The organism is Desulfobacteraceae bacterium (assembly GCA_022340425.1).
GTDB lineage: Bacteria > Desulfobacterota > Desulfobacteria > Desulfobacterales > JAABRJ01 > JAABRJ01.
Genome location: JAJDNY010000094.1, coordinates 1 through 41,487, shown reverse-complemented (window position 1 = coordinate 41,487; position 41,487 = coordinate 1). Strand labels below are relative to the sequence as shown.

The following is a 41,487-nucleotide window of genomic DNA, read 5'->3' as shown; positions in this document are numbered from 1 at the left end:
AAGAAGTTGAAAGATCCTCGGCGGACTCTTAGGCCATTTCTCGAACGGGTTAAAATACTGGGGGACCGGCTGGGGCCTCTTCTTTTTCAGCTGCCACCGAGATGGCATTTCAATGCTGGCCGTTTGCGGGATTTTCTCGAGGTCCTGCCCAGAGGGTATCGATACTCTTTCGAATTTCGGGACCCGAGCTGGTTGAACCCGGAGGCCTGCGGTTTGTTGCGGGATCACAGGGTGGCCTTCTGCATTTATGAATTTTCCGGCCGGCTTTCTCCCAAGGAAGTTTCCGCAGAATTTGTCTACGTTCGACTGCACGGCCCTAAAGGCGCTTATCAGGGGAAATACGACCCGCACAGCTTGGCTGGCTGGGCCGGGGCCATCTCGACCTGGGTTGATCAGGGCAAGGAGGTGTTCTGCTACTTTGACAACGATGAAGCGGGGTATGCCGTTCAAAACGCCTTGAGTTTGCAGCGGATGCTGTCTTAGGAGCCTTTGATGACGGTTGAAGATGCCGTTATTGCCGGATTTTACGGCGGGACAGCCGGCCCTCTGGAAAAAGAAGGGGTAATCAATTCGCGACCAGGAGCTACCGCTGTCAGGGTCAAAATTTGAAATATGCTCACGGCATACCACTCCAGACTTTCCACCATCTTCGCAGTTTTGGAGATTTGTTTCACGTGTGCTTTAATGGAATCGGAGACATCTCCTTGGTCAAAGCCTTTGTGCGCAAGGCCTGCCGAAGGTCTTCTTTCACGTATCAGGCAGCGGCCAGATCACCCGGCAACGGCGCCCGGCAAATCTATTTTCGCGGGGCAAACTTTTTCTAAATTTTACCGCACGGGATGACCCTATTTGGGCTAGCCAAGGCTTCCGGGCGCCCAAAAAGCGAGTCCATCTGATCGACTTTCAATGGTCGGTCCATTTGCCATTTTGCCGCTGGGAGGGGTCTGAAGCGCGTTTATCCACATTCCATATCCATAGGGTGAACAAGGGGGGCTTATGAAATGGCTGGGATGGTATTTTAAAATCAACTTGCTGATCCGCATTCTCCTTGGCCTGGTCCTGGGAGCGGTCGCCGGCCTGGTGTTCGGACCGGGCATCGTCTGGGTGAGCCCCTTCGGCGACATCTTCGTCCGCTTGCTCAAGATGATCGTGATGCCGGTGGTGATGTTCACCCTGATTGTCGGGGCGGCCAGTATCCATCCCGCGCGACTGGGGCGGGTGGGCGTCAAAGCGCTGGTGATTTACACGATCACCACGGCCTTTGCGGTGGCGCTGGGGTTGATCATGGGCAATATCTTCCAGCCGGGTAAAGGGCTGCAGCTTGCCGGGACAGCCAGTGCGTTCGGCAAGGAACTGACGCAACCTTCCCTGCTTGACACGCTGATCAACGTAGTTCCGGTGAACCCCTTCAGTGCCTTTGCGACCGGGGAAATTCTGCCGACGATTTTCTTTTGTATCATCTTTGGAATCGGCCTGGCGTTTCTTCGCGAAAGCGGGGAGGAGCGCGTCCGGGAGGCCGCCAATACCGTGTTCAGGTTTTTTGAGGGTTGCGGCGAGATCATGTACAAGGTGGTTCACTGGATCTTGCAGTATGCGCCCATCGGCGTATTCGCTCTGATCGCGGTTGTCTTCGGCAAACAGGGGGCGGAAGCCTTCGGCCCCCTGGGCATGGTGACATTGGCTGTCTATGTTGCCTTTGCCCTTCATTACCTGCTGATCTACGGCGCCTTGCTGGCGATCTTTCGTGTCAGCCCCAGACTGTTTTTTGCAAAAGCCAGAGAGGCCACGATTACAGCCTTCGTGACGCGCAGCAGCGGCGGCACGCTGCCGGTGAGCCTGGATGTCGCTCAAAACGAGATGGGTGTCTCCAAAGGGGTTTTTTCATTCACCCTGCCGCTGGGCGCCACCATCAATATGGACGGCACGGCCATTTACCAGGGCGTCTGCGCCATTTTCGTCGGTTTTGCCATCGGCTCTCCGTTGACCATCAGCCAGCAGATGACGGTCATCATGACGGCCGTGCTGGCCTCCATCGGCACCGCCGGCGTGCCCGGGGCCGGCGCCATTATGCTGCTGATGGTGCTCAATTCAGTCGGCTTGAAGGTCGAGCCGGGAACATCGGTGGCCATGGCCTATGCCATGATTTTCGGCATCGATGCGCTCCTGGACATGGGGCGAACCGCCGTCAATGTCACCGGGGACCTCGCGGTCACCTGCGCCGTGGCGAAGAGCGAAGGGGAATTGGATTCAACTTACTGGGAAAAGGAGGCCCCCCAAACAGCGGCCGCCGAGAGCTCGGGATAAGCTGAAACATTGGGGTGCCGAAAAAAAGGCGCCATGGTCCGGCGGTTGGAAACCCTCTGCCGCCACCCCAAATGCCCCAAACGTCGTGCGACCGGGGTTGCGGAAACCGCACAGCCGGGGAGTTTGCACATCCGAGAGAACCTGTCACTTACCGAAAAGGGGGACCCATGCCAGAATCAGCATCCATTTTAAAAAACATCGTCTTGTTCAAGGACTTGTCGGAAGCCGAACTGGATCTTCTGGCGCAGAAAGTCACCCGCAGAACCTATCCGTTGGGAGCTTACCTCTTTCACGCCGGCACAACACGCACGGAAATGTTCGTCATCCAGGCGGGGGAGGTGGAAATCCTGAGGGGAATCGGGGATGTTCAAAGAACGGTGGCGCGGATCGGTGAGGGCAACTTTGTGGGCGAAGGCGCCATGCTGGATGAAGACGAGCATACCAATACCTGCCGGGCCGTGGTGGACAGCCGCGTCTTGGCGCTGGAGCGCCAGGCGGTCGAAGAGATCCTGAAACAGAACCCGGAAATGGCGGGCAAAATCCTATCCCAGGTCGCCCGGGTCATGGCCTACCGGTTGAAGTATGCGAGTTTTGGATACCGGGGGGCAGCGATAGCGGCACCGGCCGGGGGCAAACAGCGCCTGGAACACGATCTGCTCGGTGAGCGGGAGGTGCCGGCCGATGCTTACTTTGGTGTCCAGACTCTCAGGGCCCTTGAGAACTATGACATCACCGGCATCCCGCTGTCGCATTTCCCCAACTTCGTCAAAGCCCTGGCGATGGTCAAAAAAGCGGCCGCCAAAGCCAATCAAAAGCTGGGAGACCTGGACAAAGAGGTGGGGGAGGCCATCTGCAAGGCCTGTGATGAAATCATTGCCGGCAATCTGCACGGCCAATTCGTCGTTGACATGATCCAGGGCGGCGCGGGCACCTCCACCAACATGAACGCCAACGAGGTCATCGCCAACCGGGCCCTGGAAATCCTCGGCCGCTCCAGGGGCGAATACGATATCATTCACCCCAACAATCATGTGAACAAATCGCAGTCCACGAACGACGCCTACCCCACGGCGATTCGGTTGGCCATCCTGCTCAGTTACAGCGAGCTCACCGACGCCCTGGCGGATCTGGCCTACGAACTGAAGCAGAAATCGGTGGAATTCTCGGATGTGATCAAAATGGGGCGCACGCAGCTCCAGGATGCCGTTCCCATGACCCTCGGGCAGGAATTCGAAGGCTTCCGGGTGACGGTCAAGGAGGACATCCAGCGGATCAACGTCGTGGTCCAGCTGTTCCGGGAGATCAACCTGGGGGCCACGGCCATCGGTACCGGCATCACGGCCAAACCGGAGTACTCCAGCCTGGCCATCGAGGAGCTCTCGCGGATCGCCAAATTCGAGCTGGTCCAAGCCGAAAACCTGATGGAGGCGACCTCCGACATGGGCGCCTTTGTCATGTTCTCGAGCGTGCTCAAACGGATTGCCGTCAAGATATCCAAAATCTGCAACGACCTGCGGCTGCTCAGCAGCGGCCCCCGGGCGGGGCTGAACGAAATCAACCTGCCCCCTATGGCGCCGGGGTCCTCCATCATGCCGGGCAAGGTCAACCCGGTGATCCCCGAGGTGGTCAATCAGGTGGCCTTTCAGGTCATTGGAAACGATTTGACCGTCACGCTGGCGGCCGAGGCCGGTCAGCTGCAGCTCAACGTCATGGAGCCGGTGCTCGCATTCAACTGTTTTCAATCGCTGAGGATGCTGATCCAGGCCGTCAACACCCTGACCCACCGCTGCATCAAGGGCATCACGGCCAACCGTGAGCGCTGCCGCGATTACGTGGCCAACAGCATCGGGATCGTCACGGCGCTGGTGCCCCACATCGGCTACGAAAACGCCACCCGGATCGCCAAAAAAGCGCTGGAGACAAATAAGAGCGTCATGGATCTGGTCCTGGAGGAAAACCTTCTGAACCAAAGCCAACTGGAAGACATTCTCTCTCCCCAGAAAATGACCCGGCCGCGGATTTAATCCGCGAAAAGTTGCGGATGAAAGGGACCGTAAAAAACCCCGGGCAGGACCACCCACAAGCTTGGGGCCATCCGCCTGAGTTCCTCCAAACCCCATACCAAACGATGGAGGCCTAACATGAAAGGGGTATTCATAATTTTACTGGCAATCCCATGGCTGGCGCTCACCCAGGCAAACGCCGGAGAAATCGAGCGCATCAAGGCCAAGGGTGAAATCGTGATCTCCGTCAACAAAGGCTACCCGCCTTTCTGTGTGGTCGGCGAAGATGACATCTTCGGGCTGGATGTCGATTTGGCCCGGCTGATCGCCGATCACCTGGGGGTCAAGGCAAGGTTTGTCATGCCGGATCAGTTCAAGGATCAAATTCCAAAACTGTTGGCCGGCGAATCGGACATCATCATCGCCGCTATGACCCGAACCGTTGAACGCGGCCTGCAGGTCGCCTTCACGGACCCGTATTTCGAGGTCAGTCAGGCGGCCCTGGTCGAAAAAGAGATGGTCGCGCCGGTGGCCAGCTCCTATTTCGAACTGGTGGACATTCCGGGGATCCGCATCGGGGTCAAAGCCGACACCACCATCGAAAACTTTGCGCGCGAGCTCTTTCCGGCCGAGGCCATCAAAACCTTTCCCGATCACCCGGAGGCGGTCGCGGCCCTGGTCAAGGGGGAAGTGGACGCCACGGTCCATGATTCGCCCTTTGTTCAAATTTGGTCCCGTACCCACCCGGAGATGTCCGCGCGCATCAAGCCGCTGCTGGCGCCGGTAACCCGGGAGGATTACGGGTTTGCGGTGCGCAAGGGGGACCCCGATTTTCTGGGCTGGCTGAACCTTTTCATCAGCCAGGTCAAAAATGATGGCACCATGGATTTGCTGGAGTACCGCTATTTTGTGGACATGCAGTGGGCGGGCCTGAAACCGACCCGGGAGGCGCGGGTCACCCGGGCCCAGTTGCTGCGCAACAAATTCGTCGCCCGCAAGCAGGCGCTGCTGGAGCAAAAACGCACCGAGGAGAAACTGAGATCTGGCGATGCCTATGAATAGGGCGCGCGGGCCGTGCGCCCGCCTTCAGATGAAGACCAGTGCAAGCGCCAATAGCGAAAGCCGCGAGAGCCCATAGCACACCATCACCCTTCAATTTTTACAGAGGAGGCGACATGAGCTTGGGGTTGCAGTCTTTTCTGGCCGTGCTGCCCATCTTGACGGCGGCCGTTCTGCTGGTCGGTTTCCGCTGGCCCGCAAAATGGGCCATGCCCATCTGCTACGCGGTGGCCGTGATTATCTCCTTTCTCTTCTGGCAGGTGGACTTGGTGCGCATCCTCGCCTCGACCATCCAGGGGCTTTTTATCACCGCCGACATTTTGTTCATCATCTTCGGAGCGATTTTACTGCTCAACACCCTCAAACATTCAGGTGCGATCTCCGCTATCCGCAACGGCTTCACCCGGATCAGCCCGGACCGTCGGATACAGGTGGTGCTGACCGCCTGGCTTTTCGGCGCCTTTATCGAAGGCGCGTCGGGATTCGGCACCCCGGCGGCCATCGCTGCGCCCCTGATGGTGGCTATCGGTTTCCCGGCCTTGGGCGCGGTCATGATCGGCATGATGATCCAAAGCACCCCTGTGACCTTCGGAGCGGTCGGAACCCCCATTCTGATCGGTGTCAAGGGGGGTTTGGAAAGCCCCCAACTTACCGCACTGCTGGGCCAAGCGGGCCTGGACTTCAGCCACTACCTGCAGCTGATCACGGCCGCTTCGGCCACCCTGCACGCCATTGCCGGCACCTTGATCCCGACCTTCATGGTGGTCATGATGACCCGCTTTTTCGGCAAGAACAAATCCTGGACCGAGGGCTTGTCCATTTTGCCATTTTCCCTCCTGGGCGGTCTGGCGTTCACCGTGCCCTACGCGCTGACGGGCATTTTTCTCGGGCCAGAATTCCCCAGCCTGATCGGCGCCCTGGTCGGCATGGCGATCATGACCGTCGCGGCCACCAAAGGATTTCTGGTGCCCAAGGACACCTGGGATTTCCCGCCCCGCGAAGAATGGAGCCCCGGTTGGACGAGCCGGATGGATATCAAACTCGACGCGCTGACGGCCAAAAAGCCCATGAACCTGGTCCGGGCCTGGATTCCCTACCTCCTGGTAGCCGTCGTTCTGGTGCTCACCCGCCTGCGCCAACTGCCCCTGGGCGATTGGCTCAAAAGCGTCAAATTCCCCTGGCCCGACATCCTCGGCACCGGAATCAGCGCCGCCTTCGTGCCCCTCTACCTGCCCGGCGCGATCCTCTGCTTCGTGGTCCTGCTCACCTATTTTCTCCATCGCATGAGCCCGGAGGAACTCGGGGCCGCCATCAGGGAATCCAGCAGCATTCTGCTGGGGGCCGGTTTCGTGCTGATCTTCACAATTCCCATGGTGCGGGTGTACATCAATTCGGGTATCAACGCCGCCGGCTACTCCAGCATGCCCCTGGCGATGGCCGAATGGGTGGCCGCCAATGTGGGCAAGGTCTGGCCCTTTTTCGCGCCGTTCATCGGCGGCCTGGGCGCCTTTATCGCCGGCAGCAACACCATCAGCAACCTCATGTTCAGCCTCTTCCAGCACGGGGTGGCCCAAAATCTGGCCATCTCTGGCGTGGTTGTGGTCTCGCTTCAGGCTGTGGGCGCGGCAGCGGGCAATATGTTCTGCATCCACAACGTGGTGGCGGCCTCCGCTACGGTCGGGCTGCTGGGCCAGGAGGGCAACACCCTGCGCCTGACCATCATCCCGACCCTCTATTACTGCACCCTGACGGGCATTCTCGGACTGCTGGCGATTTACCTGATGGGCTATCACGATCCCCTTAGCGCTTATCTGCTGACCCGATAGCGTCTGAATATTGGAAGAACCCGGCGGCCGGGGTTTCCTTCAGTGATCGCGGGAGTGAACAGATTCCCAAAAAGGCGCCGGATTGTGGTTCGTCACCCAGGCCCATCCCGCGACGCAATCGCGATATGGGCGCGGGATGCAAGGCCGGTGGCGGGCAAAAAGGCATGCGCGATGCAGCGTTATTTTTCACCGCTGCCCTTACCCCGTAAAGACAGAACCCCTGCCCCTGGTCGGTAAAATCCGCCTGGCGCGTGAGCCCCTATCTCGGCTTCGGCCCACCGCCCGGCGGATAGCCCCGCCTGCAGCGCCGGCCCCAGGCACAGCAGCGGCCTCCCACGCCCCCGCCGCCTTCCGCCCTTTTGCCTGATGCTTGCCATCAGTTGCCCAGATGGTATAATAAACAAATTTTAAGGGGCCGGTAAAAAGTTCCAAAACTGGATGATTTGGTAAAACCGCCAGGTTATGATGCGCCAATCTCCGAAAGGGAGGGGCGCTTATCCACGCCGCAGCGACTACGCAATACGGCCCAAGGCGGTAATCGGACTTTGCGGAGTCGCCTGTTTTAAAGGACCGTTGCTCGGCCACCGATCAGGGTGTTTTGAAACCGGTGTCCCATTGGGGCACCTAAAATCCCCAGCGGAGAGGACCACTTGAGGGAGGCCCCGACGATTGCCGGAGGCCGCCCGGAAAACAAACTTTATAAACGGCGCCCTCCAGTCGTGGTAAGCGCCCGAAAGCCCCCGGTCCCAAAAAATTCCCGGACGGAAGCCGCCAAGGGTGAGGCCTCCGGGGATGGTGCCACTGGGGGGTGGGGGCCGGCGCAAGCGGGGTCGCAAGTATCGAAAAAAAGGCCGCAGTCCTGACGGGGCGGCCCTTCGGGTATGGAAAGGTGAGCAAGATGGGCAAGCGACATCAGAATACCGAACGCTTTGTCGGGGTGGCGCGACTGTTCGACGCCGTCCAACTGAAGAGTTTTTTCCTGAACTACCTTTATTTCATCGTGGCCATCGAAATCCTCATTTTCCTGGTCAGCTTTGTGGGCAACATGGGGCCGGAAAAAGGCGCGTTTCCCTGGAAGCTCTATTTTTATTCCGCCTTCATCATCCCGGTGGCCTGCACGTTCCTGTTGGGCATCTTCATTCTGGCGTTCAACAAGTTTTTTTTCGGGATCAACCCGGCCGACGAGGAGATCGCCGGCAATCCGGTGAACGGCGAGGAATCGAAAAACCATTTCATGAAGCTGAGCGCCTATCTGAGCAACATGCGCCAGGTGCCACTGCTGCCGATCCTCTTTCTGATCGTCACCGGCTCGATGCTGCTCTTTAAGATGGATGACATTTTTCTTTTCATCATCAACGCCGGCGAAAGGGCCTTGAGCCATATCCTGATCGGCACCGCGGTGCTTCTGGGGGTCGCCGTCCTGCTCTGGCTGCTGTGGCTGTTTGTCAACTACCGCCTCAACCGCCAACAGATGCAATACGAGTACAAGTACAAAAACGATGTGATGGACAAACTGGGATTGCTAATTCTGGACGACAACACCGTCATCGACCGGAAGGGCAAAATCATCTCTGCGCCCGAGAGCCTTGTCTACGAGGGGCAGGAAACGGGCAAGGGGAACCTCAAGATCCTGCCGCCGTCCAATTAGGCCCCCTCTTACCCATGGGCCTGCCAACCTTTTCAAACCCGTATCCGTCGGCCCTGGACCGGTCTCCAGCGGGCACCGGCGGGGGACACTGGACGCCACTTAAAAGCCGCTCGGGGCTTGCGGTCAACAGCGTCGTGGGGGCTCTTTTCGGGGGCCTGGCGGCCCTGGTGCTGTTATTTCCCCTGGCAGCCCGGGCCGATCTTCCCGTTCAGCATGCGCGCTGGGCGATGGTGCTGGTGGGCGGAGTCTGCATCATCCTGATGATGGGAATCTACCTGCTCCTGGACCACTGGAAACGCCTGCGCTTCCAGAAGGGGGTGAGCAGCCCGATCTATTTTCACGCCTTGATGCAGCAGCACGTGCGGCGGGCCTGCGCGCCCCTGGAGAGGCGGCTTGAAGCCGCCCGGTCGGATCCTTACCCCCTGTTGCGGGAGATGCTGGGGGCCAAACTTCACAGCATCGTGATGCAGCACTGCAGGAACATGCTGGAGATTCTCAAAAGACTAAACCAGAGCGACTTTCGCAGTGCCAGCGACACCCAACTGGAACGCTTTTTCATGACGCCCGCGGAGTACGCGGAAACCCCCCAGCCAAAGGAGATTCAGCAGGTGGCGGCGATGGTGGCAAACGGGCACCCCCATTTGGCAGCCCAGTTGAAGCGTTTAAAAGCGGCCCACAAGAAGCTCAGCTGCGTGATGGGAGATTATTTGACCGCGGTCCCGCCAGCCCCCGCCGCCCTCCGCCACATCCGCATGACCATGCCTGCGGCCCCGCTCCAAAACGACACCACCCGGCGCATTCTCTTCGCCCTGACCCTGCTCCACTATCTGGAGGCCGAGTCCCAAGGCACGCTCAGCGAAAGCGACCGCACTCGCATGGAAACCCTCGCCCGCAGGCGGATCCCCAGGCTTCAGGGTGCGCTGGACTCCTACAAAGCGGCCTGGTCGCATCTGGCGGCAGCCTACCAGAATCCGCAGGGATCGGACAGCAGAGGCCTTGACACGGTGTGAGGGCCTCACCGCCAGGCGCCGTTTGAGCGCGCCGGGGCGGTTTTTTGGACCGCGCGCAGCCCGCCATGGCAGGCAGGAAAGAACATATGCCCGAAGAAAGACCCGAAATCGAGCTGCAGGGTGTTGCCACCCTCTTTAAGACCTCTGAAATGCGGAAATTTGTGATCCGTTACCTGTATGTGATCCTCTCGCTCGAAGTTTTCATTTTCCTCGTTTTTTTTCTGTGCCAGCTGCACCCGATCAATATCCCCTTCTCCTGGAAAAACTTTTTCATGGCCGCCCTGATCATGCCGATCGCCGCAACCTTTCTGACCGGCGTGTTCGTGACCGCCTTCAACTTTTTTTTCATGTCTGCCGGGGCTGCGGCACCCACGCCAGGGGCCGCGGCCGAAAATCCCCCGCACGCCCCGGAGGCCCCCTGGCATCAAAAGCTCCAAACCGCCATCGGCACCGTCCATCACCAGATGCCGTTTCTGCTGAGTCTGATGCTCCTGTGCGTGGTGGTTGTCGCCATCATGCACATCGACAGGTTTTTCGCCTTTTTGGCCGGCATCGGCGAAGCGGCCATCGGGTACCTCTTCTGGGGCGCTGCCGTTTTGCTGGGCGGGGCCACCCTGCTGGCGGTCGTGTTTCTGATTTCCCGCTACCGGCTGGAAAAAGACCGCCAACAGCAGGAGTTTCAATACCGGCGAGAAATGGCGCTGCGCATGGGGGTCATTATCACGGGCAAAAAACACGCGCTGCACGTCAGGGCAGAAGACCCGGGCAAAGGCGAGGGCGGCCAGAAGCTTCTCACCCACCACGGCCGGCCCGGCGAGGAACAGAGCTGAGGCGCCGGCCGCCGCTTCACCGTCTATCCCAAGCCAAGAGACTCCTCGTCTCAGGACGGCTCCCGGTCGCCGTGGGCCGGCATCTGTTTTTTCAAGATTTCCTCGTCGAAGTCCTCGATCGCCCGACCCCGCGCGACCAGCGCTTTGATGTTTTCAACCGCCTGGGCATAGTGCGCCATGACCGTCGCCAGTTCCTGGTGCACGGCATCGTCTTTTCCCAACTCATGGCCGATCCGATCCAGCAGGGCGGCCCCACCCGCGAGATGCTCCTCAATACCCTTCAGCGTTTTTTTTCGTTTCACATGGTTTTTGCGCACTTCGGCGATGACCGGCAGCAGCCGCCGCACCGAAAGTTCGATCAGCACATCGCGCGGGGCGTTGAAGCTGCTGGCAATCTCCTCCAGTGAAATCAGCGATCTGCGGCTGAGGACGAATGTCTTCTGGATGCGTCCGGCGGGGCTGAGACGGAAATTCGGCAGCTGCTCGGCAATCAGGCTCAGCGTCTGAATGTCCTCCATCAAGTGGTCGAACAGCGATTTCTGTTTAATCCCCATGTGCGCGGCAACGATGTGAATCGCGTTGATGCAACCCTCGGTCAGTTTAAAGGTCGCCCGAACCGATTGCCTGCCCCTGAGGTCATGCGAGAATGCCCGGGGCAGGCTTCTTTGCGCCGGTTTTTGCTGCCCGTTATCCTTTATCATAATCCCTCCCTCTCCCCTGAGAGACGGTTGCACGCATTGGCGCCGCCCGGGCCCCTTTACGGAGGGGCGAACCTTGCGGACCGGCCGCGGTGGCGGCTGCGTTGATGAGAATAAGTATATTACTTACAATAAATTTCGAAAAAAATAATTCAATATTTTTGTGTAAAAATTATATTGACAAAACTTATTTGGTTTTTATCGTTAGTCCATAATCAAACGCAAGCCAAAAACGGTCCTCAGCTGACCAGACAACAACACCCGCACCACTTATTAAAAGGAGGTAAAGGCCATGCTTTACAGACAATTGTTCGGACTGCCCACGTGGCGTGCCAGAGGCTCTTTCAGTGATCTGGAGCGCATGCGCCAGCAGATGGACCGGCTGATGGAGACACTGGCGCCGGAGACTTTTGCCGCCCGCCCGGCCGGGGTCTTTCCGCTGATCAACCTGACCGAAGACCGCGACAACTACCATCTGCGCGCGGAGCTCCCGGGGGTCAAAGCCGAAGATCTCGACATCCAGGTCCTGCGAAAGACGATTTCACTTACGGGCAAAAGGACGTTTACTGAGGAGGGTCAGGAGGTTCGCTACCACCGGCGGGAGCGCGAGGCAGGAACCTTTTCGCGGATGATCGGACTGCCCGGCGACATCGATCCGGAAAAAGTCAGCGCTACTCTTAAAAACGGCATTTTGACCGTGACAGTGGCCAAAGCCGAAGCGGCCAAACCCAGACAGATCACAGTGGCGTAACGTCCGATGCACTCGAAAGGAGGACTCAGCAATGGCGGACAGAGAATCCAAAGAAATCCAGGTCAAAGACAAGCAGGAAGTGACCTCTCCTGCCGAGCAGACACGGCCGGGGCTGGTTTTCACACCGGACGTGGATATCTTCGAAACCGAAACCACAATCACCATGTTGGCCGACCTGCCGGGGGTGCGCCCCGAGGATCTCAACATCGATCTGCGGGACAACACCCTGACCATTTCCGGGGAGATCTTTCCGGTGGAGGGCGGCGACGAGGAGGACATCCTGATCGAATATGAGACCGGCAAGTATTATCGTCAGTTCACCCTGTCGGAGGTCATCGCCCAGGATAAAATCGACGCCAAACTCACCAACGGCGTACTGCGGTTGACCTTGCCCAAGGTGGAAAAAGCAATGCCGCGCAAGATCACGGTGGCGGCGTAAGGCCACCCAAACGGAGAAGACCGGCAAACCGCCCTCCGCAGCGACGCGAAAGACGCCCCGGCCAGCCCTGCGCCGGGGCCTTTTTGCTTTTCAGACGATGCCGGCCTTTTGAGTGGATCTTTGGGGTATCAGATGCCCAGAGATTACTACGTCATACTGGGAATAACGCGCACGGCCAGCGCTGAGAACATCAAGCAGGCTTACCGGCGAATCGCCAAGCGCTTCCATCCCGACCGGGCACATTCCAAAGAGGCCTCCGAGCGGTTCCTGGAGGCCCGCGATGCCTACGAGATCCTGTCGGATAGCGCCAAACGTCGGGATTATGATGCCAGCCTGGAGCGTCAGGTGCAAACCCGGGTAATGCGCCCGCCCGATGGCCCGGTTGCAGAGGAGGTGGCCCCCCGCGGCGGGGGAGAATCACCGCTAAAAGGTATCCTGGATGCTTTTTTCCCGGGGGTATTCGAGCGGAATGAGGAAAGGATCCTGCAGCGGGATCCCCACATCGAAATAATTCTCTCCCCGCAGGAGGCCCTCCGGGGGGGGTCCTTCCCGGTTACCCTCCAGTTGACGGCGCCTTGTGAGCAGTGCGGCGGCCGCGGGAGGGACATTTTTTGGGAATGCTCGGCCTGCAGGGGGCGCGGCCAAGTCGCAATCAGAGAATCCTTCAGCCTGAGCCTGCCCCCCGGCATTCGTGACGGCACAACCGCCACCCTTTCCATGGCAGGGGTGGGATTCGGCGGTATGCGCCTGCATCTTAGAGTCCGGGTGGCCGGCATCCCCACCTGAATTCTGACCCCAGCCACCCCGGACCGCAGGACCCCCGCACGTCGCCCGCTGCACCCACCGGCCGGGGCGCCCACCAGCCTGGCAGCCGCTCAGAACATTTCTTGCGGGGGCCTCGGCGCCTGCCCCACCCGGATTCTGCGGCCATGGAAGGAGGCCGTCTGGCCTTTTCGAATTTTGCACCTGACGCGGTACTCCACGCTGCCGTCCACCAGGACCTGGCCGCCGGTGATCACCGACTTGGCCATTCCACCGCTATCGCAGAGCCCGGATGCCTTCAAAAGCTTGTTGAGTTCGATGTAGTCACTGGATATTTCAAATATTTCCAATACATTTCCATTACGCAGAAGCTGAGCGGGCGCCCCGTCCGCTAATTGCGATAAGCCCTGTGACATTCCTTACAGGTCTGTGCAACGGCCCCGAACTGAGCCTTGACGGCAGCCTCATCACCGGCGTCGGCAAGATCGCGCAGTTTGGCGCTGGCCGCCTCGAAGGCGCTCGCCGCCGCCATGAATTTGTCCCTTTCGGCCAGCGCCGATGATTTCAGCCGCGTGTCCCCCTGATCGCTTCCCGCAACGGCAAAGGCCGCCCACGGCAGGCCGGCCATCATCGTCACCACCTGGGCATCGGATGCTGCCGCCGCCTGGTCGTAGGGCACGCTTCCCTTGACCATCGCCCCAAGGCTGTTGAAATGATGGCCGTTGACCTTCATCACTGCCCGACGGTAGGCGATGGCCTCCTCGGGTTTGGCGAACTGCCCATAGGCCACCCCGATCACTACCAGAAAACTGACCGCACATCCCAAAAATTTGAAAACGGCTTTCATGATCTCTCCTTTCCGTAAGTGGTTGGCCGGAAGAATCCGGCGGGGCCGGGGGAGTTTGAAACGCGGCAGCCTCCGCCGAAGCGGGTCACCCCGCCCCCCGAACCTTCAATCAGGCGTCAAAGCCGGGGCACCCGGTCATGCGGGCGTGCTTGCGGCTTGTCGGGTATTGGCGGCAAATCTCCGGTTTGACGTCATGAATCCCGCAGACCCATCGATTCCCGGAGGCATTCGATTTCAGAAAGGGGCAACTGGCCGCCAATTGGCCGGTGGCCGGGTCCACCCAGGCCCGGTAGGTCGGCTGGGCGTCGGTGCGGCGGTAAACCCCCACCCAGCGAAGAATATCGCTGCGCCCCATGGACTGCCAGCGGGCGACATCGGCGGCGCCGACCTCGTTGCGGTAATCCAGATAGCGGCAGCACTGTCCGCACTGACGGCAGGAGAAGCGGTGCATGCCGGCTTCGATGCGAACCCCGATCTCGCCGGTGTCGGGTGCCACTGCCGGAAAAGCCCGGGTTTGGAAGACCCGGGCGCAGACTGCCGCCAGCTTTGCGGGTTCTAGTCGGGCCCGCACCAGCGCCTCGCAGAGATGCGCCAGCAATTCCCGCCCCTCCAGCCAGCGCATCTTTTGGCGGCCGCAAACACTGATCCAGACGCCTCTTTTGCGGATCTCTGGCCGCAACCGGGTCTCGCGGTCCGAAACCAGCCGCAAAACCTCGCAGAACAGCAGAAGCTGCGGCGCATACTGCCGGAAATCACGGCAAATCGCTTCCACGGCCTGCTCGCGAGTCAAAAAAACGGTTTCGCTTTTCATCGCGCCGCCCTCCGTAATGGCTCGGGCAGGTCGATCCGGGCCTCTCAGAATCGATGCAATCCTAAAACCCATTGGGTAGCGGCAGAAAACGGTGCTGCGGGTCGGAAACGCCGGCCTGCACGCGCCCGAAATTTTGGGCGCGTCCGGCTAAAATTGCCGCCCCTCTTGTTTTTAGGACCCACCCGTGGCATTTATAGGTCGTTTTTTTTAAACTCTGTTTAAAACCCGGCGGCACGTTTGCGCCACATCCATCAAGGAGGCATTTTATGAAACCATCGGTTCACACAGCCCTGGCAGCCGTCTTTTGCCTGATCCTGGCCTCGGTGGCCTGGGGGGCGTCACCCAAATTCGGCGTCGTCGATTTTCAGCGGGTGCTTCAGAATTCCAAAGCCGGCAAGGCCGCCAAGGCTGAAATCGAGCAAAAAGGAAAGGCCATGGAGGCCGAACTCAAGACCAAAGGCCAGGACCTGGAGAACCAGAAGAAGCGGCTGGAGGCTGAAGCCCAGGTCATGACCAAGGAGGTCAAGGAGGAAAAAGCACGCGCGTTCCAAAGCCAGGTGAACGACTTCAACCAGCTGCAGAGACGCTATGCCAACGACTTCAAAAAATTCGAGGTCGAAAAGCTCAAACAGATCCAGGACGCGGTGACCGGCTTATTGGAACAAATCGCCAAAAAAGAGGGGTACGCCATCATTTTCGAACGCAGCCGGGTGCTATACCACCAGGAAGCCCTGGATCTCACCGACAAGCTGATCCAACTCTACGACAAGCAGTAGGGCCGCGGCGAAAGATCCGGCCGCAGCCTGCTTGCCCCTTTGTCCCAACATCGTTTCCTGCCCGTCCGGGGCGGGAAACGATGGTTTTTTCTGGCACCCCAGCTGGCGGTCAGCGAAATCCGGGGTAGAGCTTTTGGGTGCAGGCGGGACACAGGCTGTGGCTGAAATCCGCCTCGCTGTGGTGCCGGATGTAGTTTTCAACCGGTTTCCAGCGGCCGTCGGTATCCCGGATGCGCTTGCAGGAGGAACAGATGGGCAGAATTCCACGCAACCCCTTGATCCTGCAAAGCCGCGCTTTCAACCCAGCCAGATAGGCGTCCCGCTGGCGTTCAAAACGGTACAAAAACCAGCCAGAGAAGGCCGCCGAAGCCCCCAGCAGGACCCCCAGGAAGACCTGAAAAAAACGAAAAAGGCTCTGTCTTTTCTGGAATTCGTGGCGCAGCTTGTTCTGGAAGCGGTCGGAGGCGCCGGCAAATTGCGCCAGGGCGGCGCGGTAAGCCTGGTCTTCCGACCCATCGCGGCCGTTGCGCGCGAAGGAGGCAAAACGCTCGCGGGCCAGCCCCCGAAAGTGGTCCAGCCGGACCGCCAAATTTTCGATATCCGGGCGAATGGCCGGATCGGCGGGCGGAATCATCCTACCGTCGGGGTTGATCCCGCCGGCCAGCATGGCGCCGGCATACCATGCGGCCCGATCCAGATGCCCCATCACATCTTTGGCTTCCCCCGAACGGTTGCCGATCAGCATCTCTTCCAGAAAAAGGTTGGCGATGGTGGCCTCCAGACGGATTTCCAAGGCCGTCTCCAGCAGCGCCAGGTGATCTTCGTGCAGCCGGTCCTCGACGCGAAAGCTGTAGCCCACGGTGCCCGTCAAGAGCACCGCCGCAGCTAGGACCGCCAAAAATCTCTCCACTGGAAAGCGCATGACCGCAACGGATGGTTCCGGATTCATCACGACAATCCTTTCGGGGGCGAAGAAAGGAGAGTCTGAATGATTTTTTCGTATTTCATAACAATTTCACTATACTCAAGTTTACCTCTTTCTGACAAGCTTCTTTTCAGATCCCCCGGGCGGGCTGGGCGCGCCTGCAGCCGTGCCACCTGCTGGCGGAGCATATTGCGCAGCAGACGGTAAGGGCCTCGGCAGGTGGGGGGGCGCCAGTCCGCTTTCGCTGAAAAAGATCCAGGCCAGCAAAACCGCCGGCGGGATCCAGGCACCCGGTTAGGCCCCGGGGGGTTGCACTGGCGCGGTCACCGCCGCTGACACGAAGCAGTTGGACGGCAGGTCCGGGTTCCAGCCCATCTCCCGCTGCATCTGGCAGCACTGGGCGAGACTGTGGCCACGGCCCTTGCCGGTGTCGGCCTCCCCGTCGCGCGGGCTGGCGCCGACTTCGGGGAAAAAGAGGTTGGCACCTGCCAGCAGCGAGGCGCTGTGGGGTTCATGGGTGCAGTGCGCCTGGGGGACATCACCCATCACCAGGCGCGAGACCGCCACCATGCGGGCCATCTCCAGTTCGCTGATCATGCCGTGGACGGCCATCGGGGAGCCCGCAAAGTTGATTCGACGCATCACCCCACTGTAGGTGGCGCCGTAATCACGGGCCAGGAACATCAACCCAACGATCTCCTCCAGCGGGTGTTCGGGACCCACCGGCTCGACGCAGTTCATCCAGCGCAGCCCCACGTCCCGGAGGATCTGGATGGTGTGGATGCGTTTTTCAGGCTTCAGCGGCGTATCCCGCCCTTCGCCCAGGCGCACGGCGTGGTAGGCCCCCACAAAGCCGGCGTCCAGGAGCGCCTCGCCCTCTTTGTGGTTGATGTCGCGGGTGTTGGCCACCAGCGGCACGGCGACCGTTTTTTTCAGCAGGCGGCCGATCTCCAGCAGCCGCTGGAAGGAAAAGGTGCCGGTGGTCATGATGTTCAGGCCGTCGGCATTTTGCGCTGCGGCCTGACGTGCCCAAGCGACGATCTGCAGCTCCTCGAATTCAACCGCCTCTGTGAAGATGCCCACCCGGGTGGAAAGCGAGCAGAACTTGCAGTCCAGCGGGCAGGGCGCCAGATTGACGCCGATGTGAAAATGGTTTTCACCCTTATCGCCAAATTGCTGGCGCGACATGCGGTTGGCGGTCTCCATCAGGGCGTAAACCGCGCGCGTCTGAAGCGGCAGACGTAACAGGGTAAGGGCCTCGTCGCGGCTGATGCCGCCAAAGCCGCCGCCTTTGTCGAGAATGTCGCTGATCGCGGGGGAAATCTGCCAGCCCATGGGCAACTCCTTTCGTCAAGGTCATGGCCGGGACTGCCACGGGGGTGGCAACCCCGGGGGTTTTCGGCTATGTCGTGGGCCGGGTGGTTTCCTTACACGGGCAGGAACGATGCCGCGCAACTTCCCTCGGCGCCACTTCCCGAAAGGGGGGGCGTCGCAAACGGGTGAACCCCGCCAGCGCGAGCCCCCCGTCCGGTCAGACGGCAAATTTTTTGCGCCGGCATCAAACCCGGTCCAACGCCGCCGCATCATAATTCAGACAGGACCGGAATTCAATCTTCCCCGGTATTCCGGACGGCCACCCGCAGTTTGTTGCCGGCGGCCCCTTGCGGCCTCCGCCGCGGGGATCTACTATGCGGGGAAAGACGGCGGTTTGCCGGCAGAAATAGCGCACGCCATCCGGAGGACATCTTCCATGAAAAAAGAGGACCTGCAGGCATCCGTCCGGACCTGCAGAACATACGCAGGCAAGGCCATGGAATTCAGGCAACAGCTGCCCGGGCTGGTGGACGAGATTCTCAGACACGGCGATGCGCCGCCAGACCACCACCACGTCACCTACGAGCCGATCCCCACCCGCGAGTCGGTGATCGAAATTCTCCAGCTGATGCGCGAGATTCTTTTCCCCGGCTTTTTCTCCCCCGAAAAGGTCGATCCCGTCAACCTGCGCTACAGCATGGGACGCAGTGTTTCGATGGTCTATGATTTGCTCTGCGATCAGGTCTGCCGCAGCCTGCGCCACGACTGTTTCCGCTACGACCAGGCGTGCAGCAACTGCGAGGGGCGCGCCGGCGAGATCGCCCTGGAGGTGATCCGGGCCATTCCCGGCATTCAGAAATTGATGGCCGCAGACGTGGCCGCCGCCTATGAAGGCGACCCGGCCGCAAAAAGCTACGATGAGATCATCTTCTGCTACCCCGGCATCTACGCCATCTGGGTTTACCGGGTAGCCCATCAACTCTACAATCACGACGTCCCGCTGCTGCCCCGCATCATGACCGAACACGCCCACAGCCTGACCGGCATCGACATTCACCCCGGCGCCAGAATCGGGGCGCGCTTCGTCATCGACCATGGCACCGGGGTGGTCATCGGCGAGACCACCAAGATCGGCGACAACGTCCGGATCTACCAGGGGGTGACCATCGGCGCGTTGTCGCTGCCCAAAGAGGCGGTGGCGCGCCTGCGCAATCGGAAACGCCACCCAACCATCGAAGACGATGTGATCGTCTACTCGGGGGCCACGATCCTGGGGGGCGAAACGGTGATCGGCAGCCGTTCGGTGATCGGCGGCAACGTCTGGATCACCGACTCGATTCCGCCGGACACCACGGTTCTGATGGAAGCCCCCAGGCTGCAGTACCGCTGAGCAAGGGCGGAGTGCGGGGCGCCCCGCCCTGCCGAGAGAGGAAAACCCCATGAAGATTTTTGCCGACGTGCAGCACACCATCGGCGGCACCCCGCTGGTGGCGCTCAACCGCATCGCCCACGAGGTGGACGCCCGCATCCTGGCCAAACTGGAATTCTTCAACCCCCTGGGCAGCGTCAAGGACCGCATCGCCGCGGCGATGATCGACGCCGCCGAGGCCGCAGGCCGCATCGGGCTCCACACCCTGATCGTGGAGCCCACCAGCGGCAACACCGGGATCGCCCTGGCCTTCATCTGTGCGGCCAAGGGCTACCGCCTGCGCCTGACCATGCCCGAAACCATGAGTGTCGAGCGCCGCAAGCTGCTCAAGCACCTGGGCGCCGACCTGCTGCTGACCCCGGGGGACAAAGGCATGGGCGGGGCCATCGCCGCTGCGGAGCGGCTGCTGGCCGAAAATCCCGGCGCCTTCATGCCCGACCAGTTCAAAAACCCGGCCAATCCCAGAATTCACCGGGAAACCACGGCCGAGGAGATCTGGCGCGACACCGACGGCCAGGTGGACCTGGTGGTCGCCGGGGTGGGCACGGGCGGCACCATCACGGGCGTCGCCCAGGGGATCAAGGCCAGAAAGCCGGCCCTGCGGACAGTGGCCGTGGAGCCCGAGAATTCCCCGGTGCTCTCCGGCGGTGCGCCCGGACCCCACAAAATCCAGGGCATCGGGGCGGGTTTCATCCCCGAGGTGCTCGACCGCAGCGTGATCGACGAGGTGCTGACGGTCAGCGACCAGACCGCGTTTCAGACCGCCCGCCGGCTGGCCAGACTGGAGGGCATCCTCTGCGGCATTTCTTCCGGGGCTGCCATTGCCGCCGCCCTTGAGGTCGCCCGGCGCCCGGAGAACGCCGGCAAATGCATCGTGGTGATCCTCGCCAGCACCGGCGAGCGCTATCTCAGCACCGAGCTTTTCATCGACTGATCCTGCCGGCCGTCAGGAAGGGCTTCCCGCAGGATGATTTTGCTTGACAGCACCGGGGGCTTTCCGCTTAGTTGAAGCGTCGTTTGCGACCTTGGCGCCCCACCCGCGGCGGCACCCCAAGGGCATTGCCTGACCCAGCCGGTCCTAACAGAGTGTATTTGGGATGACGAACGCCGAACCGGATTCCGAAACCAGCGAAGCCCCCCTCTGGACTTTCGTTCCGCCGGGCGACTACCGGGTGCCCAGCGACACGGTTAAAAACAACCTGCGGACCCGGGTAACGGCCTTCTGGCGCAATCTCCGCCAGCCGGATGCAGCCGAGGCGCGCCCACCCGCCGAAGCGGACCAACTCGAGGCGCTGCCGGCACGGCTGCTGGACGAGATCGCCCCCCCCGACGAATGGCCGGGGGCCGTTGCCGGGCTGGAGGAAGCTCTGGACGCGCGCGCTGCCGACCGGGATGACGGTACTGCCATCGGCATCATCGGAGCGCCCTTTTCGGGGCATACGCAAGCCCTGGCGGCGGTGGCCGCCCGCAGGCGATGGGCCCGCATCCCACCGCCCACAACCCGGGAGATCATCTTTACACCTGATGACTGGATTGACCGCATCCGGCAGACGGCCACCCGGTCGCCTTGGGTGTTGTTGGGGCTCGAAAAGTGTTTTCTGCGGCACCCCCGCGGACTGCAGGCGGTCCGGCTGCTGCTGGCTGATTTGACCGCCGGCCGTCTGGGACAGGGGGCCGTCACCTGCGGCAGCTGGGCCTGGGCTTATCTGGAGGTGGCCGCCGGGGCGGGCATCCTGCCGGTGCTGACCCCCCAGGCGCTGGAAGGCGAGCGGCTCTGGCGCTGGCTGGCACGGCTGGCCGGTCCCCAGGCGAGGGCCGGCTGCAGCTTCCGCCTGGGCGACAGCCAGGAGGCCTTTTTTCCGGATCCCCAGACCCGGGCTGACAGCGGGGAGCAGCCGGCGCCGCCCGGCGACTACCTGACCCTGCTGGCGGCCTGCAGCCGCGGCATCGGCGGGGTGGCCCGCGCCATGTGGCGCCACAGCCTCCGCAGGATGCCCCCCGATGCGGATACCGAGACGACACGTAACGCCGACGCTGATGCGGGGGACCGGCAGCAGGTGATCCGGGTGCTGCCCAAGATTGCGCCCCTGCTGCCGTCCGTGCCTTCTGTGGAACGGCCCGCCGGCGACTTCGTGCTGCACAGCCTTCTGCTTCACGACGGACAGCCGGAGGAGCTCCTGCTTGAGCTGCTGCCCCTGCCGCCCTTCACCATCATGCAGACCCTGGGCAGGCTCCAGAGTGCCGGCGTGGCGGTTCAAGCGGGCGGTTCCTGGCAAGTGGCGCCATTGGCCTATCCCGCGGTCAGGCGCCATCTGGAAGAGCGCAACTTCCTGACGGACCCGTTTTAGGCAAACCCCATGACCCCAGGCACACTATCGAGCATCATCCACATCACGTGGGACCGCCTTTTGCACGTGGCCGTGATCGTCGCGGCCGGCTGGGCCGCCATTACGATCATCAAACGGGTGCTGCCCCGGCTGGCGGAAAGGCTTCCGGGGCGCCAGCGGCAGCAGGTGCTGGGCTCGGTCCAGGTGCTGCGCCTGCTGATCATTTTTCTGGTGGTCTTCCTATCGGTTCCGCTTCTGATCGATCCCACCTTCAAGAACATCTTCGCCCTACTGGGGGCCCTGGGGCTCGCCCTCGGTTTCGCGCTCAAAGACTATGCCAGCAGCCTGATGGCCGGCATGGTCGCGGTCTACGAGATTCCCTACCGGCTGGGGGACTGGGTCGAAATCGACGGCTGCTACGGGAAAGTCACGTCCATCGGCCTGCGCGTCATCGAAATCGTCACCCCCGACGACACCACGGTCATCATTCCGCAATCGAAACTATGGACCGGCCTGGTGGCCAACAGCAACAGCGGAACGCAGTACCTGCAGTGTGTCGCCGATTTTTACCTTCACCCCCGGCACGACCCGGCGGCCGTTCAAAGCGCCCTTCACGACGTGGCCTTGACGAGCCCCTACGTGCAGCTCAAGCGGCCCGTCGTCGTGGTCGCCCAAGAGCAGCCCTGGGGGACCCACTACCGGCTGAGGGCCTACCCGGTGGACCCGCGCGACCAGTTCCAATTCATCACCGACCTCTGCGGCCGGGGGAAAACCACCCTGATGGCGCTGGGGGTCGAATTTGCCGCGGTCAGTGCGGTGCCGCCGCCGTCCTGAAAGGATCCCGACGGCCGCCGGGCACAGCAAACCGTTTTGCAGCAAATCCATGAAACACCGCCGCCTCACCTATATCCTCCTCGGGCTGGGGCTGATCGGTGGGCTGACCCTAGCGGCCGCCTTCTGGCAGTCCGACCGGCTGCTCAACCAGCTCCTGCGGCCGCTGGTTGAACGCACGGCATCCGCCCGGCTTGCCGCCGAAGTCCGCATCGGACGCATCACCCTGAAGGATGCGGCCATCTTCCTCTCCGGGGTTTCCCTGGACCGCCCAGGCCACTACCGTATTTTGCTGCCACGCACCGCAATCGGGCTGTCGCCCTCGGGTTTACTGGCGCGCCGGATCGACCGCCTGTACCTGTCCCAGCCCGCACTGGAGCTTCAGGCAAGCCCCCAGGTGCCTTCCTCCGATGGGCCCCTCCAGGTTCCGGATTGGGGGGTGACGCGGCTTGAAATCGCGGGCGGCCGCTTCTCATATCGCACCGCCGATGGGCGCTACAGCCTGGATCAGATCCAGGTCGAGACCGGCAGCGGGGCCCCCTTTCCGTTTCGGGCTTCGGCTCGTCTGGGCGAAGCCCCCGGCCTCGCTCTGGAAGTCCGGGGCAGCGGCTCGTGGGGCGCCCGGCAGCGGATCACCCTGGAGCACGTCCAGGTGGGCGGCCACCAGCTGATCGCAGCGCCGCTGCAGGTCACCCTGCCCCAGGCCGACGGCCCGTTGGTCAGCGGCACTTTAGCCCTGGAGCGCTTCGACAGCGGCGATCTGGCCCAGATCACAGCGGCCCTGGGGCTGCCCATCGCCACCGGCGCCTGGACCTTCGAGGTTCTCCAGCCGGCAGCCGATTTTAGCCTGGATACCCGGGGATGGACGGTTGAGCTGCGCGCAGCGGCCGCCGAAATCCGCACCCCGATGGTGCGGCTGCCGCTGGCGGCCCTGACGGCGGCCCTGACCAACGCGGCCACCGGAATCTGGCAGGCGGAGGCCCGCTTTCTGCTGGCCGGTATGGCCCCCGGGCGCTTCAACGCGCAAAATGACGGCGACAGCCTGCGGGGCGACTTCTCCCTGCAGGTCCCCCAGGCCGAAGCGCTTCAGCGGCGTCTGCACGACCAGGAAACTCCCGTGCTGGCCGGCGGTTTGGCGCTGGAAGCCGACTTCGAACTGGCAGCCGGCACCCTCCGGCTGGCGGCCGATTTGAAAGGGTTGCCTGCGGCGATCACGCCGGCGGCAAATGGAATCGACTTGCAGCCGCTGGCGGCGCAGCTGCACCTACGGCAAAATGACGGCGCATTTTCTGGGGATATCGGTCTTCAGATAGACTCCCGCGAGGTGTTCAGGGCCGAGGGCACCCGGGAAGCGCTGCGCTTCCGGCTTCTACCGACCCCCTGGCAAATTCTGGCGGCCGTTTTCGGCCCCGGCCTTCTGCCGGCGTCATTGCGGCCGACCGGTGAAGGGGGGCTAAGCGGCAACATTTCTGCCGCGGGCGTCCTGTCGACCAGTGCCGAGGGGATGCGGCTGCGCCTGGACACATTGGCCGGGCAGAAGCTGGAATTCTTTTCGGCCGACGGCATGACCGGACTGACCGGCGGCCGTTTCACACTGCAGGGCGAGATCGATGCCAGATCCGGCGGCAAGCCGCTGCAGCTTGATCTGAAGGCCCAAATCGCCGCCGACGAGGTCCTGCGGGGAACCTTCTATGCCGATGTTTCCAGGCTGGCGACCGGAGCCGACCTGCGCGCAACGCTCGCACCGGGAGCGCGGCGCCTGGAAGCGCAGCGGATCAATCTAACCATCAACGGTCTGGGAAGCGCACAGCTGGAGGGCCGAATCGCCCCCGGGGCGACCCGGCTCACCGGTTCTTTCGCCGCACCGCAGATGGCGGGCCTGTTTGCGGAGATCCTCAGATCCGTCCTGGGGGAAACCGTCAGCGGCATGGAGACCCTCGGGGTGTCCGGGGCCGTGGCCGGCGACTTTCGGCTGGAGCAGCAGGGCCGCACCTGGCGCACCCGGGGCAGGCTGCAACCCGACGGGTTGGGTCTCACCTGGCCTGCGGCAGGCCTAAGCCTGGAAAAGGCCAGCGGGGTCCTGCCCTTCGCCTTCGCCTCCGATTTCACGGGCAGCGCCGGGGAGCCGGCGGACTTGCAGCCGGGCAGTTTGACCTTTGCACGCTTGGCCGTCGGCCCCCTGGTGCTGGACCCCTCCCCGATCCGGTTGCAGGCGGCGCTCAACCGCCTGGTGATCCGAAGCCCGCTGGTGTTCGGGGTGGCCGGCGGCCGCCTGGAAATTCAGGACGCCGCCGCCGCATATACGCCAAACGGCGCGGACATGAGCGCCCGGATCCGCATTTTGGAGGTGGATCTGCAGCGGCTGACCCAAACCCTGGGGGTTTTGCCGCTGATGGGCCGACTAAACGCCGATCTGGGCAAAATTCGATATGTCGATGGGGTCCTGAGCGCCCCCGGCGCGATGGATATCAGCGCCTTCGGCGGCGATCTTTCGATCCGCGGCATGCGCCTTGAAGCCCCCCTGACCCCCTACGCGAGTTTTTTTGCCGACATCGATTTCACCGCCCTGGATCTTTTCCAGCTCACCCGGACCCTGGCCGTCGGCGAAATGAACGGCATCGCCGACGGTCACATTCACAATCTGAGGCTTTTCGGGAAAACGCCCACACGCTTTGAGGCCGAATTCGCCACCCGCGAGACCGGCAAGCGCAACATCAGCGTCAAGGCCCTCAACAACCTGACGGTCATCAGCCAGGGGGGCGTTTCCCAGGCGCTTTCCCAGGGCATTTACCAATTTATCGATTTTTACCGCTACCGCAAAATCGGCTTGGCCTGCACCCTTGAAAGGGACGTTTTCCGCCTGGCGGGCACCGCCCGCCCCGGCTCGCGCAAATACCTGGTCGATGGCGGCCTCCTGCCGCCGCGCATCGATGTCATCATTTCCAGCCCCAAAATCTCCTTCACGGAAATGGTCCGGCGCCTGCAGCGCATTGAACGCGCCGGCGGATAGCCCCGCTAGCGGCTTGATTTTTCACGCGGGGGGGCGATATACAGAGGTGTCACCCAACACCCGAGCCGGTTGCCGCGGCAGCGCGCACCAAATCCGGCGGCACGGCAACCGGTCTGTCGCTCCCACCCCAACCGTCAAACAGGAGGCCCGCCATGCCAAGGGTGCCCGGAATTTTATCCGCTCTGGCTGTCATCGCGATCATCTCATGCGTGACCATCAACATCTATTTTCCGGCGGAAGAGGTCCGCAGCGCCGCCGACAAAATCGTCCACGAGGTCTGGGGAGAGCAAAGCGGCGCCCCCGACGCGCCCCAATCCGCACCTTCCGAAGCGGGCGGCAAGACCAGCGGCTTGATCCGCTCCCTGTTCGAGGTCCGGTCGGCACTGGCCGCCCAGGATATCAACGTCAGCACACCCGCCATCCGGGCCATCAAAAACGCAATGAAGCAGCGCTCCCAGGAGCTTTTCGTTTTTCTCGATTCCGGCCACGTGGGCATCGGCAGCGACGGCCTGCTCAAGGTGCGCAGCACCGACAACCTCGACCTGAAATCCCGCGGCAGCGTCACGCGCCTGGTGGCCGCCGAAAACACCGACCGCCTCCAGCTCTACAAGGAAATCGCCGCCGCCAACGGCTTTGCCGACAAAGCCGGAGAGGTGCAGGCCATCTTCGCCAACTCGTGGCGGGATCAGGCCCGCCCCGGCTGGTATCTCGAAGGGCCGGGCGGCAGCTGGCGGCAGAAGTAGAGCGGGCTGTTTTTAAAAATCATACTGTACTTTGCCGTCACCGACCTTGATTGCGCCCCGCTTTTTCAGTTGTTCGATGAGTGCCTCAAGTTCACCCATCGAGAGCTGATTGGGAAAAAGTGCCTTGATAGTGCTTCGCAGCGTTTCCAAGGTTCGAGGCTTGCCCGTTTTTCGTTTGGCCAAATTGCCAATGAGGGTCTCAAACTTCCCGGGAACAGACGTGGAATCCGCTGATTTGACCAGCGGGATGTCGGCAATCGATGACGAACGCTGACAGAACACCTTTTTCGCCCTCAGATGTTTAATCAGCGGATCGAACCCGGTGTCCTTGGAGATCACATGAAAAATGGCATCGGGGTTCTCGCCGGCCAGCCTCCCGATGTAATAGGCGATGTGAAAGTCCAGCGCATTGCACCCGCTTCCCTCAATTTGAATGTATTCTGCATTTGACCCATACTGCTGGAGGGAGCGTGCCAAATCAATTGGAATCTTGACTTGATTGGAGCCCAAAAAAACTTTTATTTTGACTGGGTGCCCGTTTAAGAGCCTGAAATTGTCGGGTTGAACATTCTCGAAATCAACCAAGATGAAATTCGTTCTCATTTCATTTGTCTTTCGGAATTGATCAGCCGCAGCGACTTCGAGATGCAGCGCAACGCAGAAATTGGGCTTCTAAGGAACTCACCGCTAATCCACGCAGGTATGGGGTTTTTCGAAGACCGCAGCCTTATCTCAACCGCTTGTTGAGGTTGGCGATTGATGTCCCATCGTCCCGGGCCGAGCATCGCAGCAGCCGGCGATAAAGGCCCTGTGGCTGTCTGAGCGCAAGCGCATTCCACAGGGCCCGTCGGCTGCGAGAAGCGCAGGGCAGCCCGCAGGGGCGCGGGCGGTTTCTTTTGGTTCGTTTTCTTTTCCGCAAAAGAAAATGAACAAAGAACAAGGGGAGTTGTGAATCCCGATCTATCCAGGGGGTACCCTTAAAGGTTCCTTTCTGACAAACACCGCAGCACGCCGGGGTAAAACGCTTTTTGCGGAACCATCAATTTTGGCGGCTCCCCACTCCCGGCGACGCCGATCGCGGAGTTTGCCTCCAGGCTTCGCGAAAATAAGCGGCGGTAAGCAAGATCTACCTCGAGGGGTTTAACTGCAACCGCAGCCGGCTGCCCCTAATCCCTCTACAGGCCGTTTGGAGCGACCTGCAACGCGCGGCGCACCGACAGTCCTATTTTCTCCAGCGAATAGGGTTTGCGGACGTATTCGGACACCCCCAGTTCGATGGCGGCCTTGACGCGCTCGGTTTCCGAAAAACCGCTGGCAATCACGGCCTTCTGATGGGGATGAAGGCTTTTGATCTGCTGGTAGGTCTCGAGGCCGTCGATCCCCGGGTCCATGATCATGTCCAGCACCACCAGATCCACCGGCTTTTGCGCCACGCAGTCCACCGCCTCCGCCCCGCTGGCGGCGGTGCTGACGCTGTAGCCCAGCTTTTCCAGCATCATGGTCGCAATCTGACGCTGCTCCGGCATGTCGTCCACCACCAGGATGGATTCGCCCCGGCCGAGGTAATCCTCCAGGTGGTAGGCATGATCGACTTCGGCGAGGGCCTGGCGCGACACCGGCAGGTAGAGTTTGAAGATCGTCCCCCGGCCTTCCGCGCTCTGAACGTCGATGTATCCGTGATGATCCTTGACGGTGCCCCAGACCACGGCCATCCCCAGTCCCGTGCCGCTGCGACCCATCGTTTTTTTGGTGTAAAAGGGTTCGAAAATTCTTTCGATGTTTTCGGGGGCGATCCCGATGCCGTTGTCGCGAACCTCCAGCACCACGTATTCGCCCTCCTCCACCGAATCGTAGCCGCGGAAGGGCCGATCCACATAGGTGTTGGCCGTGGCGACCTCGATGGTGCCGCCCTGGGGCATCGCCTCGGCGGCGTTGGAGATCAGGTTCATGAAGGCTTTCGAAAGGTGCATCGGGGAGCCGGAAATCGGCAGGGGGTGCGGCTCAAGGCGGGTCAGGGTTTCCACCTTGGGGTGATAATAGTGGAGTTTCTGGTATTCGGGGCTTTTGAGATACTCCTGGACGATGTCGTTTAAATTGACCGCCCGCTTGTCGGGAACCGCGCGCCGGGCGAGGTAGAGCAGGTCCTGGACAATGGCCGCGGCTTTTTCGCCGGATTTTTTGATGGTCAGGATCCCCGATCGCATCGGGCTGGACTCGGGCACCTCCATCAGCAGCAAATCGGGGTAGCCGACGATGCCGGAGAGGATGTTGTTCAGATCGTGGGCCACGCCCCCGGCCAGGGTGCCCAGCGCCTCCATTTTCTCCGCGCGCTGCAGTCGCACTTCGAGTTCCTCGCGCGCCTCCTCCGCCCGGATACGCTCCTCGATCTCGGCTTTCAGTTCGCGGTTTTTCTCGGCGATCTCGCCCTCCTTCTTGCGGGCCTCGATGACGCGGGTGTGCAGCACCCGGTTCTGAGTGACCACCAGGACCACATAGGCCAGCGCCCCCATCACCACCACGGCGAGCAGTGCCAGGGCCAGCAAAAGAGTTTGCGGCGATGTTTTGCCAAAAATCTCGTCCAGTTGCAGGATTTCAAACAGGGTGAAAGGCGTTCCAGCCACCTTGACCTGCAGGACGGAAGTTTGACCGTCTTGCAGGCGGTGCTGCAAGAGCGCGCTGAAGGCCTGTTCATCCAAAAAAAGGCCTTGTTCCTCAGGCCGATAGAAGACTTGCCCTTCCGTCCGCGGCAGAACGTGGTCGCGGCTGCAGGCAATGCCGGTGTGTTTAACCGACGCGGAGGGGTTCGTGAGAAAATGGGTGAAAACATTTTGCGGGATGAGCCAGGCCGCGATCTGGCCGCTGTACTGGCCTTTGAAGAAAAAGGGCGCGGTGTAGAGAACTGCCGGCCAGTTGAGATCACGGTCGAAATCAAGGAAAAACCCCTCGGGGCGGCCCGTGAAAAACGCTGTGGCCTGCGCCGGCAATTCCTGCCGAAGGCGCGGCGGAGCGGTGTCGATCAGCAGTCGTCCCTCGTGATCCAGGAAGAGGACGCGTTCGTAGATGGGCTGGTTGTTGAGCTTTTTCTGATCGACGAAGGTTCGGAAGCTGCCGCCCAGGGCCTGCAGGGTTGACCCCAGGCCGTACTCCATGCTCATTCCCAGGGCCTTGTTTTCAAAAAACAGGGCGATTTTTCCGTTGAACGCAAGGTCACGGACCTCTTTGGAGAGGGCCTCGGAAAAATAGCGCAGGTCGGTGGCGCGTTTGTCCATCTCCTGGCTGATCAGCCGCAGGGATGTCTCGCGCAGTTTTTCATGGGAAAGGTAGTTGGCGTAAAGCACAAAGCCGATGTAGCCGGCCAGGGCGATGGCGGTGACCAACAGGAAAATGCTTTCCCTTTTGCGGGTGATGCGTCTGTGCAGCAACATGCGGCTAAAACCGGAAACAGGATTTTTATTTCAGATTGAAGAATTCCGGAAAATACACCTCGACCCCCGGGTAGTATGTGTCGACCAGCTGCCTGTAAGTGCCGTCCTTGTAAATGCGGTCCATAAAGGCGTTGAAACGGTTCAAAAGCTGCGGCGAGGTTTTGGGGAAGCCCACCCCCATGGTTTGCGGCAGCGAGAGCGGGCCGATCACCTTGATCTTCCCCGGCCACTTTTCAAGGGCGATGAGGGAATCGGCCACGTCCAGCAGGCTGGTTTCGGCGCTGCCATTGATCACCGCCGGCGCAAATTCGTTCATTTTAAGCGGCAGCGGCACCAGGGTTGCACCAATGTCGTTCAACCCGTAGAGCGCGGGGTCCAAACAGGTGCCGGGCATGCACAAAACGCTGTGGCCGTAAAGCATGGCCTTGACCTCTGCGATGTCCCGTGTCAAATCCCCACTGGGGGTGATGGGCTGCAGCTCCGAATCGGCCCTGGCGATCAGCCAGACACCGCTGGGAAAAGTCGGCCGGGAATAGTGCAGCAACTTCTGCCGCCACGGCAGCATCGTCAGACCGTTGGCGATCAGATCGCCCTTGACCGGCGCGTCGCCGATGATCGTGACGTCGTCGCCGCTGACCGTGAACTGCCGGCCGATCAAGTCGCTGATGACGTTTTTCCAGGAGGATCGCACGTAGACATAGCGGACCCCCAACTCCTGGGCAAACTCCCGGATCAGGTCGCAGCTGAACCCGTCGCCGCTGCCGGTGACAAACTTGGCGTAGGGCACGCCGATGTGGCGCAGCTCGCCGCGCTTCAGAATCTCGGACAAATCCCCGGCGGCGGGGGCGGCGGCTGCGCTGGTGGAAAGCGCCAGGAAAAACCAAAGAACTCCAAAAATGGGGCGGGACATCCGCGGCATGGCATTTCTCCTGAGAAATGGCGGGGCGGTGGCCGACCGGCGCAGGGCCGGGCAATTCGCTCTAAAGCTCATATCGGTTGAACCGGCCTCCAACTAAGACCCAATCCGGTTGGAAGCGGGATAAAGTCCTGCACCGGTCTTTTTGACGATGGCGCGCGGCGGTAGACGAAAAGGGCCGCGCCCCCTTGGCGAAGCGCCGCCTCGGGGGCATCCCGTATAGAAAGTCCCACAATTTTGAAAGCTCTACGGCCCGTCGAAGGCCGCAGCGGATTGGCATACGAACCGCTGCCGCCGCGATCCTATCCGCCCATTATCATCCGCCCGTAGAGATCGTGCATGGCCGCCACTAGCCCGTCGAGTTGCCGGCGATTGTGGAAGAGGTGGGTGGAGATGCGGATAGCGTAAGCATCCTCCAGGTCATCCTGTAAGATCCTGAAGTTGGTGTAGCGCGCCTGGTAGCCGTATTCGTCCTGCAGCCGCTGAACGAAGTTGGTCAGCCGGGCCCCGTCGATGACCTCGTCGAAGGGGTTGAAGCTCGTCAGGCCGCTGGCGAATTCGGGCCCATCCGGACAGAAAAAAGTCCCCTGCCCCTCGAATTTTTTCCGCAACGCCTTTTTCAGATAGGCGCTCAAGTCGCAGACGTAGGCCTCGATCCGGTCCCGGCCGATCCGCTCCCACATGTTGCAGGCGTCCACCAGCGCCAGCAGGGCGGCAATGTTGGCCTGGCCCCGGTACTGCATGGCGTAGGCGATGTCGTATTGTTCCCGCAGGTTGCCCGTGGGCTGGGCCAGGAAGGTGTAGGTGGAGCTGTTCTGGGGCCAGAATTTGGGCAGATTCTCGCCGTGGTTGCGCATGTAGAGGAGGCCGGTAGCGCCGGGTCCGCACTGCCACTTGTGGCCGGCGCCGGCATAGAAGTCGCAGCCGATGTCGTGAAAGTCCAGGGCGATCATGCCGGGGGCGTGGGCCCCGTCCACAATCGAGATCAGCCCTTTGCTCCTGGCCCAGTGGCAGAGTTCCTTGGCCGGCAGGCGGGTGCCGGTTTTGTAAGTGATGTGCGAAAAGACGATGGCCTTGGTGCGTCCTTCGGAAAATTTTTGTTTAAAGCACTCCACGAACTGGGCGGCGTCTTGGACCTTTAGGACCGGTATTTCGACCTCGGTCAGCACCACGCCGTAGCGGTCCTGGAGGACGTTGAGGGGCGCCAGGGCCCCGATGTGTTCGTGGTGGGTCAGCAGGATTTCATCGCCGGCATGGAATTCCAGGCCGTTGATGATGGCGTCCAGGCCGTCGGTGGTATTGCGCGACAGGCAGATTTCATCGGGGTAGCAACCGAACTGCAAGGCCAGCTCCGCCCGCTGGTCCGGCAGGCCGAAGGTGGCGCCGAGTTCGCTTTCAAAAGTGCGTGGACGCGACGCCGCCAAACGGTTATACTGCGCGTAGTTTTCCAGGACCCTGCGGGGCATGGCGCCGGTGGTGCCGATGTTCAGATAGACCACGTCGGGATCGAGGATGAATTCTTGTCGGACCTTTTCCCAGAAGCGGGGTTCCGGGGAAAGCGGTGGTTTCAAAGGTTTTTTTTTCGCGGCCGCGGCGATGTCGGGCAGCGCCATCGCTGCCGCCCCCCCGAAGGCGGCATAGCCCGCCAGTTTGATAAAACCGCGCCGTGTGACGCCGTCGCCGGGTTTTGCATTGTTCTTGATTTCAGCCACGTTTCCTCCTTTGACAGTGACCAGGGGCCCTGATCGGGTGAATAAGGTATCTGGTGCGCTCCAATTTTCAGAAGGTTTTTTTGAGGCGATGGATTTGCAGGACCGTGCCCAGGAAGTTTGAAATTTCCTTTGATTTCATCGTCCGATGGGGTCACAGACTGAAGTTGGGGGGAATTTTTTTGTTGCGCACCGTCTCGCACCACCTTTCAGTCCGAAACCCCCAATGACCAGGACGGTCTTCGATGCAATGCCCGAAATGCCGGAGCGCCTGCTCCGATGACGCCCGTTTCTGCAGTCGTTGCGGTGCCCGCCTGACCGCCGGCGCGAGGCGGCGCAGCACCCGGACGGGGCTGATCGCCGGGTTGGTTTTTTGCGCCGGCCTGGCGGCGCTGTTCCTCTGGTCCCTCCCCAAGCTGGGGCTTATTCTCCCTGCCAAGCTCCCGCCCGACGGCTCTCCGCCCGGCTTTTCGGCTCCCGGCCCCCTTCCCCAGGCCACCAACCGGCGACCAAGGCGACCGCCTGAAGCAGCCCGGGCGGCCTACGGTTTCAAGCCCTTCTACGGGAGGGTCACCCTGCGGGATATCGCCGGTGCGGAGCTGTACCAGACACCGGTGATGATTGTGGCCGGCGGCTGGGTGGCGCTGCCGGCCGCGGCCGTATCCGGCGCCCACGACTGGGTCCTGGAACTGGGTGACGGGACCGCGTTTCCCATCGAAGGCGGTGTCCTGTTCGACAGCGACGAGATCGGTTTGTGGCGCATCGGGGGGGAATTCAAGATCCCCGGCAGCCGGCTGGCCGCCTGGCAGGAGGACCAACCGCTGGCGTGGCGGCCGCTGGCGGGCGGCGCCGACCAGACGGCGACATTGCAGAGCGCGGGATGCATGCGCCAGGGCCACTTTTTAAAATGCGCCCTGGGCGAGGCGGAAAAGCGGGCGGGGGTTTTACTGCAGGCCGGCCGAATTGTCGGCTGGACTTTCGCGGATGGCGGCAGCCACGCGTATCTCTGGTACGGTCTGGACAGCGAGCTGTTGCAGCCCGAGTTCCAGGTGGCCGACTTCTACCGTCTGACCTTCGCCGGCAGTCGGGAGGAAAGCTTTCTGAAGGCGCTGGCTCTGGCCCCAAAAGGCCAGCCCGCAGCCGAGTTGGCCCAGTGGGCCGAGGGGTTCAGCCGCAGAGCGGTTTTGCCGCCGGTGCAAACCCCGGCCGACATCCGTCCCGAGACGGTGATCGCGCGCATGCGCGCCCTGACCACGGAGCTGCTGCAAACGGGCGCTGCGGAGGAAGCGGCCAAAATCTGCGGCCCTGACATCCTGCGGGCGGCGGGCAGCCTCGATCTGCTCTTGGCGGTGGCCGACGCCGCCTTCGAGGCTTACGGATACGGCGCCGCCGTCGGACTGGTGATGGCGGCGACCGACGGCGGCATGGCCGATGCCGATTCTGATCGGGCGCAACTCGCGGCCTGGCACGGCGAGATTTACGCCCGCCAGATGGCCCATACCCACCGGCCGGAAATGCGCGGCCGAGCCTGGGAAGCGTATCGCCTGGCAGCGGAATTCATGCCCGAGGACCCCGCGGTGCACCTGTCGGCGGTCCAGCTAACCCTGGCCGACGGGGACTGGCGCCGGGCCGAAAGCCTGCTCAAGATGCGGGCCTATCCGGAGCCGTTTCGCCTGCAGGCCGAACGCCTGGCCGATCAGATCGCCGAGTTGAAAGCTTTGGCGGGCAAGATCGTGATCCGCTTCACCCCCGGGGCCCGCAGCATCCCGGTGACCGCGGGCCTCGGGGGCGAGGTGCGCCAGCAATTCCTGGTGGACACCGGGGCCACGCTGGTGACCGTCCCCCAGTCTGCCGCCGCGGCATTGGGAATTGCGGCGGACGGCGGCAGACCGCGGCGACGGATCGTCACCGCCGGCGGGGTGCGCTTCGCCCCGGAAATCCGCCTGCCCCAGATTGAAATCGGAGGCTGGGTGGTGAACGATGTCCGCGCACTGGTGCTGGATTTGCCCGAACGACCCGGCTGGGGGCTGCTTGGCCTGAACTACCTGGAGCACTTCGACGCCGAGCTGCAGTCGGAAAAAGGGCTGCTCCTCCTGGCGCCCCGCTAGCCACCGGTTACCGGGGCCAGCCTGAGCAGGCGCCCCCCCATGCCGTAGCGTTCGTCTTCCAGCAGCCAGACCAGCCCGTCCGGGCCCTGCTCCACCTCACGGATGCGGGTGCCCATGTCGAAGCGTTCGGCCTCGCGCGCCTGCTCGCCGTCGAATGTGATGCGCACCAGCGCGCGCGAGGAAAGACCGCCCATCAGGCCGCTGCCCTGCCAGTCTGGAAAGCGCTTGCCGGTGTAAATGATAAAGCCCGACGGCGAGATCACCGGGGTCCAGGAGATCACCGGGGCGCGGAATTCCGGCCGGGTGTGGTGGTCGGGGATGGTGCGGCCACTGTAATGGTCGCCCTCGGAAACGATCGGGTAGCCGTAGTTGACACCCTTCTCGATCAGGTTGAGTTCATCGCCGCCTTTGGGCCCCATCTCATGCACCCACAGCCGGCCGTCGGCGTCAAAGACGATGCCCAGCGGGTTGCGGTGCCCCAACGACCAGATCTGGGCGCTGACGCCGCCTTTATCCGCAAACGGGTTGTCGGGCGGCACACGCCCGTCGTCCTCCAGGCGGATGATCTTGCCCAGGGTGGACTGCAGGTCCTGGGCCGGGTCGAACTTCTGACGCTCGCCGGAAGTGATCCACAGCATCCCGTCCCGATCGAATGCGATCCGGTGGCCGTAGTGCCCCTGCCCGGACACCTTGGGCACCTGGCGCCAGATCACCGCCAGTTCCTCCAGTCTGCCGCCGCCGGTCGGATCCAACACCAGCCGCGCGCGCGCCACGGCGGCACCGGCGCCGCCGGCACCGGCCTCGGCGTAGCTGAGATAGAGAAGATCGTTTTCTGCGAAGCGCGGATGCAGCACCACATCCCCCAGGCCGCCCTGGCCGCCGTAAGCGACTTCCGGCACACCGCTGATCACGGTGCTTGCCCGGCTGCCAACGTCAAAGAGCTTCAGTTTACCCGGTTTCTCGGTCACCAGCAGACGCCCGTCGGGCAGAAAGGTCATCGCCCAGGGCTGGTCGAAGCGCGCGACTTCCTGCACCTCGAAGGGCTTGCCCGCAGCCGCTGCGGCGGCAACACCGCCGCCGGTCAAAGCCGCCAAGACAACCGCCGCCATCGCGGCGCGAAACAGGAAAGGGATCATGAGACACTCCTTTCGGTTGGGAAATGCTGACAAGAGACGGCCCGCGAGGGTGTGTCGCTCAAAGACCGCCCGCTGACCCAGCGGAGAAACCTTTCGGCCGCCGGCCGGGCGCGGCCCAGATTCCTGTTGACGGCTCCGGGGCCGAAAGGTAGATTTGCCCACATCAGCCGCATGGAGGCTTCACGAAACACCAAACGCTTTCCGGGGTGCTCGGGAACAGACCGCCAGCAGGCGGAAGCCGGAAATTTTTGGCCGATGCGATCCGTTGTCCAACTCATCATCGGGGCCCTTGCAGTCCTGACAGCCTTTCAATCATCCGCCGCGGGGACGGTGATCGACCAAATGGGCCGCAGCGTCGTCGTCCCGGAGGACCCCCGGCGGGTGGTGGCGCTGGCGCCCAGCATCACCGAGATCGTCTACGCCCTGGGGCGCGAGGACCGGCTTGTGGGCGTGACCCGCTTCAGCGATTTTCCCCCCGCGGCGAAGCACCTGCCTCGAGTGGGCTCCTATGTCCACCTGGATCTGGAGCGGATTGTGGCCCTGGCGCCGGACCTCTGCATCGCCGTCAAGGACGGCAACCCCAAGGCGGTCATCCAGCGTCTGGAAGCACTGCAGATCCCGGTTTACGCCGTCAACCCGGTCGATCTGACGGCTATCGGCGAGACCATCCTGGAGGTGGGCGGCCTTTTAAATGCGCGCCTCGCGGCGCAAAGCCTGGTGGCCGAAATGAACGCCCGCATCACGGCCGTCAAAGACCGGGTGGCCGCCACCACCCACCGGCCGCGGGTATTTTTCCAGATCGGGATTTCCCCGATCGTCTCCGTGGGCAGCGGGACCTTCATCCACGAACTGATCACCATGGCCGGGGGAACCAACGTCGCCGCCGGGGCGGTGCCCTACCCGCGCTTCAGCCGGGAGGAGACCATCGCCCTGGCACCCGAAATCGTAATCATCACCTCCATGGACCGCAACGAGAGTTTCCTCAAAGCCCAGGCCGAATGGCAGCAGTGGCCCGAAATTCCCGCCGCCCGCGACCGCCGCATCCACCTGGTGGATTCCGACCTCTTTGACCGGGCATCGCCGCGGCTGGTGGACGGCCTGGAGCTTTTGGTGGACCTGCTCCAACCGGAACTGGTGCAAGCAGCCCCATGAGCCCCGGCCCCCAACCGGTTTTGAGGCGTTTGCTGCTCGTATCGCTCCCGCTTTTGCTGGCGCTGCTGACGGCCAGCTTCCTGGGGCTGGGCTTCGGCGTCACCGGCAGCGGCTTGCGGGCTATCTGGGAGGCGCTGCTGGCCCTGGATTCCGCCAATCTCGTCCAGCAGACCATCGTCTGGCGCATTCGCCTGCCCCGCGTGCTAATGGCCGCCGAGGTCGGGGCGACCCTCTCGCTGGGCGGCCTGGTTTTCCAGGCGCTGTTGCGCAACCCCCTGGCGGAGCCTTATATCCTGGGGATCTCGGGAGGTTCGGCAGTGGGCGCCATCAGCGGGATCCTGCTGGGCCTGTCGCGCTTTCCGGGGGTCAGCGCCACCGCCTTTGCGGGCAGCATGGCCACCCTGGCGCTGGTGGTGGTGCTCTCATCGGGCCGCCAGATCCTCAAAAAAGACTCACTTCTTCTGGCCGGCGTGATGGTCAACGCGTTTTGCTCGGCCATGATCCTCTTTCTGATTTCGCTCACCCAGGACTCCCGTTTGCACAACATCATCTTCTGGCTGATGGGCGATCTCTCGCTCACCGACATGGGGCAGGTCCGGCTGCTGGCGCTGCTTTTGGCCCCCTGCTTCCTGCTGGTCTTTCTGCTGTCCCACGCCATGAACCTCCTGCTGATGGGCAAGGAGACCGCCATGGCGCTGGGGGTCAACATCAAGCTGGTCACGATGACGCTGCTGGTGGCGACCTCGTTTATGATCAGCGCCACCGTCGCCCAGTGCGGCCTGCTGGGTTTCGTGGGGCTGGTCATGCCCCACCTGCTGCGGCTGCTGCTGGGGCCGGATCACCGCATCCTGGTTCCGGCCTGCATCCTGGGGGGCGCCACCTACATGGTGGGCTGCGACCTGCTGGCGCGGATCGTGCCGCGCCAAGGCGAGCTGCCGGTGGGGGTGATCACCGCGATGATCGGAGCACCGCTGTTTATCTTCCTCCTGAGGAGGAGCGGAAGATGACCCCGGCCGTGGTCGCCCGCAACCTCCGGCACGCCTACGGCGCCGAAACGGTCCTGCGGGACCTGTCCTTCGAGGTCCGGAAGGGGGAGTTTTTCATCATCATCGGCCCCAACGGCTCGGGCAAGACCACCCTGCTGAAAATTCTGGCCGGGATCGACCGCTGCTTCCGAGGCAGCGTCGCCCTGCTCCAGCGCCCGCTGTGCTCCTACAGCCGCCGCGAACTGGCCCGGAGCCTGGCGCTGGTGCCCCAGCTGGCGGCGGAAAACTTTCCCTTCAGCGTATGGGAGGTGCTGCTGATGGGCCGTGCGCCCCACATGGGCCTGCTGGGGCTGGAAAGTCAAAAGGACCGCCGGATTGCCGAACAGGCGATGCGCTTCACCGGAGTCTCCCATCTGAGCCACCGCAGGCTCGACCAGCTCAGCGGAGGTGAGCGCCAGCGGGTTTACCTGGCCCGCGCGGTGTGCCAGGAGCCGGCGGTCATCCTGCTGGACGAACCCACCGCCGCACTGGATCTCGCCCACCAGATCCGCGTCATGGACCTCATGGCCCGCCTGCGCGAGGAAAAGGGGGTCACCATCGTCATGGTCTCCCACGACATCAATCTCGCGGCCATGTACGCAGACCGCCTGATGCTGCTCAAAGACGGCACCCGGGTGGCCATCGGGTCCCCCCGGGAAATCGTCACCTACCAAAATATCGAGCGCACCTACGGCTGCCGCGTGCTGGTGGGCGCCAACCCGCTGGGCGGCTATCCCCAGATCACCCCCGTCCCGGGCCGATTTCTGCAAGCTGCCGGCGGCCCGGCCGATCCGGACCCCGGCGGGAAATAGCCGGAATCGGAGCCGGCGGCTGCAAGCCCGCCGGCGGCAGGCGCCGTGCCAATGTCCCCCTGCTATTCAATAAGCCATTGACTTCAGGCAGTTCTTGGCATAAGCAGACCTGGAATAGGTTCAGGTGCTGTTGTCAGCTCAATAGGGAACCCCGTGCGAATCGGGGACGGGCCCGCCGCTGTGACCCAGCCGGTCCTGGATGCCAGGACGGGAACCTTTTCGGCAGGTGTATGCCACTGCCCCGCCAGAGCGGGGTGGGAAGGCGGCCGGAAAGGCTGGGAAGTCAGAAGACCTGCCTGAGCCGTTGGGCCATGCCTTCGTGGACAGAGGGTGCCTGCGGATTCTGAGGATAAACGGGAAATCCCGGATCGAAATCGTTTCGATCCGGTTTTTTTTTGCCATCAGCCCCTCTGCCACACCACAACAATCCGAGGAGGAAGAACTATGAAACGGTTGGCAGGAATCTTGGCAGTTGGGGCGCTGGCGGCATTCGCCAGTTCGGCACCAGCCGCGGCGCAGGACCGGCCGGCGACCATGGCGGAAGTCGTGGTGACCGCGACCCGCACCGAAACGGCTCTCGACAAAGTCGGCGGCAGCGCGGTTTCCGTGGTCACGGCGGCGGATATCGAAGCCGCCAAGCAGACGCGCGTCGCGGAAGCGCTCAAGGGGATACCTGGAATCGACATCGTGGCAAGCGGCGCTCCGGGGTCATCCACCACGGTCTTCATCCGGGGCGGAGACTCAAAAAACACGCTGGTGCTGGTGGACGGCATCATGTTCAACGACCCCTCATCGCCCAACCGTTCCGCCGACCTCGCCAACCTGACGCTGGACAATATCGAGCGCATCGAGGTCGTCCGCGGCCCCCTCAGCGCCCTGTATGGCAGCAACGCCACCGCCGGCGTGATCAACATCATCACCAAGAAAGGCAGCGGCAAACCGACGGCGCACGTCGGCGCGGAATACGGCTCCTACGATACCTGGAGAGCCTTCGGCGACGCATCCGGCCAGTTGAAAAAATTCAATTTTTCGCTGTCGGCCGCCAGAACCGAAACCGACGGCTTTTCGGCGGCCAACGACCGCAACCGGGACATTGCGCGGGGCGGCAACACAGCCGAGGACGACGGTTGGGACAATACCACCTTGTCGGGAAAATTCGGCCTCGACATCACCGACGACTTTGACGTCAACGCCGTTGTCCGCTACATTGATTCAACCGCCGATATCGACGATTTCAACGGGTTTGCCGCCGACCGCTGGAATTTCAACTCGTTCCCGGCAACGCTCGAACCGGACGGCTCCAAGAGGCAGAAAACCGAAAGCGATCAGCTTTTCTACCAGTTCAACGTGCACAACTTTTTTCTGGACCGGCGGGTGGAATCCAATCTTTTCTACAAAGGCGCCGACCAGGACAACAAAACTTACGACGCCGACGACAACCAAACCAACGATCTCGAGGGTCGCGTCACTGAAGCCGGCTGGCAGGGCAGCCTGATGTTCGGCGAGATCAACACGCTTTCCCTCGGCTACACCTATTTCGAGGAAAAGCTGGAGGAGAACGACAGCGACCAGAAAGAGGCCGACATCAACAGCTACTGGGTCAGCGACCAACTCTTTCTGCTGGACGACCGGCTGGTTGTCGTGGGCGGCGTCCGGGTTGACGACCACAGCCGTTTCGGAACCGAGACCACCTGGCAGGTGGCCCCCTCCTATCTCATCCAAAAGACCGACACCACCATCAAGGCCAGCTACGGCACGGGCTTTCGCGCCCCGTCGCTGTATGAGCTTTTTGCCGAGCCCATCGTGGCCTTCGGGTTTCTAGGCGGCAACGAGGACCTCGACGCCGAGAAAAGCCGCGGCTGGGATGCCGGCTTCGAGCAGCGCCTGCTGGAGGGCAAGGTGAAATTCGGGGCCACCTATTTCGCCACCCGCTACCGGGACAAGATCGAATTCGTCGTTGACCCGGCAACCTTCGACTCAACCTATGATAACCTGGACGGCACCACCAAAACCCAGGGAGTGGAGACCTTTGCGGAGTGGTCGCCGATCGAGACGCTCTCACTGCTGCTCAACTACACCTACACCGACACCGAAGACCCGGATGGGGAGGAACTGGTGCGGCGGCCGCAAAACAAGGTCTATTTCAACGCGCGATACCGCTTTCTCCAGCGGCTGAACCTCAACCTGGACGTCTATTGGGTCGACGAACGCAAAACCATCGCCTCGGCAGTCGATGCGGACGGCAACCGGGTGGAAGACCTGGACGCCTACTACCTGGTCAATCTTGCCGCGGCCTATGACCTAAACGACCACGTGCAGCTGTATGGCAGGGTCGACAACCTATTCGACGAGAACTACGAGGAGAGCTGGAGCTACGCCACAGCGGGCTTGTCGGGCCACGCCGGCGTGAAATTTTCGTTTTAAACCTCTTTTTCAGGCTGTGGGAATGGCCATCCAAGACCGTGAGCCAAAAGGCGCCGGGTGTGACCCTTCAATGTCGCACCCGGCCCTGAGGGATAGGCATGCCAAGAACGCATCTGACACCGGCCTCATTATTATTCTCGCTCCTCGCCCTGGCGCTTGTCTGCGCCCCGGTCCGGGGCGCGGCGGTTTCGGTTGTGGACCACCGCGGCACGGTGGTCCGCATCCCGGAACCGCCGCAGCGGGTCGTCTCACTGGTGCCCGCGATCACCGAGATGATCGTCGCCATGGGAGCCGGGGAGGCGCTGGCGGCGGTGACCGCTAACGACAACCGCCTGCCGGAAATGGCGGCCAAGCCCATTGTCGAAGGATTCCTTACACCGTCGCTGGAACGCATAGCGGCGCTCGCCCCGGACCTCATTTTCTATGCCGCCGCGCAG

Annotated in this window: 35 protein-coding genes and 1 riboswitch; of the genes, 24 read left to right on the top strand and 11 right to left on the bottom strand. The window is 62.1% G+C overall.

The features are described from left to right. The 8 genes from LJE63_08690 to LJE63_08655 all read left to right on the top strand — a co-directional run. A partial coding sequence (locus LJE63_08690; GenBank protein ID MCG6906689.1) for a DUF72 domain-containing protein occupies window positions 1-483 on the top strand: 483 nt, incomplete at its 5' end. Window positions 484-996: 513 nt separating this feature from the next. Beyond that, entirely contained in the window at window positions 997-2,304 is a 1,308-nt protein-coding gene (locus tag LJE63_08685) for a dicarboxylate/amino acid:cation symporter (GenBank protein MCG6906688.1), read from the top strand. 167 nt (window positions 2,305-2,471) lie between these two features. Continuing rightward, window positions 2,472-4,328: an aspartate ammonia-lyase gene (gene aspA, locus LJE63_08680; GenBank protein MCG6906687.1), complete on the top strand. Its 1,857-nt coding sequence runs from the start codon at window positions 2,472-2,474 to the stop codon at window positions 4,326-4,328. A gap of 117 nt (window positions 4,329-4,445) precedes the next feature. After that, window positions 4,446-5,369 (top strand): transporter substrate-binding domain-containing protein, encoded by a 924-nt coding sequence (locus LJE63_08675; GenBank protein MCG6906686.1) that lies wholly within the window; start codon window positions 4,446-4,448, stop codon window positions 5,367-5,369. Between the two features lie 113 nt (window positions 5,370-5,482). Next, window positions 5,483-7,192, top strand: coding sequence for an L-lactate permease (locus tag LJE63_08670; GenBank protein ID MCG6906685.1), 1,710 nt, complete (start codon window positions 5,483-5,485; stop codon window positions 7,190-7,192). An 898-nt stretch (window positions 7,193-8,090) separates the two neighbouring features. Next, window positions 8,091-8,840 carry a hypothetical protein gene (locus LJE63_08665; protein MCG6906684.1) on the top strand — a complete coding sequence of 250 codons (750 nt, stop codon included), beginning with the start codon at window positions 8,091-8,093 and terminating at the stop codon, window positions 8,838-8,840. Window positions 8,841-8,854: 14 nt separating this feature from the next. Next, window positions 8,855-9,850 (top strand): hypothetical protein, encoded by a 996-nt coding sequence (locus LJE63_08660; protein MCG6906683.1) that lies wholly within the window; start codon window positions 8,855-8,857, stop codon window positions 9,848-9,850. Between the two features lie 86 nt (window positions 9,851-9,936). Next, window positions 9,937-10,680 (top strand): hypothetical protein, encoded by a 744-nt coding sequence (locus LJE63_08655; protein ID MCG6906682.1) that lies wholly within the window; start codon window positions 9,937-9,939, stop codon window positions 10,678-10,680. 50 nt (window positions 10,681-10,730) lie between these two features. Here LJE63_08655 and LJE63_08650 read toward each other — a convergent pair whose 3' ends face one another. After that, entirely contained in the window at window positions 10,731-11,381 is a 651-nt protein-coding gene (locus LJE63_08650) for a hypothetical protein (GenBank protein MCG6906681.1), read from the bottom strand. Between the two features lie 289 nt (window positions 11,382-11,670). Between LJE63_08650 and LJE63_08645 the strand changes: the two genes are divergently transcribed. The 3 genes from LJE63_08645 to LJE63_08635 all read left to right on the top strand — a co-directional run bounded on the left by LJE63_08645 (window position 11,671) and on the right by LJE63_08635 (window position 13,354). Continuing rightward, window positions 11,671-12,129 carry an Hsp20/alpha crystallin family protein gene (locus LJE63_08645; GenBank protein ID MCG6906680.1) on the top strand — a complete coding sequence of 153 codons (459 nt, stop codon included), beginning with the start codon at window positions 11,671-11,673 and terminating at the stop codon, window positions 12,127-12,129. 31 nt (window positions 12,130-12,160) lie between these two features. Beyond that, complete coding sequence (locus LJE63_08640) at window positions 12,161-12,568, top strand: Hsp20/alpha crystallin family protein (GenBank protein MCG6906679.1); 408 nt, start codon at window positions 12,161-12,163, stop codon at window positions 12,566-12,568. A gap of 132 nt (window positions 12,569-12,700) precedes the next feature. Beyond that, the gene (locus LJE63_08635; GenBank protein MCG6906678.1) at window positions 12,701-13,354 is read left to right on the top strand and encodes a DnaJ domain-containing protein; all 654 of its coding nucleotides are present in this window, start codon (window positions 12,701-12,703) and stop codon (window positions 13,352-13,354) included. Between the two features lie 89 nt (window positions 13,355-13,443). Here the strand turns inward: LJE63_08635 and LJE63_08630 are convergent, their stop codons facing one another. From LJE63_08630 to LJE63_08620, 3 genes are all read right to left on the bottom strand, one after another. Beyond that, the gene (locus LJE63_08630; protein MCG6906677.1) at window positions 13,444-13,680 is read right to left on the bottom strand and encodes an RNA-binding S4 domain-containing protein; all 237 of its coding nucleotides are present in this window, start codon (window positions 13,678-13,680) and stop codon (window positions 13,444-13,446) included. A gap of 41 nt (window positions 13,681-13,721) precedes the next feature. Next, the gene (locus LJE63_08625; GenBank protein ID MCG6906676.1) at window positions 13,722-14,177 is read right to left on the bottom strand and encodes a cytochrome c; all 456 of its coding nucleotides are present in this window, start codon (window positions 14,175-14,177) and stop codon (window positions 13,722-13,724) included. Between the two features lie 109 nt (window positions 14,178-14,286). Beyond that, window positions 14,287-14,988 carry a YkgJ family cysteine cluster protein gene (locus LJE63_08620; protein MCG6906675.1) on the bottom strand — a complete coding sequence of 234 codons (702 nt, stop codon included), beginning with the start codon at window positions 14,986-14,988 and terminating at the stop codon, window positions 14,287-14,289. A gap of 266 nt (window positions 14,989-15,254) precedes the next feature. Between LJE63_08620 and LJE63_08615 the strand changes: the two genes are divergently transcribed. After that, complete coding sequence (locus LJE63_08615) at window positions 15,255-15,764, top strand: OmpH family outer membrane protein (protein ID MCG6906674.1); 510 nt, start codon at window positions 15,255-15,257, stop codon at window positions 15,762-15,764. A gap of 109 nt (window positions 15,765-15,873) precedes the next feature. On the opposite strand, the gene LJE63_08610 is transcribed toward LJE63_08615, so the two are convergent. Together LJE63_08610 and LJE63_08605 are read right to left on the bottom strand one after the other, a co-directional pair. Beyond that, entirely contained in the window at window positions 15,874-16,713 is an 840-nt protein-coding gene (locus LJE63_08610) for a hypothetical protein (protein MCG6906673.1), read from the bottom strand. 270 nt (window positions 16,714-16,983) lie between these two features. Continuing rightward, window positions 16,984-18,024: a radical SAM protein gene (locus LJE63_08605; protein MCG6906672.1), complete on the bottom strand. Its 1,041-nt coding sequence runs from the start codon at window positions 18,022-18,024 to the stop codon at window positions 16,984-16,986. Window positions 18,025-18,439: 415 nt separating this feature from the next. Between LJE63_08605 and LJE63_08600 the strand changes: the two genes are divergently transcribed. The 6 genes from LJE63_08600 (at window position 18,440) to LJE63_08575 (ending at window position 26,343) form a co-directional block, all read left to right on the top strand. Beyond that, the gene (locus tag LJE63_08600) at window positions 18,440-19,393 is read left to right on the top strand and encodes a serine acetyltransferase (protein MCG6906671.1); all 954 of its coding nucleotides are present in this window, start codon (window positions 18,440-18,442) and stop codon (window positions 19,391-19,393) included. A 49-nt stretch (window positions 19,394-19,442) separates the two neighbouring features. Next, the gene (gene cysK, locus LJE63_08595) at window positions 19,443-20,366 is read left to right on the top strand and encodes a cysteine synthase A (protein ID MCG6906670.1); all 924 of its coding nucleotides are present in this window, start codon (window positions 19,443-19,445) and stop codon (window positions 20,364-20,366) included. A 163-nt stretch (window positions 20,367-20,529) separates the two neighbouring features. Next, window positions 20,530-21,780: a hypothetical protein gene (locus tag LJE63_08590; protein MCG6906669.1), complete on the top strand. Its 1,251-nt coding sequence runs from the start codon at window positions 20,530-20,532 to the stop codon at window positions 21,778-21,780. 9 nt (window positions 21,781-21,789) lie between these two features. Beyond that, window positions 21,790-22,593 carry a mechanosensitive ion channel family protein gene (locus tag LJE63_08585; protein MCG6906668.1) on the top strand — a complete coding sequence of 268 codons (804 nt, stop codon included), beginning with the start codon at window positions 21,790-21,792 and terminating at the stop codon, window positions 22,591-22,593. A 49-nt stretch (window positions 22,594-22,642) separates the two neighbouring features. Further along, window positions 22,643-25,600, top strand: a complete 2,958-nt coding sequence (locus tag LJE63_08580) for a hypothetical protein (protein ID MCG6906667.1) — start codon at window positions 22,643-22,645, stop codon at window positions 25,598-25,600. A 152-nt stretch (window positions 25,601-25,752) separates the two neighbouring features. Then, on the top strand, window positions 25,753-26,343 hold the full coding sequence (locus tag LJE63_08575) for a YdbL family protein (GenBank protein MCG6906666.1): 591 nt from the start codon (window positions 25,753-25,755) through the stop codon (window positions 26,341-26,343). A gap of 12 nt (window positions 26,344-26,355) precedes the next feature. Here LJE63_08575 and LJE63_08570 read toward each other — a convergent pair whose 3' ends face one another. The 4 genes from LJE63_08570 to LJE63_08555 all read right to left on the bottom strand — a co-directional run bounded on the left by LJE63_08570 (window position 26,356) and on the right by LJE63_08555 (window position 32,396). Next, complete coding sequence (locus LJE63_08570) at window positions 26,356-26,928, bottom strand: PIN domain-containing protein (protein MCG6906665.1); 573 nt, start codon at window positions 26,926-26,928, stop codon at window positions 26,356-26,358. A gap of 590 nt (window positions 26,929-27,518) precedes the next feature. Then, window positions 27,519-29,768, bottom strand: coding sequence for a response regulator (locus LJE63_08565; GenBank protein MCG6906664.1), 2,250 nt, complete (start codon window positions 29,766-29,768; stop codon window positions 27,519-27,521). Between the two features lie 25 nt (window positions 29,769-29,793). Next, window positions 29,794-30,687, bottom strand: a complete 894-nt coding sequence (locus tag LJE63_08560) for a transporter substrate-binding domain-containing protein (GenBank protein ID MCG6906663.1) — start codon at window positions 30,685-30,687, stop codon at window positions 29,794-29,796. Between the two features lie 299 nt (window positions 30,688-30,986). Beyond that, a complete protein-coding gene (locus LJE63_08555) occupies window positions 30,987-32,396 on the bottom strand; it encodes an aminotransferase class V-fold PLP-dependent enzyme (GenBank protein ID MCG6906662.1) in 1,410 nt (469 codons plus the stop codon). 242 nt (window positions 32,397-32,638) lie between these two features. Between LJE63_08555 and LJE63_08550 the strand changes: the two genes are divergently transcribed. Beyond that, a complete protein-coding gene (locus LJE63_08550; protein ID MCG6906661.1) occupies window positions 32,639-34,501 on the top strand; it encodes a TIGR02281 family clan AA aspartic protease in 1,863 nt (620 codons plus the stop codon). Here LJE63_08550 and LJE63_08545 read toward each other — a convergent pair. Then, window positions 34,498-35,637, bottom strand: coding sequence for a PQQ-dependent sugar dehydrogenase (locus tag LJE63_08545; GenBank protein MCG6906660.1), 1,140 nt, complete (start codon window positions 35,635-35,637; stop codon window positions 34,498-34,500). The genes LJE63_08550 and LJE63_08545 overlap by 4 nt on opposite strands. A 255-nt stretch (window positions 35,638-35,892) precedes the next feature. Here LJE63_08545 and LJE63_08540 point away from each other — a divergent pair, with 255 nt between their 5' ends. The 5 genes from LJE63_08540 to LJE63_08520 all read left to right on the top strand — a co-directional run. Next, entirely contained in the window at window positions 35,893-36,789 is an 897-nt protein-coding gene (locus tag LJE63_08540; protein MCG6906659.1) for a cobalamin-binding protein, read from the top strand. Next, window positions 36,786-37,796, top strand: a complete 1,011-nt coding sequence (locus tag LJE63_08535; protein ID MCG6906658.1) for an iron ABC transporter permease — start codon at window positions 36,786-36,788, stop codon at window positions 37,794-37,796. The genes LJE63_08540 and LJE63_08535 overlap by 4 nt, the downstream gene beginning before the upstream one ends. Further along, the gene (locus LJE63_08530; protein ID MCG6906657.1) at window positions 37,793-38,626 is read left to right on the top strand and encodes an ABC transporter ATP-binding protein; all 834 of its coding nucleotides are present in this window, start codon (window positions 37,793-37,795) and stop codon (window positions 38,624-38,626) included. The genes LJE63_08535 and LJE63_08530 overlap by 4 nt, the downstream gene beginning before the upstream one ends. 105 nt (window positions 38,627-38,731) lie before the next feature. Next, window positions 38,732-38,941: riboswitch (cobalamin riboswitch) on the top strand. Between the two features lie 129 nt (window positions 38,942-39,070). Further along, window positions 39,071-41,050, top strand: a complete 1,980-nt coding sequence (locus LJE63_08525) for a TonB-dependent receptor (protein ID MCG6906656.1) — start codon at window positions 39,071-39,073, stop codon at window positions 41,048-41,050. 98 nt (window positions 41,051-41,148) lie between these two features. Then, window positions 41,149-41,487, top strand: a 339-nt coding sequence (locus tag LJE63_08520) for an ABC transporter substrate-binding protein (protein MCG6906655.1), incomplete at its 3' end; no start/stop codon positions are given.

Excerpts from the sequence above, each read along its gene's own strand:
- LJE63_08545 (MCG6906660.1), bottom strand. The coding sequence starts at position 35,637 with ATGATCCCTTTCCTGTTTCGCGCCGCGATGGCGGCGGTTGTCTTGGCG.
- LJE63_08535 (MCG6906658.1), top strand. The coding sequence starts at position 36,786 with ATGAGCCCCGGCCCCCAACCGGTTTTGAGGCGTTTGCTGCTCGTATCG.
- LJE63_08620 (MCG6906675.1), bottom strand. The coding sequence starts at position 14,988 with ATGAAAAGCGAAACCGTTTTTTTGACTCGCGAGCAGGCCGTGGAAGCG.
- cysK (MCG6906670.1), top strand. The coding sequence starts at position 19,443 with ATGAAGATTTTTGCCGACGTGCAGCACACCATCGGCGGCACCCCGCTG.
- LJE63_08640 (MCG6906679.1), top strand. The coding sequence starts at position 12,161 with ATGGCGGACAGAGAATCCAAAGAAATCCAGGTCAAAGACAAGCAGGAA.
- LJE63_08660 (MCG6906683.1), top strand. The coding sequence starts at position 8,855 with ATGGGCCTGCCAACCTTTTCAAACCCGTATCCGTCGGCCCTGGACCGG.
- LJE63_08600 (MCG6906671.1), top strand. The coding sequence starts at position 18,440 with ATGAAAAAAGAGGACCTGCAGGCATCCGTCCGGACCTGCAGAACATAC.
- LJE63_08585 (MCG6906668.1), top strand. The coding sequence starts at position 21,790 with ATGACCCCAGGCACACTATCGAGCATCATCCACATCACGTGGGACCGC.
- LJE63_08605 (MCG6906672.1), bottom strand. The coding sequence starts at position 18,024 with ATGGGCTGGCAGATTTCCCCCGCGATCAGCGACATTCTCGACAAAGGC.
- LJE63_08530 (MCG6906657.1), top strand. The coding sequence starts at position 37,793 with ATGACCCCGGCCGTGGTCGCCCGCAACCTCCGGCACGCCTACGGCGCC.
- LJE63_08670 (MCG6906685.1), top strand. The coding sequence starts at position 5,483 with ATGAGCTTGGGGTTGCAGTCTTTTCTGGCCGTGCTGCCCATCTTGACG.
- LJE63_08560 (MCG6906663.1), bottom strand. The coding sequence starts at position 30,687 with ATGCCGCGGATGTCCCGCCCCATTTTTGGAGTTCTTTGGTTTTTCCTG.
- LJE63_08635 (MCG6906678.1), top strand. The coding sequence starts at position 12,701 with ATGCCCAGAGATTACTACGTCATACTGGGAATAACGCGCACGGCCAGC.
- LJE63_08575 (MCG6906666.1), top strand. The coding sequence starts at position 25,753 with ATGCCAAGGGTGCCCGGAATTTTATCCGCTCTGGCTGTCATCGCGATC.
- LJE63_08550 (MCG6906661.1), top strand. The coding sequence starts at position 32,639 with ATGCAATGCCCGAAATGCCGGAGCGCCTGCTCCGATGACGCCCGTTTC.
- LJE63_08655 (MCG6906682.1), top strand. The coding sequence starts at position 9,937 with ATGCCCGAAGAAAGACCCGAAATCGAGCTGCAGGGTGTTGCCACCCTC.
- LJE63_08625 (MCG6906676.1), bottom strand. The coding sequence starts at position 14,177 with ATGAAAGCCGTTTTCAAATTTTTGGGATGTGCGGTCAGTTTTCTGGTA.
- LJE63_08580 (MCG6906667.1), top strand. The coding sequence starts at position 22,643 with ATGAAACACCGCCGCCTCACCTATATCCTCCTCGGGCTGGGGCTGATC.
- LJE63_08565 (MCG6906664.1), bottom strand. The coding sequence starts at position 29,768 with ATGTTGCTGCACAGACGCATCACCCGCAAAAGGGAAAGCATTTTCCTG.
- aspA (MCG6906687.1), top strand. The coding sequence starts at position 2,472 with ATGCCAGAATCAGCATCCATTTTAAAAAACATCGTCTTGTTCAAGGAC.
- LJE63_08675 (MCG6906686.1), top strand. The coding sequence starts at position 4,446 with ATGAAAGGGGTATTCATAATTTTACTGGCAATCCCATGGCTGGCGCTC.
- LJE63_08645 (MCG6906680.1), top strand. The coding sequence starts at position 11,671 with ATGCTTTACAGACAATTGTTCGGACTGCCCACGTGGCGTGCCAGAGGC.
- LJE63_08615 (MCG6906674.1), top strand. The coding sequence starts at position 15,255 with ATGAAACCATCGGTTCACACAGCCCTGGCAGCCGTCTTTTGCCTGATC.
- LJE63_08665 (MCG6906684.1), top strand. The coding sequence starts at position 8,091 with ATGGGCAAGCGACATCAGAATACCGAACGCTTTGTCGGGGTGGCGCGA.
- LJE63_08525 (MCG6906656.1), top strand. The coding sequence starts at position 39,071 with ATGAAACGGTTGGCAGGAATCTTGGCAGTTGGGGCGCTGGCGGCATTC.
- LJE63_08685 (MCG6906688.1), top strand. The coding sequence starts at position 997 with ATGAAATGGCTGGGATGGTATTTTAAAATCAACTTGCTGATCCGCATT.
- LJE63_08590 (MCG6906669.1), top strand. The coding sequence starts at position 20,530 with ATGACGAACGCCGAACCGGATTCCGAAACCAGCGAAGCCCCCCTCTGG.
- LJE63_08610 (MCG6906673.1), bottom strand. The coding sequence starts at position 16,713 with ATGAATCCGGAACCATCCGTTGCGGTCATGCGCTTTCCAGTGGAGAGA.
- LJE63_08650 (MCG6906681.1), bottom strand. The coding sequence starts at position 11,381 with ATGATAAAGGATAACGGGCAGCAAAAACCGGCGCAAAGAAGCCTGCCC.
- LJE63_08540 (MCG6906659.1), top strand. The coding sequence starts at position 35,893 with ATGCGATCCGTTGTCCAACTCATCATCGGGGCCCTTGCAGTCCTGACA.